Source organism: Kitasatospora sp. NPDC034023 (assembly GCF_055575795.1).
In genome coordinates, this window is record NZ_JBVIRY010000017.1 from 111,227 (window position 1) to 166,280 (window position 55,054).

General features: G+C 72.5%; 56 protein-coding genes and 1 pseudogene (2 of these 57 cut by a window edge). 25 read left to right on the plus strand and 32 right to left on the minus strand.

Annotation, left to right across the window (positions count from 1 at the left end; genetic code table 11):
* Positions 1-623, minus strand: the beginning of a protein-coding gene (locus ACZ52R_RS22695) for an alpha/beta fold hydrolase (RefSeq protein ID WP_465624940.1). It extends 736 nt beyond the left edge of the window; the window shows 623 of its 1,359 coding nt (coding positions 1-623); it begins with the start codon at positions 621-623; its stop codon lies off the left edge, out of view.
* 640 nt (positions 624-1,263) lie between these two features.
* Between ACZ52R_RS22695 and ACZ52R_RS22700 the strand changes: the two genes are divergently transcribed.
* Positions 1,264-1,437, plus strand: coding sequence for a hypothetical protein (locus ACZ52R_RS22700; protein ID WP_465624942.1), 174 nt, complete (start codon positions 1,264-1,266; stop codon positions 1,435-1,437).
* On the opposite strand, the gene ACZ52R_RS22705 is transcribed toward ACZ52R_RS22700, so the two are convergent.
* The 3 genes from ACZ52R_RS22705 to ACZ52R_RS22715 all read right to left on the minus strand — a co-directional run bounded on the left by ACZ52R_RS22705 (position 1,424) and on the right by ACZ52R_RS22715 (position 4,166).
* Complete coding sequence (locus ACZ52R_RS22705) at positions 1,424-1,942, minus strand: DinB family protein (protein WP_465624944.1); 519 nt, start codon at positions 1,940-1,942, stop codon at positions 1,424-1,426. The genes ACZ52R_RS22700 and ACZ52R_RS22705 overlap by 14 nt on opposite strands.
* A gap of 159 nt (positions 1,943-2,101) precedes the next feature.
* Positions 2,102-2,767 carry a TetR/AcrR family transcriptional regulator gene (locus ACZ52R_RS22710; protein ID WP_465624946.1) on the minus strand — a complete coding sequence of 222 codons (666 nt, stop codon included), beginning with the start codon at positions 2,765-2,767 and terminating at the stop codon, positions 2,102-2,104.
* Positions 2,655-4,166: an MFS transporter gene (locus ACZ52R_RS22715; RefSeq protein ID WP_465662942.1), complete on the minus strand. Its 1,512-nt coding sequence runs from the start codon at positions 4,164-4,166 to the stop codon at positions 2,655-2,657. Before ACZ52R_RS22715 ends, ACZ52R_RS22710 begins: the two co-directional genes overlap by 113 nt.
* Before the next feature lie 437 nt (positions 4,167-4,603).
* Between ACZ52R_RS22715 and ACZ52R_RS22720 the strand changes: the two genes are divergently transcribed.
* The 8 genes from ACZ52R_RS22720 (at position 4,604) to ACZ52R_RS22755 (ending at position 11,838) form a co-directional block, all read left to right on the plus strand.
* The gene (locus tag ACZ52R_RS22720; protein WP_465624950.1) at positions 4,604-5,377 is read left to right on the plus strand and encodes a hypothetical protein; all 774 of its coding nucleotides are present in this window, start codon (positions 4,604-4,606) and stop codon (positions 5,375-5,377) included.
* A gap of 405 nt (positions 5,378-5,782) precedes the next feature.
* Entirely contained in the window at positions 5,783-6,811 is a 1,029-nt protein-coding gene (locus tag ACZ52R_RS22725) for a beta-ketoacyl-ACP synthase III (RefSeq protein WP_465625063.1), read from the plus strand.
* Positions 6,812-6,855: 44 nt separating this feature from the next.
* Positions 6,856-7,179 carry an acyl carrier protein gene (locus ACZ52R_RS22730; protein WP_360504850.1) on the plus strand — a complete coding sequence of 108 codons (324 nt, stop codon included), beginning with the start codon at positions 6,856-6,858 and terminating at the stop codon, positions 7,177-7,179.
* Between the two features lie 113 nt (positions 7,180-7,292).
* Entirely contained in the window at positions 7,293-8,201 is a 909-nt protein-coding gene (locus tag ACZ52R_RS22735) for an alpha/beta fold hydrolase (RefSeq protein ID WP_465624952.1), read from the plus strand.
* Between the two features lie 58 nt (positions 8,202-8,259).
* Positions 8,260-9,252 (plus strand): beta-ketoacyl-ACP synthase 3, encoded by a 993-nt coding sequence (locus ACZ52R_RS22740; protein ID WP_465624954.1) that lies wholly within the window; start codon positions 8,260-8,262, stop codon positions 9,250-9,252.
* 48 nt (positions 9,253-9,300) lie between these two features.
* Positions 9,301-9,534, plus strand: a complete 234-nt coding sequence (locus ACZ52R_RS22745) for an acyl carrier protein (protein WP_465624955.1) — start codon at positions 9,301-9,303, stop codon at positions 9,532-9,534.
* On the plus strand, positions 9,531-10,550 hold the full coding sequence (locus ACZ52R_RS22750; RefSeq protein WP_465753980.1) for an alpha/beta fold hydrolase: 1,020 nt from the start codon (positions 9,531-9,533) through the stop codon (positions 10,548-10,550). Before ACZ52R_RS22745 ends, ACZ52R_RS22750 begins: the two co-directional genes overlap by 4 nt.
* Before the next feature lie 70 nt (positions 10,551-10,620).
* The gene (locus ACZ52R_RS22755; protein ID WP_465624958.1) at positions 10,621-11,838 is read left to right on the plus strand and encodes a glycosyltransferase; all 1,218 of its coding nucleotides are present in this window, start codon (positions 10,621-10,623) and stop codon (positions 11,836-11,838) included.
* Positions 11,839-11,860: 22 nt separating this feature from the next.
* Here the strand turns inward: ACZ52R_RS22755 and ACZ52R_RS22760 are convergent, their stop codons facing one another.
* From ACZ52R_RS22760 to ACZ52R_RS22770, 3 genes are all read right to left on the minus strand, one after another.
* Positions 11,861-12,064: a hypothetical protein gene (locus tag ACZ52R_RS22760; protein ID WP_360504838.1), complete on the minus strand. Its 204-nt coding sequence runs from the start codon at positions 12,062-12,064 to the stop codon at positions 11,861-11,863.
* A gap of 309 nt (positions 12,065-12,373) precedes the next feature.
* Positions 12,374-13,927 (minus strand): DEAD/DEAH box helicase, encoded by a 1,554-nt coding sequence (locus tag ACZ52R_RS22765; protein WP_360504836.1) that lies wholly within the window; start codon positions 13,925-13,927, stop codon positions 12,374-12,376.
* A gap of 369 nt (positions 13,928-14,296) precedes the next feature.
* Positions 14,297-14,500, minus strand: coding sequence for a cold-shock protein (locus ACZ52R_RS22770; RefSeq protein ID WP_045694210.1), 204 nt, complete (start codon positions 14,498-14,500; stop codon positions 14,297-14,299).
* A 540-nt stretch (positions 14,501-15,040) separates the two neighbouring features.
* Between ACZ52R_RS22770 and ACZ52R_RS22775 the strand changes: the two genes are divergently transcribed.
* Positions 15,041-15,268 (plus strand): hypothetical protein, encoded by a 228-nt coding sequence (locus ACZ52R_RS22775; RefSeq protein ID WP_360504834.1) that lies wholly within the window; start codon positions 15,041-15,043, stop codon positions 15,266-15,268.
* A 211-nt stretch (positions 15,269-15,479) separates the two neighbouring features.
* On the opposite strand, the gene ACZ52R_RS22780 is transcribed toward ACZ52R_RS22775, so the two are convergent.
* Together ACZ52R_RS22780 and ACZ52R_RS22785 are read right to left on the minus strand one after the other, a co-directional pair.
* A complete protein-coding gene (locus tag ACZ52R_RS22780; protein ID WP_465624963.1) occupies positions 15,480-15,725 on the minus strand; it encodes a hypothetical protein in 246 nt (81 codons plus the stop codon).
* Positions 15,722-16,515, minus strand: a pseudogene (locus ACZ52R_RS22785) (inorganic phosphate transporter). Before ACZ52R_RS22785 ends, ACZ52R_RS22780 begins: the two are co-directional and overlap by 4 nt.
* 158 nt (positions 16,516-16,673) lie before the next feature.
* Between ACZ52R_RS22785 and ACZ52R_RS22790 the strand changes: the two are divergent.
* A complete protein-coding gene (locus ACZ52R_RS22790; RefSeq protein WP_465753981.1) occupies positions 16,674-17,993 on the plus strand; it encodes a histidine-type phosphatase in 1,320 nt (439 codons plus the stop codon).
* 36 nt (positions 17,994-18,029) lie between these two features.
* On the opposite strand, the gene ACZ52R_RS22795 is transcribed toward ACZ52R_RS22790, so the two are convergent.
* Complete coding sequence (locus tag ACZ52R_RS22795) at positions 18,030-18,572, minus strand: hypothetical protein (protein WP_465624967.1); 543 nt, start codon at positions 18,570-18,572, stop codon at positions 18,030-18,032.
* Between the two features lie 158 nt (positions 18,573-18,730).
* Positions 18,731-19,126: a cupin domain-containing protein gene (locus tag ACZ52R_RS22800; protein ID WP_465753982.1), complete on the minus strand. Its 396-nt coding sequence runs from the start codon at positions 19,124-19,126 to the stop codon at positions 18,731-18,733.
* 52 nt (positions 19,127-19,178) lie between these two features.
* Between ACZ52R_RS22800 and ACZ52R_RS22805 the strand changes: the two genes are divergently transcribed.
* The 3 genes from ACZ52R_RS22805 (at position 19,179) to ACZ52R_RS22815 (ending at position 22,595) form a co-directional block, all read left to right on the plus strand.
* The gene (locus ACZ52R_RS22805) at positions 19,179-20,201 is read left to right on the plus strand and encodes a GlxA family transcriptional regulator (protein ID WP_465753983.1); all 1,023 of its coding nucleotides are present in this window, start codon (positions 19,179-19,181) and stop codon (positions 20,199-20,201) included.
* A gap of 266 nt (positions 20,202-20,467) precedes the next feature.
* Positions 20,468-21,376 (plus strand): CehA/McbA family metallohydrolase, encoded by a 909-nt coding sequence (locus ACZ52R_RS22810; RefSeq protein ID WP_465753984.1) that lies wholly within the window; start codon positions 20,468-20,470, stop codon positions 21,374-21,376.
* A 226-nt stretch (positions 21,377-21,602) separates the two neighbouring features.
* Entirely contained in the window at positions 21,603-22,595 is a 993-nt protein-coding gene (locus tag ACZ52R_RS22815) for an asparaginase (RefSeq protein ID WP_465753985.1), read from the plus strand.
* A 162-nt stretch (positions 22,596-22,757) separates the two neighbouring features.
* Here ACZ52R_RS22815 and ACZ52R_RS22820 read toward each other — a convergent pair whose 3' ends face one another.
* The 3 genes from ACZ52R_RS22820 to ACZ52R_RS22830 are packed head-to-tail and all read right to left on the minus strand — an operon-like array spanning position 22,758 to position 25,408.
* A complete protein-coding gene (locus ACZ52R_RS22820) occupies positions 22,758-23,297 on the minus strand; it encodes a hypothetical protein (RefSeq protein WP_465624977.1) in 540 nt (179 codons plus the stop codon).
* Positions 23,294-25,003 carry an alpha/beta hydrolase gene (locus ACZ52R_RS22825; RefSeq protein ID WP_465624979.1) on the minus strand — a complete coding sequence of 570 codons (1,710 nt, stop codon included), beginning with the start codon at positions 25,001-25,003 and terminating at the stop codon, positions 23,294-23,296. The genes ACZ52R_RS22820 and ACZ52R_RS22825 overlap by 4 nt, the downstream gene beginning before the upstream one ends.
* A gap of 3 nt (positions 25,004-25,006) precedes the next feature.
* Positions 25,007-25,408, minus strand: coding sequence for a WXG100 family type VII secretion target (locus ACZ52R_RS22830; protein WP_465624981.1), 402 nt, complete (start codon positions 25,406-25,408; stop codon positions 25,007-25,009).
* 416 nt (positions 25,409-25,824) lie between these two features.
* Here ACZ52R_RS22830 and ACZ52R_RS22835 point away from each other — a divergent pair, with 416 nt between their 5' ends.
* Positions 25,825-26,949 (plus strand): DUF4185 domain-containing protein, encoded by a 1,125-nt coding sequence (locus ACZ52R_RS22835; protein ID WP_465753986.1) that lies wholly within the window; start codon positions 25,825-25,827, stop codon positions 26,947-26,949.
* 270 nt (positions 26,950-27,219) lie between these two features.
* Positions 27,220-28,359 carry an alpha/beta fold hydrolase gene (locus ACZ52R_RS22840; RefSeq protein ID WP_465624983.1) on the plus strand — a complete coding sequence of 380 codons (1,140 nt, stop codon included), beginning with the start codon at positions 27,220-27,222 and terminating at the stop codon, positions 28,357-28,359.
* A 150-nt stretch (positions 28,360-28,509) separates the two neighbouring features.
* On the opposite strand, the gene ACZ52R_RS22845 is transcribed toward ACZ52R_RS22840, so the two are convergent.
* Both ACZ52R_RS22845 and ACZ52R_RS22850 read right to left on the minus strand, forming a co-directional pair.
* Positions 28,510-29,679, minus strand: coding sequence for a damage-control phosphatase ARMT1 family protein (locus ACZ52R_RS22845; RefSeq protein WP_465753987.1), 1,170 nt, complete (start codon positions 29,677-29,679; stop codon positions 28,510-28,512).
* Positions 29,680-29,763: 84 nt separating this feature from the next.
* On the minus strand, positions 29,764-30,336 hold the full coding sequence (locus tag ACZ52R_RS22850; protein WP_465753988.1) for a TetR/AcrR family transcriptional regulator: 573 nt from the start codon (positions 30,334-30,336) through the stop codon (positions 29,764-29,766).
* Between the two features lie 126 nt (positions 30,337-30,462).
* On the opposite strand from ACZ52R_RS22850, the gene ACZ52R_RS22855 reads away from it, so the two are divergent.
* Positions 30,463-30,702: a hypothetical protein gene (locus ACZ52R_RS22855; protein ID WP_465624989.1), complete on the plus strand. Its 240-nt coding sequence runs from the start codon at positions 30,463-30,465 to the stop codon at positions 30,700-30,702.
* The gene (locus ACZ52R_RS22860) at positions 30,699-31,508 is read left to right on the plus strand and encodes a hypothetical protein (protein ID WP_465753989.1); all 810 of its coding nucleotides are present in this window, start codon (positions 30,699-30,701) and stop codon (positions 31,506-31,508) included. Before ACZ52R_RS22855 ends, ACZ52R_RS22860 begins: the two co-directional genes overlap by 4 nt.
* A gap of 499 nt (positions 31,509-32,007) precedes the next feature.
* Here ACZ52R_RS22860 and ACZ52R_RS22865 read toward each other — a convergent pair whose 3' ends face one another.
* Entirely contained in the window at positions 32,008-32,853 is an 846-nt protein-coding gene (locus ACZ52R_RS22865) for an AraC family transcriptional regulator (RefSeq protein WP_465662930.1), read from the minus strand.
* 219 nt (positions 32,854-33,072) lie between these two features.
* Complete coding sequence (locus ACZ52R_RS22870) at positions 33,073-33,549, minus strand: MarR family winged helix-turn-helix transcriptional regulator (RefSeq protein WP_465753990.1); 477 nt, start codon at positions 33,547-33,549, stop codon at positions 33,073-33,075.
* A gap of 70 nt (positions 33,550-33,619) precedes the next feature.
* On the opposite strand from ACZ52R_RS22870, the gene ACZ52R_RS22875 reads away from it, so the two are divergent.
* Complete coding sequence (locus ACZ52R_RS22875) at positions 33,620-34,552, plus strand: alpha/beta hydrolase (RefSeq protein ID WP_465753991.1); 933 nt, start codon at positions 33,620-33,622, stop codon at positions 34,550-34,552.
* A 60-nt stretch (positions 34,553-34,612) separates the two neighbouring features.
* Here ACZ52R_RS22875 and ACZ52R_RS22880 read toward each other — a convergent pair whose 3' ends face one another.
* Positions 34,613-35,155, minus strand: coding sequence for a HEAT repeat domain-containing protein (locus tag ACZ52R_RS22880; RefSeq protein ID WP_465625001.1), 543 nt, complete (start codon positions 35,153-35,155; stop codon positions 34,613-34,615).
* A gap of 293 nt (positions 35,156-35,448) precedes the next feature.
* Here ACZ52R_RS22880 and ACZ52R_RS22885 point away from each other — a divergent pair, with 293 nt between their 5' ends.
* Entirely contained in the window at positions 35,449-36,027 is a 579-nt protein-coding gene (locus ACZ52R_RS22885) for a hypothetical protein (RefSeq protein WP_360504796.1), read from the plus strand.
* 63 nt (positions 36,028-36,090) lie between these two features.
* Here ACZ52R_RS22885 and ACZ52R_RS22890 read toward each other — a convergent pair whose 3' ends face one another.
* The 5 genes from ACZ52R_RS22890 to ACZ52R_RS22910 form a co-directional block, all read right to left on the minus strand.
* Entirely contained in the window at positions 36,091-36,525 is a 435-nt protein-coding gene (locus ACZ52R_RS22890) for a DUF6882 domain-containing protein (protein WP_465625004.1), read from the minus strand.
* A 305-nt stretch (positions 36,526-36,830) separates the two neighbouring features.
* The gene (locus ACZ52R_RS22895; RefSeq protein ID WP_360504793.1) at positions 36,831-38,042 is read right to left on the minus strand and encodes a ParB/RepB/Spo0J family partition protein; all 1,212 of its coding nucleotides are present in this window, start codon (positions 38,040-38,042) and stop codon (positions 36,831-36,833) included.
* On the minus strand, positions 38,042-38,689 hold the full coding sequence (locus ACZ52R_RS22900) for a ParA family protein (RefSeq protein ID WP_465625007.1): 648 nt from the start codon (positions 38,687-38,689) through the stop codon (positions 38,042-38,044). The genes ACZ52R_RS22895 and ACZ52R_RS22900 overlap by 1 nt, the downstream gene beginning before the upstream one ends.
* A gap of 475 nt (positions 38,690-39,164) precedes the next feature.
* A complete protein-coding gene (locus ACZ52R_RS22905) occupies positions 39,165-40,304 on the minus strand; it encodes a serine hydrolase domain-containing protein (RefSeq protein WP_465662922.1) in 1,140 nt (379 codons plus the stop codon).
* A gap of 54 nt (positions 40,305-40,358) precedes the next feature.
* On the minus strand, positions 40,359-41,075 hold the full coding sequence (locus ACZ52R_RS22910) for an effector-associated constant component EACC1 (protein ID WP_465625011.1): 717 nt from the start codon (positions 41,073-41,075) through the stop codon (positions 40,359-40,361).
* 318 nt (positions 41,076-41,393) lie between these two features.
* Here ACZ52R_RS22910 and ACZ52R_RS22915 point away from each other — a divergent pair, with 318 nt between their 5' ends.
* A complete protein-coding gene (locus tag ACZ52R_RS22915; protein WP_465753992.1) occupies positions 41,394-42,545 on the plus strand; it encodes a hypothetical protein in 1,152 nt (383 codons plus the stop codon).
* Positions 42,546-42,705: 160 nt separating this feature from the next.
* Here ACZ52R_RS22915 and ACZ52R_RS22920 read toward each other — a convergent pair whose 3' ends face one another.
* The 7 genes from ACZ52R_RS22920 to ACZ52R_RS22950 all read right to left on the minus strand — a co-directional run bounded on the left by ACZ52R_RS22920 (position 42,706) and on the right by ACZ52R_RS22950 (position 50,080).
* Positions 42,706-42,912: a cold-shock protein gene (locus ACZ52R_RS22920; RefSeq protein WP_360504783.1), complete on the minus strand. Its 207-nt coding sequence runs from the start codon at positions 42,910-42,912 to the stop codon at positions 42,706-42,708.
* Between the two features lie 345 nt (positions 42,913-43,257).
* Positions 43,258-44,460 (minus strand): CapA family protein, encoded by a 1,203-nt coding sequence (locus tag ACZ52R_RS22925; RefSeq protein ID WP_465753993.1) that lies wholly within the window; start codon positions 44,458-44,460, stop codon positions 43,258-43,260.
* Positions 44,461-44,574: 114 nt separating this feature from the next.
* Positions 44,575-45,486, minus strand: coding sequence for an NAD-dependent epimerase/dehydratase family protein (locus tag ACZ52R_RS22930; RefSeq protein ID WP_465625017.1), 912 nt, complete (start codon positions 45,484-45,486; stop codon positions 44,575-44,577).
* The gene (locus ACZ52R_RS22935; protein ID WP_465753994.1) at positions 45,486-46,706 is read right to left on the minus strand and encodes a cytochrome P450; all 1,221 of its coding nucleotides are present in this window, start codon (positions 46,704-46,706) and stop codon (positions 45,486-45,488) included. The genes ACZ52R_RS22930 and ACZ52R_RS22935 overlap by 1 nt, the downstream gene beginning before the upstream one ends.
* Complete coding sequence (locus tag ACZ52R_RS22940) at positions 46,703-48,205, minus strand: AMP-binding protein (protein WP_465753995.1); 1,503 nt, start codon at positions 48,203-48,205, stop codon at positions 46,703-46,705. Before ACZ52R_RS22940 ends, ACZ52R_RS22935 begins: the two co-directional genes overlap by 4 nt.
* A gap of 121 nt (positions 48,206-48,326) precedes the next feature.
* Entirely contained in the window at positions 48,327-49,070 is a 744-nt protein-coding gene (locus ACZ52R_RS22945; protein WP_465753996.1) for a glycosyltransferase family 2 protein, read from the minus strand.
* Positions 49,067-50,080 (minus strand): 3-oxoacyl-ACP synthase III family protein, encoded by a 1,014-nt coding sequence (locus ACZ52R_RS22950; RefSeq protein WP_465625025.1) that lies wholly within the window; start codon positions 50,078-50,080, stop codon positions 49,067-49,069. The genes ACZ52R_RS22945 and ACZ52R_RS22950 overlap by 4 nt, the downstream gene beginning before the upstream one ends.
* A 1,028-nt stretch (positions 50,081-51,108) precedes the next feature.
* Here ACZ52R_RS22950 and ACZ52R_RS22955 point away from each other — a divergent pair.
* From ACZ52R_RS22955 to ACZ52R_RS22970, 4 genes are all read left to right on the plus strand, one after another.
* Positions 51,109-51,945, plus strand: a complete 837-nt coding sequence (locus ACZ52R_RS22955; RefSeq protein ID WP_465753997.1) for a DUF4190 domain-containing protein — start codon at positions 51,109-51,111, stop codon at positions 51,943-51,945.
* Positions 51,946-52,084: 139 nt separating this feature from the next.
* Entirely contained in the window at positions 52,085-52,924 is an 840-nt protein-coding gene (locus ACZ52R_RS22960; protein WP_465662908.1) for a DUF4389 domain-containing protein, read from the plus strand.
* Between the two features lie 126 nt (positions 52,925-53,050).
* Positions 53,051-53,512, plus strand: a complete 462-nt coding sequence (locus ACZ52R_RS22965) for a hypothetical protein (protein WP_360504768.1) — start codon at positions 53,051-53,053, stop codon at positions 53,510-53,512.
* A gap of 173 nt (positions 53,513-53,685) precedes the next feature.
* The gene (locus tag ACZ52R_RS22970; RefSeq protein WP_465753998.1) at positions 53,686-54,678 is read left to right on the plus strand and encodes a hypothetical protein; all 993 of its coding nucleotides are present in this window, start codon (positions 53,686-53,688) and stop codon (positions 54,676-54,678) included.
* A gap of 73 nt (positions 54,679-54,751) precedes the next feature.
* Here the strand turns inward: ACZ52R_RS22970 and ACZ52R_RS22975 are convergent, their stop codons facing one another.
* On the minus strand, positions 54,752-55,054 hold the final stretch of the coding sequence (locus tag ACZ52R_RS22975; protein ID WP_465753999.1) for a patatin-like phospholipase family protein. Its footprint extends 558 nt past the window's final position; the window shows 303 of its 861 coding nt (coding positions 559-861); the start codon falls outside the window, past its right edge; the stop codon is at positions 54,752-54,754.

Consider the following 55,054-nt stretch of genomic DNA (forward strand, 5'->3'; position numbering starts at 1 on the left):
TCGGGCTGGGCCGCGCACGCCGCGAGGATCGCGCCGATCCCCTCCCGGGCGCTGTCCCAGGTCCACGGCAGGCTCACGATCTGCGGGGGCACGACCGAGTCGATCGCCACCGAGCGGATCCCCTCGGGGTGGAGGCGCAGGTAGGTGAGGGCCAGCTCGGTGCCGTAGGAGTACCCGTAGACGTTCCACCGGTCGATGCCCAGGGCCCTGCGCAGATCGGCGAAGTCCGCGGCGTTCTCGGTGGTGTTGTAGGCGCTGAGGTCGACGCCGTCGGCCGTCAGCCGGTCCCGGCACTCCTTCGCCGCGCCCACCAGGCGCCGCCCGGTCGACGGGGCGTCGTAGCGCAGCGCGACGGCTTCCACGGAGAACCGGTCGATCTCCGGGCAGGTGAGGGCCGGCTGCGCGTGGAGCGTCCCGCGCTGGGCCATGACGATCAGATCGCGGTCCCGGTTCACCCCGGCATCGATCAGGAAGGGGATGCTCCCGAACGCGTCGCCGCCGGGACCCCCCTCCATGAACACCACCGGGTCCTGGGCCGGCGTTGCCGACGTGGCCGGGATGATCGCCACGGCCAGCCGGATCGTCCGCCCGTGGTGACGGTGGTGGGTGCGGCTCTCCGGCACCTCCAGCAACCCGCACCGCCCGGGGACCGGCTCGGGTGTCTCCGGGCAGGGCCCGGACACGAAGTGCGCCCGAGCTCCCGGCCAGGGCTCACCGACGGGCGCCGACAGGGCACTGCTCGGCGTCGGCCCGACCGCACCCAGGAAGGCCAGACCGGCGGCGACCAGCGCCGCCCCCGTGCGCGCGCCCCGGGAGCGGCGCCCTGCGCACCGGTACCGTGTCCGCCTTCGTACGAACCCGCCGATCCCGCGAACGGACGGCAGGCAACCCGGACCGGTGTCCTGTTGAACCATGAGATCCCGTCTCTCCGACGTACCCGGCCGCCCCGTCCGGGACGCCGCCGCGGTGCCGCGCCCGCCGCCGCACGGTCCGGGCGGACACCGCACGGCCAGCCTGCGTTCGCGGACGGACGTCCACCACCCGTCGGCGCCACTCGGAGCAGCCCGGTCTCACCCCCGGCGCGGGCAGTGGGGTTCTGGTCGGCCGGAGGGGGCGGAACGGCCGCTATGCTGTCCGGCGATCTTCGGGCTGCATGACGGGATATCGGGGGAGATTCTCATGGGCGACCCCGTGAGGACGCGGTGGCGCCGAGTCCTGCTGACGGAGGCCGTGGTCCTGGCTGCCGCGGCCACTCTAGGCGCCGTGGCCATCCACCGGACGACCACCGGCAGACTCGACCACGGCACCGTATTCACCCAGGGCTCGGGACAACTCGCCGTCAAGCCCGACGAGTTGTTCTCGATCGAGGTATTCGCCTACCAGGGCGCGGGCGACATCTTGACCGGTCCCGGCAGGCCGGTGGCTATTCGCCGGTGACGCCGTCGGCGAGTTCTCGGACGATGTCCAGGTGGCCCGCGTGACGGGCGTACTCCTGCAGGACATGGAACAGGATCCAGCCCAGGGTGGGCCGCGCGGTGCCGTCGTCCGGGAAACGGCCGCCGGCCGCGGCGACGGTGGACAGCGGCGTACCCGACACGACGGCCCGGGTGTACTCGCCGCCCGAGTGCAGCGCGGCCATCAGGTCGGCGGCCGTCTCCTCCGGCGCGACGTACCAGCGGTCCGCCGGCCCGCGGTCGCCCCAGGGCGCCGCGACCTGCTCGCCCCGGAAGCCCCAGCGCAGCCAGCGCTGTTCCATGTGCACGAGGTGCTTCAGCAACTCGATCAGGGTCCACCCGGAAGGGAGCCGACTGACGCGCAGTTCCGCGTCGGACATGCCCTCGACCTTGGCGCCGACCACGGACCGGTAGTAGTCGAGATAGTCCAGCAGCAGCTCGCTGGGGTCGGAGAGTTGCTGGTCCGGCTCGGGCAGGGAGGAAGTCATGCCGCCGAGTCTGCCACGGCACGGACCGGCACCCGCAGGGCGGCCCGCTGACCGGTTCTCGCTGTTCTTCGAGGACCGGTCAGCAGCCGGTGACCCCACGGCACTTACGCAAGGTCACACTGACACGCCCCCGGCGGGGTCCGGCCGATCCCGTGGTGGTCAGCGGCCCGTCGGGGTCTCGCCGCAGAGCAGGGGTTGCAGGAGGGGGACGTACAGGTCGGCGACGTCGTCGGGGTCCAGTCGGGTGAGCCGGTCGGCTTGGACGGTCGCGTAGAGGGCGCCGAGGCCGAGCAGCACGCCGATGGCCATCTCCGCTCGCAGCGGGGCGTCCGGGCCGGGGAGGCGGGCGGCGAGGGCGTCGATGACCTGCGTGCGGAAGTTGGCTCGTGCCTGGCCGCCGAGCTCCAGGTGGTGGCGGGAGAAGGCGATGCGCAGGATCGGGTCGCGGGTCTGGCCGCGTTGGGTGGCGAGCAGGTGCAGGACCATGTGCCGGGCGAGGCGGTCCAGGGGGGCGTCGAAGAGGGCGGTGGCGTCGGCGTCGAAGGTGAAGACCTGGGTGAACAGGTGTTCCTTGGTGCCGTAGTACTTCATCACGAGCGCCGGGCTGACGCCCGCGTCGTCGGCGATGGCGGCGATGGTGGTGTCGGCATAGGCGTGGCGTGCGAAGGCGCGCCGGGCCGCGGCGAGGATGTCCGCGCGGCGGGCGTCGGCGTCACGCGGTCGTGCCGGCCGGTCCGGGGCGGGCGTCGGCGGCGGTGCCGGCGGGTTCTTGGAGGTCGTTCGCGGACGGGCGCTGCGCGGGGAGGCGGAGCTCGGGTCGGGCATCTTGTTCAGTCTCCTGGAGGGGGGACGGCGCGGGGCGCGGACGGCGCGGGATGAGGCAGGCGGCCGCGCAGGCCAGCAGCGCAACCGCGCCTGCCGCGGCGAACGCCAGGCGGTACCCGGACAGGGTCGGCGCCGCCACGGCCACGCCCGCCGTGTCGGCGAACAGGCGGGTGTGCTGGGCCAGCACGGTGGCGACCACCGCACTGCACAGGGCCTGCCCGATGGTGCGCATGAGGACGTTGAGGCCGTTCGCCGCGGCGGTCTGCTCCAGCGGCACCGCCCGCATGATCAGCATGGGCAGGGCGGAGTAGGCGAGCGCCGTGCCGACCGAGACCACGGCCGCGCCCGCGATGACCGCCCACAACTCCCGGCTGTCGGCGAAGCGCAGACCATAGCCGGCCGCGATGACCACCGTGCCCAGGGTGAGGGTGGCCTTGGCCCCGCGGGCGGCGGACAGGCGGGCGGACAGCGAAGCACACAGCACCATGATCACACCGCTGGGCAGCAGACATGCACCCGCCGCCATCACCGAGAGCCCCAGGCCGTATCCGGTGGCCCGGGGCGCCTGGACCAGTTGCGCGGTGACGAGGGAGTTGGCGTAGAAGGAGAACCCGGCCAGCAACGCGGCCAGGTGCGGCAGCAGAACCGCCGGACGCGTCGCGAGCCGCACGTCCACCAGTGGCCGCGACGCGCGGCGCTGCTGGACGGTCCAGCCCGTCAGGATCAGCAGCGCCGCCCCCGACAGACCCAGCATCCGCCGACTGCCCCAGCCCCACTCACCCGCCTTCGACAACGCCAGCAGCAGAAACACCAGCCCCGCGCTCAGCCCGCACGCCCCGAGCAGGTCGAAGCGCCCCGGTGACCGGACGGGCTCCTCCCGCAGCAGCCGCCACGCCAGGGCGAGCACTCCCGTCGAGAGCAGGGTCATGGCCCAGAACATCGCGTGCCAGTCCGCGTACTGCACCAGCAGCGCGGCCAGCGGCAGGCCGAGAGCCGCGCCGATGCCCACCGTCGAACTCATCAGCGCCACCGAGGAACCCGTCCGCTGCGGCGGCAGCACACCCCGCAGGAAACTGATCGACAGTGGCACCACCGCCGCGCCCACACCCTGCAGCGCCCGCCCCACCAACAGCCACGGGAGGGTGGAGGCGAACGCGCACACCAGCGACCCGGCGGCGAGCGCCCCGAGCGCGAGCAGCAGCATCCGTCGCTTGCCGTACATGTCCCCGGCACGCCCCAGCAGGGGGGTGGCGACCGCGCCGGTCAGCAGCGTGAGCGTGACCACCCACCCGACATCGACCGGCGCCGCGCCGGTCAGCCGGGGCAGCTGCGGCAGCAGCGGCACGACCGCGGTCTGCACCAGCGTGGTGACGATGCCGCCGGCTGCCAGAACGGCCATGACGCCACGGTCGGCGGTCGGAGACGTCGACGGACGCGAATCAGTGGGCACGGCAGGACTCCCTGGCAGGTGAATGGCGTTCACCACCCTAGGTGAACGCCATTCACCTCGCAAGAGAGGTCGGCCGTCGCTACCTGCCACAGCGGCCCGCAGGCACCGAGCCGGCCGTCGACTGCTGCGCCCGTCGCGCTTCCGACGACGACGTCGCCGCCAGGCCCGAGCCCGCCGGCCCCACCACAGACGCCGAGGTCGAATCCCCCGGAAGCGATGGCCGTTCCGACCCGGCGATCGCAGACCGTGTCCCAGTTCCGGAGGCCGCACACAGTGGCCGAACACAGCGGCCTGCTGTCGCAGTTCTGTACCAGGGACGACCCGTTCGGTCAGGCAGGGTGGATCCGGGCTACCTTCTGGTGGAACGCGCTGACCAGGGGGATTGCGTGAAGAGATCGATCTGGGTGCGAACAGCGCTCGGCACGTTGCTGTTCGCCTGCCGGGCGTTCGCGTGCCTCGGGATCGTCGGGGTTCTTCTCTGGTGCGCCGTCCGGGCACTGTTCGACTGGAGCGGCCCGCAGCCGGCGGACGCCGCCGGGTTCGACCTGTACGTCGATGTCGCGCTGGCCTGGGCGGTCGGCATGGCGGTCGCCGGCCTCGTCGGGCCGACCGTCCGGCCGGGTCGCGGGAAGGCCAACTCCCTCGTCTGGCTGGTCTGGTGCGATCTGGGCATGCTGCTCGCGTTCCTGTGGCCGCTCCAGGCGCTGATCGTCGCCTTCCGCTTCGCGGTGACGGCGCGCGGACGGGCGCGGTGGCAGCGCGGCGGCGCCGTACTCGCCGGGTCCGCCCTCCTGGCCGCCGGGGCGACCTGGGGCCTCGCCTGCTACCAGGCCGATCAGCGCTGGGCGCCGCCCGACCCCTCCGACCAGGCCCTCGTCGGGACGTGGAGCGGCGTCGGTGGCAGGGTGTTGGAGCTGCTACCGGACGGCCGGTACCGCACCAATTTCATCGGCGAAGCCCCCTACCGGATCTCGGAGACACGACCGCCCGTCTACCTGTCAGGGCACTGGACGCGCACCGGGACAGCGGGCCGTGGCCAGGAGCAGAGCATCGTCCTGAACGGCTCCGAGACGATGGACGTGTACGGGGCCTCGTCCCCGAGCATGCTGTGCGAGCCCGAGGAACAGGACCCCTGCTACCTGTCCATGCAGCGGAAGTAGTCGCAGCGACCTCACCGAGCAGCCGTCACCAGTCCCGTCTCGTCGGCGATGACCACCAGCCGGACCCGGTCACCGGCGCCGCGCCCGGCGCAGCGGCATGCTGCACCACACCGGGGGTCCGTCTGGCTGCGCAGCGCCCGCCTGGGGGCGCAGCGACTGCCTGGCTGTGCAGCTCCTGCCTGGTTTCCTCGGCCGACGGGCTGTTGCCGCCGAGGCGGGCCCGGTCGCAACCCGGGTTCGGCCGTACGGAGTATCCGGCGCCCCCGGTTGTGTGAGCGCCGAGGCGAATCCGATTGATAGGGAGTGTCTCCGGCCCGGTCGGCGGGACACTCCTTGAGGCCTTGAGGTTTCCCACCCGTAGCGACGTTCATCCAGGGGGACGTGTTGTCAGCTTGCCCGGCCGCAGTGGTCATCGGGACGGGATCGCACCTGCCGTCACGGGTCGTCCGCAACACCGATGCGCCGTTGTCCCGTCTGGAGACCAGCGACGAGTGGATCCGGTCGAGGACCGGGATCGAGACCCGCCGTTGGGCCGAGCCGGGGGAGAGCACGGGGGACCTGGCGGTGCGGGCCGGTCAGCGGGCGCTGCGCAGCGCGGGTGTGGAGCGGGTGGACCTGGTGGTGGTGTCCACGACCACCCCCGATCACCATTCCCCGGCGACGGCGCCGTGGGTCGCGGCGCAGCTGGGCCTCGGTACGGTGCCGGCGTTCGACATCGCGGCGGCCTGTTCGGGTTTCGTCTACGCCGTCGCGGCCGGTGACGCGTGGATCAGGGCGGGCGCCGCGGAGACCGTGCTGCTGATCGGCGCGGAGACCCTGTCGACGATCACGGACATGTCGGACCGGGGGACGGCCGTCGTGTTCGCCGACGGGGCGGGGGCTGTCGTCCTGCGTCGCGGTACCGCCGACGAGGCCGGTGCGGTGCTGGCCACGCAGTTGGGCAGCGACGGCACGCAGAAGGATCTGGCGGTGATCGCCGCCGGCGGCTCCCGCCGGCCGGATGCCGGACCGGATGCCCGGCCGGATGCAGGGCAGGCAGTGGTGCAGGCAGCGGGGCACGACGCGCGGTGTCTGCGGATGCAGGGCCCGCAGATGTTCGCGCATGCGACGCGGCGCATGACGGAGGTGTCCCGGTCCCTGCTGGGGGCGGTCGGCTGGGAAGCGGAGGACGTCGAGGCGTTCATCGGGCACCAGGCGAACCAGCGCATCCTCGACAAGGTGGCCGACCTCGTCGGGATCCGCCCGCCCGGCCGGCTGGGGAACATCCGCGAGGTGGGAAACACCTCCTCCGCCTCGATCCCGCTCGTCATGGACGACGTGGTGCGCGAGAAGGCCGTCGGGGCCGGGGCCCGCACGCTGCTGACCGCCTTCGGGGGCGGCGCGGTGTGGGGCGCGGTGGCGATGACCTGGCCCGACATCCAACCGGTGTTCTGACACGGAATCCGACACAGAATCTGGCACAGAAGGAGAAGAGAACCATGGACATGCTCGATCAGCGACCGCTGGACTTCATCACCTCCTACCTGGCGCAGGCCTTCGGTGTGCCGCAGCAGGAACTGACCCCCGAGGCCAGCTTCTCCTGCCTCGCCCTGGACTCCATCGCCCAGGTGGAACTGTTCGTCACCCTCTCCGACCACTACGGCGTCCACCTGGACGACGCTCACGCCACCGGCAGCCTGACGCTGCAGGAGACCGCCGACCTGGTCGAAGCCGCGATCGCCGACTCGGGAGCCGCGACCGAGCGGACGGCCGCGGTCCCCGGCCCGGGAGCCGCCACGGAGCGGATGGCCGCGCGCGGCTGACCGGCTCGGGCAGGGCCGTCGCGGCCAGCACCGGTTCGCGGCCAGCACCGGTTCGCGTCCATTGCCGGTCCGTGTCCTGCACCGGTTCGCGTCCGTCACCGGTTGGAGAAACCATGAGCGAAGTGACCATCCGCAGGCTCACCCACGAAGGGCTGTCGTTCTCGTACCAGTTACTGCGGGCCGCCGACCCGTCGATCGCTCCGGTCCTCGCGATCGGGGGCGTGCTGCAAGGCATGAACGGCTGGTCCGTCCTGCGGCAGCACGTCCTTCCCTTCGCCGACCTGGTCTCCGTGGACCTCCCCGGTGCCGGCGACTCGACCCCGCTGCGCCCGGAGCAGGGGATGGAGACGATGTGCGAGGTCGTGGAGGCCCTGCTCGACGACCTCGGAGTGGCCCGCGTCAACCTCCTCGGCTACTCCTTCGGCGCCGCGGTCGCCCACCGCTGCGCACAGCGTCGCCCGGACCGGGTCGTCAGGCTCGCACTCGGAGGGGTGCCCGTGCGCATCAGCGACGAACTGACCGCCCTGTGGCGGCGCGGCGCGGAGCGGATGGCCGCCGACGACGCCGAGGGCCTGGTGGACGTCCTCATGGAGATGTTCCTGTGCCCGCAGGGGCGGGCGCCCATCCGTCAGCGGGACATCGTCCACCGACTGGTGCGGCGGATGACGTTGCGGGCCGTGAACAGCACGGCCCACGGATTCGCCACGATGGAGCGGTCGGTGCTGGAGAACCTCGACCCGACGGGCAGGCTGGACGGCGTCTCCACCCTCGTCTTCTGCGGGGAGCACGACACCATCAGCTCCGCCGCCGAGCAGCGCGACTTCGCGGCCACCATCGGCGACTGCCGGTTCGCCGTCATCCCCGAGGCCGACCACTGGGTCTTCATGGAACGGCGGTGGGAAGCGTCGGATCTGGTGATGCGCCACTTCACCGGCCGTCCCACCACGGCGCTGCCCTACCTACTCGAAGACGCGGCCCCGCTGCCCGCCCCGCAGGAGCGCGTGGCGGCGACGGCCGGCTGACCGGCGGCTTGTGACGACAGCGGCCCCGGCCGCCCAAGAAGGCTCTCCAGGAGGGGACTTGACGCACACCGTGCTATGCGGACTCGGCAGCTGGCTCCCGCCGACGGTAGTGGACAACAGCCAGGTCATGGCACCGCAGACGGCCGCCTTCGTGCACCGGCGCATCGGCATCGCCCAGCGCCGCCGGGTCACTCCGGGCACCGCCACCGTCCACCTCGCGGCGCAGGCGGGCCGCCGTGCCCTCGACTCGGCCGGCACGTCCGAGGTCGACGCGCTGATCCTCGCGACCACCACACCCGACCGGCTCTGCCCCGCCGGCGCCCCCGAGGTGGCGAGCCTGCTCGGCATGACCGGCATCGCGGCGTTCGACCTCAACGCCGGCTGCTCCGGATTCCTGTACGCATGCGAACTCGCCCGGGGCCTGATCAGCTCGGCGACCGCGCGCAGCGTGCTCGTCATCGGCGCGGAGAGCGCCTCGGCCATGGTCGATCCCCACGACCTCAACACCGCACCGCTGTTCGGCGACGGTGCGGGAGCCGCCGTCCTGCGCGCCGCCCGACCGGGGGAGTCACCGACCTTCGGCCCGACGGTGTGGGGCAGCGACGGCACCTTGGCGGACATCATCGCCATCCCCGCGGGCGGTGCCCGGCAACGCCTCCCCCTCGACGCCGGCGGCGAGCTCTACCTGCGCATGAGCGGAAGCCATGTGCTGAAACAGGCCGTGCGCCGCATGAGCGACGCGGTCCGCGCGGCGACCGCGGCCGCCGGATGGACCCTGGACGACATCGACGTCCTCGTCGCCCACCAGGCGAACGCCACCATCACCCACGCGGTCGCCGCCGACCTCGGCCTCCCCGCCGAGCGGATGCCGACCAACATCGAGACGGTCGGCAACACCGCCGCCGCGTCGGTGCCCCTGCTGCTGGCCCACGCGGCCGAGCAGGGCACGCTGAAACCGGACCAGCGCACCGTCCTGGTGTCCTTCGGCAGCGGCCTGACCTGGGCCGCCACCACCGCCACCTGGCCCCAGAACCTCACTCTTCACCCATGACAGGCCACCATGACACGCCACCCGGAAGGGCCCGGTCCCATGCAGGACATGCTCACCACCGTCATCCACGTCCTCACCCACAAGGCCGCCCTGCCTCCGGGGCCCGTCACCCCCGAGGCGACCCTCGCCGACGCGGGCGTCGACTCCATGGCCGTCGCCATCCTCGCCATGGTCCTGGAGGAGGACCACGGCCTGGTCATCACCGAATCCGACCTGTCCGCCACCTCCACCATCACCGAGCTGGCCGACTTCGTCGAACGCCACCAGAGGGCCACCGCATGACAGCCCCGCCCCGCACCGTCACCGTGCAGGACCATGCCATCGCGTGGCGCGGCACGACCTACCCCTGCCGGCTCGTCACCCCCTGCACCGCCGACCACGCGGTCCCGGTGCTGGTTCTCGGCGGCGGCCTTCAGGACCGTCACTCATGGGCCCGCCTGGAACGCCACCTCGCCGACCGCCACCCCCTGCTCATCCCCGACCTGCCGTCCGCCGGTCCGCCCGGCGGTGGGGCCGTCGGCCCGGACGGACGGCGCCACCCCGACCTCAGCTGGGACGACCTGACCGACGCCGCCCTCCGAGCCCCGGACCACCTCGGGATCGAGCGCTTCGCCACCCTCGGCGTCTCCTCCGGCTACCCCATCGCCTACCGACTCGCCCAGGACCACCCGGCCCGCGTCACCCACCTGATGATCTTCGGGGCCGCCCCGCGCCCCGGAGCCCGCCTCACCGCCCTGATCCACGAAGGCCTGCGCCGGGAAGCCGACTCCCGCCAAGGCCACCGCGACCGACACGTCGACCGACACGGCGACCAAGCGGCGCTGCAAGGCCCGTGCGCCGGCCGGACGGCCCACCCCCGGACCCTCGCGGCCCCCGCCTCCCACCGGGAAGCCGCCGAACAACTGGTCGGCCTCCTGACGAACCCCCGGGCCGGTCGCCGCGTCCTCATGATCCGCGCGGCCGCCCGGGTCCTGCTCAACCAGCTGACCTCGTCCGCGCAGGACCCCCTCGTCCGCTACGTCCGCGACCGCGGCCACCTCCTCCTCGACGGCCTGCTCCCGCCCGGCGGAATCCGGCGCACACCCGCGCTGGTCGGCGTCGGCGAACACGACACCATCACCACCGTCGCGGACAACCGCGCCGTCGCCGGCACCATCACGGACGTGACCTTCGCCGTCATGGAGGACGCCGACCACCTCCTCCACATGGAACGCGACCGTGACTTCGCCGACCTCATCGGCCGGTTCCTCCACCAGCAGCCGCTCACCACCCCGGGCACCACCACCCTGCGCCTGTGACCACCCGCCCTACCGCCCCGCCCGCCTACCCCGTCCCGCCCGCCCCGCCTCCCGGAAGCACCAAGCCACCTTGAACCCCGCACCGGACAGCGCGACGCGCGTCCTCCTCGCCACCTGGGGCACGACCGGCGACATCGCCCCCTACACCGGCCTGGCCCTCGGGCTCAGGGACGCCGGCCACCACGTCACCGTCGCCACCTCCCGCCGCCACGCGCCCCGCTTCGCCGACCACGGCCTGCCCGTCCACACCATGCCGCTGGACCGTCAAGAAGCGCTGACGGCCCAGCGCAAGCCGTGGCGCGAACGGCTGCGCAACGGCCAGGACATCGCCACCACGGCGGCACGCACACTGCTGGAAGCCGCCGACAACGGGACCGACGTCCTCCTGGCGCACCCGCTGATGCACCCCCTGTGCGCGGTCATCGCCGACGCACTGCGGCTGCCGTGCCTCGGCGTCTACACCGTCTCGCACGCCATGATCCTTCCGCGACTGATGACCGCCCTGCCCTGGAGGCAGCACGCCGTCGCCGACACCGCCGTGAAGACGCTGCTCCACCCCATGTACGCGCCCGCCCTCACCCACCTGGCCGGCAGCCTCGGGACCCCGCCACGGCAGGCGACGGGCGTCCTGCGAACCCTGCGCCACCGGCCGGTCCTCTACGGGATCAGCGACGCCCTCCTGCCGCGGGGCTTCCGCCTGCCCCCGGGGCACGCCACCACCGGATACTGGCCGGCGGCACGCCCGCCCGGCTGGCAGCCCGACGCCCGGCTCCAGGACTTCCTCGACAGCGGGCCGGCCCCCGTCTACTTCGGCTTCGGCAGCATGAGCCGGATCGACAGCGAGCACCTCAGCCGCACCATCGTCAGCGCCACCAAGCGGCTGCGGATCCGTGCCGTCATCCAGTCCGGCTGGGCAGGGCTTCACGGAGACACGGACGATGTCCTCACCATCGGCGAATGCCCGCACGACTGGCTCTTCCCCCGGGTGCGCGCCGCCGTCCACCACGCCGGCCCCGGAACCACCCACGCCTCGCTCAACGCGGGCACCCTCACCCTGCCCGTCCCCGTCGGGCTGGACCAGCCCTACTGGGCCGCGCGCCTGACCGCCCTCGGCGCGGCACCCGCCGCCCTCCCCCTGCGCCACCTCACTACCGACCGCCTCACCGGGCTCCTGCAGCGATCCCTCCACCACCCGGGGTACCGCCACGCCACCGACCGGCTCGCGACCGGGATCCGACGTCACGACGGCATCCACAATGCGGTGACACACCTCGGGACGATCAGGTGATGGCCATGACACGCCACCGCCGCTAAACGCTCAACCGCCGCCAGAGCGGCAGCTCCAGGACACCCAGGTCATCCCAGACGCAGACCTCGAGGGTCGAAAGGTACCCACCGAACGCGAAGACCATCGCCTCCCCGAGGTAGCCACCGTCGACGGTCCGGATACTTCCGTCAGCAATGACCGGACTCTGCTCCGCCACCGGCCCGGCCGCCACGGCGTCCTCGTCCACGTGCAGATCCACCGTCGGACACCCGCACGTACATCCGGGCCTCATCCGCACGTGGGGTAGCTGTGCCCGGTACGCCCGGGCCACCTCGGTGTCCCCAGCCAACAGCAGGTCCAGGCTCCGACGCACATCCTCGCTGAGCGGTCCCCACACCTCTGGTGCCTCTTCTCCTGGCCGCCGGCCATCGGCCTTGCGGTGCCCCGTGGTTCCCCGCAGTCCCCCGTGGTCCCCCTGCCCCGTGGTCCCCCTGCCCCGTGGTCCCCCGCGTGCTGCGCGGGCCCGGTCCGTCCTGCGAACCGGGCCCGGCGGGTGCTACGCGGTGGGGGAGACGCGCCTGGGCGCCCGACGGCGGCCGGCGGAGCCCTGGCTGTCGCGGCCGGAGGCGGCCCGGGTGTCGCCGCTCGTGTGGGCGGGGCGGCCGCGGCGGCCGCGGCTCGCGGACGCGCTGCGGCGCGGCCGCTCGACGACAGGGTCGGCGATCACGGTGGGGATGCCGGTGGGCACGCGGGCGCCGGTGATGCGGGCCAGCTCCTCGTCGCCGGCGCTGACCCTGGTGGTGACGGGGGTGATGGCGGCCGTCGTCATCATGCGGGTCATCGCGCGGCGCTGGTTGGGCAGCACCAGGGTGACGACGGTGCCGGACTCGCCCGCCCGGGCGGTGCGGCCGCCCCGGTGGAGGTAGTCCTTGTGGTCGCTCGGCGGGTCCAGGTTGACGACCAGGTCGAGCCCGTCGACGTGGATGCCCCGGGCGGCGACGTTGGTCGCGATCAGAGCCGTGACCTGGCCGCTGTGGAACTGCTCCAGGGTGCGGGTGCGCTGGGGCTGGGACTTGCCGCCGTGCAGGGCCGCGGCCTTCACCCCGTTCGCGAGCAGGTCGTGCACCAGGCGGTCCGCGCCGTCCTTGGTGTCGGTGAACATGATCACCCGGCCGTCGCGGGACGCGATGTGGGCGATGGTGGCGTTCTTGTCGAAGTTCTGCACGTGGAGCACGTGGTGCTCCATGGTGCTGACCGCTCCCGCGGACGGGTCCACCGAGTGCGTGACCGGGTCCTTGAGGAAGCGCCGCACCAGGCGGTCGACGTTGCGGTCCAGGGTGGCCGAGAACAGCATCGTCTGGCAGCCTTCGGCGACCTGCTCGAGGAGCTCGGTGACCTGCGGCAGGAAGCCCATGTCGGCCATCTGGTCGGCCTCGTCGAGCACCGTGATGCCGACCCCGTCCAGCTGGCAGTCGCCGCGCTGGATCAGGTCCTTGAGCCGACCGGGGGTGGCCACCACGACCTCCGCCCCGCGGTTCAGCGCCTGTGCCTGGCGTCCGATGGACATCCCGCCGACCACGGTCGTCATCCGCAGGCGCACCGCGTGGGCGAAGGGGGTGAGGGCGGTGGTGACCTGCTGCGCGAGCTCGCGGGTGGGGACCAGCACCAGGGCCAGCGGGCGGCGCGGCTCGGCCTTCTGCCCGGCGGTGCGGGCCAGTACGGCGAGGCCGAACGCGATGGTCTTACCGGAGCCGGTCCGGCCCCGTCCGAGGACGTCGCGGCCGGACAGCGAGTTCGGCAGCGTCGCGGCCTGGATCGGGAACGGCGTGGTGACGCCCTGACGGGTCAGCACCGACAGCAGCGCCTTCGGCATGTCCAGTTCCTCGAAGGACTCGACGGCCGGCAGTGCCGGGGTGGTGCTCACCGGCATCTCGAACTCGCCCTGCAGGGAAGAGTCCTGACGGGTGCCGCGACCGAAGGAGCGACGGCCGCCGGAAGGCCGGTCGCCGTAGAACGAGCTGCCGCCGGAGCGGGAGCCCGAGGAGAAGCGGGAGCCGGCGCCGGAGCGGGAGTCGGCGTTCCGGTACGGGGAGCGACTGGAGCGATTCATGCGGGAAACCTTCCTCGGGGCGGCACGTCACGAGGAAGGCTCTGCGGCGCGGGGCGCCGGCGGAGACCGCAAGGGAACGGGCCGGAAATGTGACGGTCGGAGCGTGGACGGCAGAACCGTGCGGCACGTCACCTACGGTCGGCGCTCACCGCGGAGGGCGGGAGCAAGGGACCTCGAACCGTGAGATGTCACGGCAGGGCGCCGATCCGGACGCGGCGCTGTGCGTCTCGCGTGGGGATGGCCGCCGGTGGCGAAGCCAGAGTGGCCTGAGCGGCCGGGGAATGCGCCGTGGCGCCATGCCGAGGGGCCCGCACCGGGCATTGCGCGGTGCGGGCCCCTCGCTGCTAGGCGGGTGCCATGGCAGAAAAATTACAGCGGACGAATGTTCTCCGCCTGCGGGCCCTTCTGGCCCTGCGTGACGTCGAACTCGACCTTCTGGCCCTCGAGCAGCTCACGGAAGCCATTGGCGTTGATGTTCGAGTAGTGGGCGAAGACGTCCGGGCCGCCACCCTCCTGCTCGATGAAGCCGAAGCCCTTTTCCGAGTTGAACCACTTCACGGTGCCATTAGCCATTAAAAATTCTCCTTCAGAGGCTGTCCGAAGCACGCACAGTGCGAACCTCGAGTCGCCGCGATGAGCACCCACCCGGCAAAAGCCGGGAAAGAAAAATGCGCCTGCAATATCAGCAGGCGCACACAAAGTTCATGGGAACCACTACTGCAACTGATTCGACTCTAGCAGGCCGCGGCCCGCCGTGGCGGACTATTTCATCCCTGGTTTCGCGGGGGCCGCCCCCGGGGTGCCGGCCCCGCGTCAGCGGGATCGCCAACAAGCCTGAAGGGCAAGCCAGTTGAGCGTCAAGACGCACCCCGTAGGCGCCGCCGGCTCCCGGGTAGTTCCCGCAGGCCCGCAGCGCCCGCCCGCCCGCGCGAGCCCCCCGGAGGCGACGCACCACCCCCACCGGCGCCTCCCCGGGGCGTACCGGGCGGCGTACGCGGCGTTCCACCCCGACCCGAACGTCCGGTCCGCTCCGCCCCGATTTTTCCGGTCCCACTCGAACTCGTTATACGCCGGAGGGGCCCAGGCTCCGCCTTCCGGCGCATACTGGGGGCAATGTCGAAATCTGCAGCAGTCCGCCGCCCCCTGCCCACCAGCCCCTTCAAGCCCAAGGTGGAGGCACCGCGCAAGCACTTCGCCGTCGGCGACCGGGTCACCCACGACCGGCACGGCCTCGGCCGGGTCATCGCCGTCGAAGACGACAGCGACATCGCGGTACTCGTCGACTTCGGATCACGGCAGGAGCGCATCACCCCGCCGTACAGCGAGATGTTCAAGCTCTGAGCCCGGGCACCCCCGGGGCCGGAGGCCGCGGGGGTCCACCAAGAGTCGCCAGTGGCCGTCCCGGTTCAGCCCGGTGCCGCCCCGGGCCGGTGTGCCATGCGCGCCGGGGGCGGGAGCGCGGGGCCGGGCGGGCGCCGACCTGTCCGGTGCCGGCCGGAGCTGTCGGCGGTGCCGACCACACCACGCACCGTGGCGAACCGGACGCGTGCGGTCAGCTGTGGTCGACGATGACGAAGATCCCCCAGCCGATCGCGGCGAGGACCACCGCGAAGCACACCGCGGCGACGGCGTAGCCCAGCGCCCCGGACGCGGGGCGTGACGCGCCGGCCTCGTCGGCCCCGACCGGCGGGCTGAGAGCGCGCACACCGATGGCGAACAGCGCGGGCAGGCCGGCGCCGGCGAGCAGCCCCACCACGATGATCTTCCACAGCGCGTCCAGGTCGATCCAGGAGTTCACCGGGTCACCTCGTCGACGGGAGGCTCCGGGACGACCGAGCCGGTCCACGCGGCGTTGACGTTCTCCGGAGTGACGGCCGGGTGGCGGGAGACGATGAAGAAGGCGACCGAGGCCAGCACCAGAACGGCGAAGACGACCACGACACCGCCGGTACCGCCGATCCCGTGGGCGACCCAGTAGGCCAGCGCCCCGACCAGTGCCGCGGCCGGGAGGGTGAGCAGCCAGGCCGCCACCATGCGGTGGGCGATGTTCCACCGCACCGCCGCGCCCGTCCTGCCGACCCCCGATCCGAGGATCGACCCGGTGGCGACGTGGTGGTGGAGAGCGAGTACCCGAAGTCGGTGGAGGAGAGGATGACCGCGGCCGAGGCCGACTCGCTGACCATCCCCTGCGGTGGTTCGATCTCCACCGGACCCTTGCCCAGCGCCCTGATGACCCGCCAGCCCCCGACGTACGTGCCCAGGGCGATGGCCGTGGCGCAGGAGGCGATCACCCACGTCGGGGACTTCGCCCCGGCGCCCAGCGTTCCGTTGGCGATCAGGGCCAGGGTGATGACGCCCATGGTCTTCTGCGCGTCGTTGGTGCCGTGGGCGAGCGAGACCATGCAGGCCGAGCCGATCTGACCGGTCCTGAAGCCCCGCGTGCGCGGGCCTTCGGCGACATCGCGGGTGAGGCGGTAGACCAGGTAGGTGCCGAGCGCGGCGACCGAGCCGGCGATCACCGGTGACAGGGCGGCCGGCGTACGGCATGTACCGCGAGGGCGAGCCGATCGGTCCGGCCTCGCACTCATCCTTGTCCACCAGGCGGACCTGCGGCGTGCACCGCGTCCACCTGATCCGGGAACAGGCCGGCAACGCCAACCACGGCGTGACGCCCGCCCGCAGGCGCGGGATGCCGTCCGACGGGGCCGGGCGCGCCGGGGCGCCCGGCGGGGTGGAGGATGGCGATGTGCGCACCACTCGTTCCGAGGGAGCCGGCGGCTTCGACCGGACCGGTGCTCCGTACGCCGGCCGCGACCTGTACGGCACGAAGGCCCCGTACGTGCCGCAGGAGAAGGCGGGCCGGTACCAGGAGCCGCCCAGGGGCTTCCGCCCGGTGTTCACCGAGAACGTCGCCCGGCACGGCTCCCGGGCCATGACGGACGGCACGGACGGCGAGGCGGTGCTCGCCCTGCTGCGGAGGGCGGGGCAACGGGGCGCCCTCTCCGGTCTCGGCGCGGAACTGGGCCCGCAGGTGCGCTCACTCCTCGATGCCGCCACGGCCCTCGGCTACGGCAACCTCTCCGCGTGCGGGGCGCAGGAGCACCGCCGGACCGCGCAGCGCATGGAGCAGCGCCTGCCGGCACTGTTCGAGAGGATCGCCGCCGAGCGCGAGCCCATCGTCGTCGAGACGTCGGGCGTGGCACGCGCCGTGGCCAGTGCCCAGGCCTTCGCCGGCGGTCTGGCCTCCGGTGCTCCGGCGCTGGCGGGCCTGATCGGGGCCCCGGTCACCGCCAAGGACCTGCTGTACTTCCACCGGCAGCCGCAGAACGCCGACTACCAGGCCTACTTGGCGGGCGACCCGGACCTGGCCGCGGTCCTCGCGCGGATCGACGCCGACCCGCGCACCGCCGAAGCGGCCCACCACGTCGTCGCGTGCCTGTTCCGCGCCGACTTCACAGCCGCGCTGCCGGCCGCCGCGCAGGTCTCCTTCGCCCGCTCGCTGTACCAGCTCTACGCCACGGCGCCCGACCTGAGCGTCGAGGCGCCGGACGTCGACCTCGCCCGGTTCCTCACCCCGCGCGACGCCCGGTGGTTCGCCTATCTGGACGACGCCGAAGAGTTCTACCGGAAGGGCCCGGCCTTCCGCGGCCGCGCGATCACCTACACGATGGCCGGCGTCCTCCTCGACGACCTCCTCGCCCAGGCCGGGGCGAAGGCGGACGGCTCCAGCGACAAGGGCGCCGCCCTGCGCTTCACCCACGCCGAGGAGATCGAGCCCCTCGCCGTCCTCCTGGGCCTGCCCGGCAGCACCTGTCCCGCCGGGCCCGGGGAGCCGTACTCCTACCGGGACAACCCGTGGCGCGGCGCCCGGGTCGCGCCGATGGCCGCGAACATCCAGTGGGACCTGTACGCGAACGCGCCCTCCGACGGCGGGCGGGCCACCCACCTCGTCCGGATGCTCTACAACGAGCAGGAGACCGCCTTCAAACCCACTTGCAGGCCCGTCAGCCGGGGCAGCCACTTCTACGACCTCGACGAGCTCGAGCGCCGCCTCGGCCACGGCTGACCGCGCTGCGGCGCACCGGTCGCGAGGCGCTGCGCGTCAGGCCTGGTCCAGCTTGGACAGGGCGTCGGCGATCAGCTGGGTGGCGAAGGTGTGGTCGTCCTTGCCGGAGATCCGGTTGATGTGCTCCGCGAGCAGGACGGTCACGGCTTCGAGGGGGTTCATCTCGGCAGCGGTCCACGGGCCGTACTGGGCGCGCCACAGGTTGGGGCTCAGGCCGGTGCCCGCGGCGAGGAGCAGCCCGGCCATGGTGGGGATGACCTCGGGGCGGAAGGTCCTGGGCATCATGCGCATCGTGGCCACCAGGGTGGGCACCGTGTACTCGACGATGTCCTCGTCGTGGTTCTCGAGGCTCCCCCGCAGCCAGTTCATGAACAGGTAGATGAGGGTGCACGTGCCGTCGAGGAGCTCGTTGAGCCCATCGGGGCCGAAGGACGCGGCGAACTGGTCGATCATCCGCTCCTGTTCGGCATCCGTCCCGGCCTTGCCGTCGTGGACGGCCTTGAGCCGGGAGTCGATCACCATGAGCGCGGCGCTCACGTCGCCGACGGAGGCGTATCGGGGGTCACAGGTCGAGGGCATGGGACTCCTTCTGGTGCGGCTACGGTACGTAGCGTGGCGCGTTCGCAGGGTAGTCCTTCGAGCCGTCCGGGATCCGGCGAATCCTGAGAGCGGGTGATCCGGCGCCTGCGCTGGCAGTTCCCCATGGGGGCGGCCCGCAATCGGTACCGCCCGGGAGTTCAGGTTTCGAGGGTGTGTCCGGTCGTCGCGTCCACGTGGGCGGGGATCTCGTCGTGGCGGTCGCCCACGGTCGGTGTGCCGGTCGGCTCGAACATGAGGATCGCGGCGCCGGACGGGGCGGACGGCTTGTGCTCCGTACCTCGGGGGACGGTGAAGACCGCCCCCTGCGGCAGCACGACCGTGCGCTCGCCGTCGGGCTCACGCAAGGCGATGTGCAGTTCTCCGTCGAGGACCAGGAAGAACTCGTCGGTGGCGTCGTGGGCGTGCCAGACGTGCTCGCCTTCGACCTTGGCGATCCGGACGTCGTAGTCGTTGACGCGCGTGACGATGCGAGGGCTCCACAGAGCGTCGAAGGAGGCCAGGGCCGTGTGCAGGGGGATGGGCTGGTTGCTCATGGGCCCATCCTGGGCCACTCCGCCCGAGCGCCGTGAGTGCTAGGAATTGCACATGGCGAAAGAATCCTCGCATCGCGAACCCTCGCATCGCGAACCCTCGCGTCGCGCTCACACGACGGGCGTCCACCGGGTGGTCGTGATCGTGGACGAGAACTCCAACCCCTTCGAACTCGGGTGCGCGACCGAGGTCTTCGGCCTGCGCCGACCGGAGATCGGGCGCGACCTGTACGACTTCAGGCTGTGCTCCCCCGAGCCCCGCACCCTGATGCGCGACGGGTTCTTCACCCTCACGGGAGTCGCGGGACTGGAAGCGGCCGATAGCGCGGACACCCTGATCGTCCCCAACCGTCCCGACCCCGAAGTGCCCCGCCGCCACGCGGTGCTGGAGGCCGTCCGACGGGCGCACGCACGCGGCGCCCGCCTGCTCGGCTTCTGCAGCGGGGCCTTCACCCTGGCCGAGGCCGGAGTCCTCGACGGGCGCCGGGCCACCGCGCACTGGCAGTGGGCGGACTCCTTCCGGGCCCGATTCCCTTCCGTCCACCTCGAAACCGACGTGCTGTTCGTGGACGACGGCGACATCCTCACCGCCGCGGGGAGCGCGGCCGCACTCGACCTCGGGCTGCACGTGGTCCGCCGCGACCACGGCGCGGAAGTCGCCAACTCCGTGAGCCGGCGGCTGGTCTTCGCGGCCCACCGGGACGGCGGACAGCGGCAGTTCGTGGAGCGGCCGATGCCCGACCTGCCGGACGAATCCCTCGCACCCGTCCTGGCCTGGGCGCAGGAAAGGCTGGACGCGCCCCTCACGGTGTCGGACCTGGCGGGTCGCGCGGCCGTCAGCCCGGCGACCCTGCACCGCCGCTTCCGGGCACAGCTGGGAACGACCCCGTTGACCTGGCTCACCGGGGAACGGCTCACCCTGGCATGCCGGCTGATCGAACAGGGCGAGAACCGCTTCGAGATCGTCGCCCGGCGCAGCGGCCTCGGCACCGCCGCCAACCTGCGCGCGCTGATGCGCCGCGAGACGGGCATCACCCCGTCGGCGTACAAGCGCCGGTTCGGGCCCGAGGCCGATTGACGGCCGGCCGGCGGCGTCGGCGGCGTCGGCTCCGGTCACCGGGCTGGCCTCGGCCCGCTCCAGGTCGAGACCGACGGGCCCGCAGAGGTCGGCGTGCAGGGACATCGGGAAGTGGGTGTCCAGCACCACCCTGGCCGTCCGGCCCAGACTACGGTGGTGCTACGTTCGCCCACGCAGTCGCAGTCGCAGTCGCAGTCGCAGGTCGCAGGTCGCAGTCGACAGGTCGGCGGGGGTGGACGCCCCGACCACGCCGACGAGGGGGCAGCGTGACCGAATCGCCCTTCAATCAGCCGGGCCGCTTCTGGCGCGGAAATCTGCATGCGCATTCCGACAAGTCCGATGGCGCCCTGTCACCCGAGAAGACGGTGGCCCACTACCGCGAAGTCGGCTACGACTTTCTGGCGATCACCGACCACTTCCGCGCCAAGTACGGGTTTCCGCTGACAGACACCCGACCGCTACGAACCCCCGAGTTCACCACGCTGCTCGGCGCTGAGTTGCACGGCCCGAGCACTGAGTTCTCCTCGGAGTGGCATATTCTCGCGGTGGGGTTGCCGCTCGGCTTCCCTTCTCCGGGGCCCGGAGAGAGCGGCACGCAGCTGGCGCGCCGTGCACGAACCGCCGGCGCGTTCATCGGGATGGCACACCCTGCCGCATCGCTCCTCACTCTCTCCGACGCCGAGAGCCTGGACGCGGCACACGCAGTCGAGGTCTACAACGCGCTGTCCGCCTACGAGGACCGGGGCGACAGCTGGCACCTGACCGATGTGCTGCTCAGCCGCGGTCATAGACTGAGCGCCTACGCTGCGGACGACTCGCACTTCCAACCCGAGGATCCACCGGCCTGTGCAGCCTGGGTCCAGGTCCGCTCGGAGTCGCTCTGCCCGGAGGCACTCCTCACGGCACTCAAGGCAGGCCACTACTACTCGAGCACCGGGCCCGAGTTGTACGACATCCAGCTGAGCAACGACCAGATCGCCGTGGCATCTTCGCCGGTACGCAAGGTGCTGATCACCGGGAGCAAGCCTGGCAAGCAAGTTCTCGAAGGCACGGACCTCACGGACTGCTCGCTGCCTGTAGCGATGTTCGCGGGCGGGTACTGCCGGGTCACTGTCGAGGACGTGGCCGGGCGACGGGCCTGGAGCAACCCGATCCACCTGGGACCGCGAACGTAAAATCAGCACCCAGCTGGAGTTCAAAGGCGCCACGCGGATCAGCGACGACAAGGTGTCGCTGGACCTCGCGAGCACAGAGGGATAGCGACGATGCGCACCAAAGACGTGATAGCCGTAGCCTGCGTCAGCTTCATCGTCCCCGCCAGGCCGCACCGCTGACAGGCTGACACTCGGCTCCCGGACCCCGGACCCCGGACCCCGAGCCCCGGACAAGGAGACAACGACAGTGGGCACACGGACGGTTGCGATCTTCTCCCTGGGCGGCACCATCGCCATGACCATCGATCCGGCCACCGGCGGTGTCGTGCCGGCCCTGTCCGCCCATGACCTCCTCGCCGCCGTCCCCGCCCTGCGGGACCTCGACGTCGAACTGCGCGTCCACGACATCCGGAACGTGCCCGGCGCCTCCCTCGGCTTCGACGACCTGAGCGCGCTCTCGGACGCCCTCGCCGACACCTTCCGGACCGGCTGCGACGGCGCGGTGGTCACCCAGGGCACCGACACCATCGAGGAGACCGCCTTCCTCCTCGACCTGCTTCATCCCGGCGACCAGCCGATCGTCGTCACCGGGGCGATGCGCAACCCCACCCTGCCCGGGGCGGACGGCCCGGCGAACATCCACGCGGCCGTCATCGCCGCCGCTGCGCCGGAGTTGACGGGTGCGGGCGCGGTGGTCGTCCTCGGTGACGAGATCCACGCCGCCCGCCAGGTCTGCAAGTCCCACAGCACCAGCCCCGCCGCCTTCACCTCCCCGGCCACCGGCCCGCTCGGGCGGCTCTACGAAGGGCACGTCCACCTCCACGGCCCGCTCGCCCGCCGTACGACCTTCGCGGGCCCGTCGACCGGCGCCGCGGCCCGCGTCGGCCTGTACACCGCGACGCTCGGCGACGACGGCACCCTCCTCGCCGCGATGGCGAAGGCGTGCGACGGGCTCGTCGTCGCCGCGTTCGGAGTCGGTCACGTCCCCGAGAACTTCGTGGGCATCCTCGAGCAGGCCGCGTCGCGGATCCCGGTCGTCCTCGCCAGCCGCATCGGCAACGGGCCCGTCCTGCAGGGCACATACGGCTTCCCCGGCTCGGAGAAGGACCTGCTGGCCCGCGGACTGATCCGAGCCGGCCACCTCGACGCCTACAAGGCCCGCCTGCTCCTGCACATCCTGCTCAGCCAGGGCCGCAACCTCGCCGACATCACGGCCGCCTTCGCCGCCGCGGCCCCCTGACTCGTCGGTCGCGGAGCCCGTCGGCCGTCACCGCCGAGGTGTCAGGAGCGGCTGTGCGGGCTCCCCGTGTGGTCCGCGTTTCGGCCGAGGCCGAGGCCGGGGCCGGGGCCGGGGCCGGGGCCGGGGCCGGGGACGCGGACCACACGGGAGCGTGCGTGGCGGTCAGGCCGGCGGGGTGCCGTTCGGCCAGACACAGGGGGAGCTGACGCGCAGGGAGAGGTTGTGGCTCGCGTCGGAAACGCCGTCCAGGACGGCGAGGAAGTCGTCCTTGGGGTTCTTCAGCTTGATCCAGTCGGGGCCGGTGGCGTCCGAGGTCGGCTGGAAGCCCCGGTCGGTCAGGAAGGCGCGGAAGGCGGCGGCGGTCTCGGCCTTGGGCGCGGACGGTACGTCCCCGAAGTCGTACCCCCGGGCGGTCTGCTTCCTGCCGTGCGGGCCGACGTCGTCGTGGTCGCACTCCAGGTCGCTGAAGTCGCCCGAGCCGGCGGTCGGTTTGACCGGCAGCTTGGCCAGGATGTCCGCGAGGTAGCCGTCGACCTGCTTCTTCGCCTGGTCGAGTGTGACGGTGGGCTTCGACCGCTCCGGCACGGTGTTCGCGCCGCAGGCGGCGAGCAGCAGCGTCGCCGCCGCCAGCGCGGCCGCGGCGGCGGACCGCCGGGCGTGGCGGGTGTTGCGCGTGTTGCGGGTGTTGCGGGTTTCGCTCATGAGATCGGCTTTCCGGCGATGGCCTCGCCCATCGCGCGCAGGGAGGCGGAGCCGTTGTTCCAGTAGTCGGAGTGGCCCGTTCCCGGGCTGGTGGGGAGGATGTGGGCGCCGAACTGGTCGACGCTCGGGTCGCGCCCGAAGGCCACGTGGTGGTCGGGGTTGTCGTTGAAGCCGGTCCAGGCGCCGATGTTGTTCTCGACGTTGCTCCACGCCCCGCCGAGGTCCTCGGGCGCCGCGTACTTGATGATGTCGTCGTCGCCCTGTGCCGCGAAGACGTGGGACGGGTCGACGCCGAGTTCCTTGGCGTGTTCGACGCCGGCGCCCGGGCTGGCGATGAGGACGACGTTGTCGACGGGCAGGCCCTTGTCGCGCAGGGTGTAGCCGACGGTCGTGGTGCCGTAGCTGTGGCCGAGGATGGTGTTGTTGGAGGGCTTGCCCTCGTGCGTGGCGCGCAGGCCGGTCTCGAAGCTGTGCAGCTTGTCCTCGGCGTTCTTGGCGTACGTGTCGTCCGCCGCCTCGGGGATGATCGACTGCGGCGCGTCGTAGCCGATCCAGGTGATCGAGGACGTGGTGGCGGGATCGCCGGCCTTCTTGTTGGCCGCGTTCGCGGAGGCGACCATGAGGTCCGACCGGTCGATGTCGCCGCCGACGCCGCCGAGCCGCGCGCCGGTGCCGGGGACGTACGTCGAGACGTTGTCCGCGGTGTCCGGGTTGTTGACGGCGACGATGGCGTGGCCCTTGCCGTTGGTGTCGAAGCCGAGCAGGTACGTGGGCGGGTGGCTGGCGTCGACCGGCTTGTTGAGCCGGTCCTCGATGGCCTTGACGCCCTTCATCTTGTCTTCGAGGTCGTCGTGCTGGCGCTTCCACTCGTCGTACTTGGGGTTGGGGATCGGCTCGCCCTTGACGTAGCCGAGGAACTGCTTGGGCTCGGGGCCGAGGCCGTCGAGCTGGCGCTGCAGGTCCTGCTTGCCGCGCTGCAGGTTGATCCGGTTGGCCTGGTCGCGGGCGGCGGCGGGGACGCCGTCGAGGCCGCCGACCTGGTCGGGGTGGTTGAGGATCATCCGCTGCTGCTCGGCGTCGGTGAGGCTGTTCCACCATCCCTTGACGCTGTTGGGGTCGGTGCCGGCGGCGGGAACCTGCTGGAGCGCGTTCGCCGCGTCGGTGTCGGCCTTCGCGGTGGCGGAGTCGAGGCCGGTGCCGTTGCTCGCGTTGGTGGCGAGGTGGCCGAGGCGGGCACTGATGGTCTGGTCGGCGTGGTCGGCCTCGGTGAGCGCGGCGGTGATCCGCTTGCTGATCAGCTGGGCCTGCGCCTCGGCGTCGGTGCCGGCGAAGTTGGCCGATTTGGGGTCGTTGTCCCAGGTGATGCCGCCGTCGGGGGCGACGGTCATCTTCTTGGCCTTCGCGTCGTCGAGGGCGCTGATCAGGTGTGCCTGGGCGGCCGCGAAGCCCTCGGAGGCTTCGTGCAGGGCGGTACCGACGAGGGTGAGTTCCTGCTTGGCGGCCTGGAGTTCGTTGTCCAGGAGCTGGATCCGGGCCTTGGCGTGGTCGGACGCGGTCCCGGTCCACTGCGAGTTGTTCAGCCGGTTGATGACTTCCTGCTGCCACGACTCGTGGTGCTGGCCGAAGGCGGTGGTCAGGGTGTCGAAGGCGGTCTTCGCGGTGATGAGGTTGATGAAGTCGGCGTCGTAGAGGGTCTTGATGTCCATGGGTTACTCGGCTGCCTTCGCGCTGGAGGGCTTCACGGGGCCCGGGACGAAGGTCGTGCCGAACGGGTCGGGCTCGGCCGGGACCGGCGCGTTCGGGTTCCGCATGCTCTCGTGGATGTCCTTCTCGACCTGGCGGTAGTACGTGGCCGACGCGGCGAGCTTGGTGCCGACGTCCCCCATGTCACCGCCGAGCTTGTCCAGCAGCGTCTTCCAGTTCGTCCCGCAGTTCTGGATGGCGGTGGCCGTCTGCCAGCCCTTCAGGCCGCCGGCGGCCTGGTTGCACGGCTCGGTGACCTTCGAGGTCTCGCCCGGTATGAGGCCACCGATGTGCTGTGCGCTCTGCCCGCAGCCGTCCAGCTCGGCCGGGTTGACCTTGAACTCCAAGCCCGCATCGGGATCAGCCATGTCTTTCCCCCGTAGTTCGTCCGGCCCCTGGGCGTTCCCGCGGCCGTGTTTCGTCAGACAGGATCGCTGGGGGATCGTAATCGGTTGCAGGTCGGCCGTGATCCGCGGGCACCGGCTCGGGCACGGGCACAGGCTCGGGTGCGGTATCGGGTGCGACTCCGTGGCGGCCGCGCCGACACCAGCGGACTGTGCCTGGGGTGCGCGGGCCGGATGGTGAACTGCCGTGTGGAATACCTCATTTGAGTGAAGGTTTGTCCACGGATCGTCGGAACGGCGGCGGCTCGCCGTAGCCTCGGTGGCGACCCGTGGCCACCGAGGGTGCGCGATCCACTCGAAGCCACAGCAATCCACTGGAAGCCGGCAGGAATCCGTTCGGAGCCGCAGGAATCCGTCGACTCGGAAAGGCCATCGACAGCATGACAGACCCATCGGGCGGGAACGACGCGACGACCGGCGGGCCCTCCCGCCGCAAGCTCCTCAAGATCGGCATCGGCGTCGCCGTGGGGGCGGGGGCCATCGGTTCGGGTGCTCCCGCGGCGATCGCCAACGGCCCGTACGACCCGACCGGTCCGACGATCGCGACCAAGGTGAGGAACCTCAGCGGCCCGGTCGAGACCGGGCCGTTCGCCTCGCCGTGGACCGACCTCGGCATCCCCGTCCTGTGCCCGGACGGCACCATGCTGTTCGTCTGCGGCGACACCTTCGACGGGGACCAGGTGGGCGCCGCCGACTGGCGCGCCCCGGTCGGTCTGCGCTCCGGCAGCGCGGACCTGAACAACCTGCGCATCGACGGCAGCGTCGGCGGCGGCCACGCCAACAGCCTCGTCGACGAGCCGCACAACCCGGTCGGCGACAGGTTCACGACGGCGATCCCGTCCGACGTGTTCGTCGTCGACGGCGTGATGTACATGCACCTCATGCGGGGCGTCATCTACGACACCCACCACACCGACTTCTGGCGCTCCACCGACAACGGTGCGACCTGGGAGTACCTGTGCCAGTGGGCGGGCGACCTGCACGGCGGCCAGTTCCAGCAGAAGACGTACGCCGTGGCCGACGACGGCTACTGCTACGTCCTGTCGACGGTCTTCAACCGCGACGTGGAATCGGGAATGCTGCTGCACCGGGTCCGCAAGGACAGCCTCGGCAACCCGGACGCCTACGAGCCGTGGGGCTACGCGGACGGCGGCTGGCGGTGGAACGCGCCCGCCCCGACGACCGTCTTCGGCACCCGCAAGTGGGGCGAGATGTGCTTCCGCGCCATGGACGGCAAGTACGTCCTCACGTGGCTGAACATGGACCCGCTGTCGATCAGGGCGATGGTCTTCCCCCTCCCGACCTCGGACCTGACCAGGACCCTGGAACAGGCCATGATCCTTCCCGGCACCCCGGGGCAGGAAGTCGGCAATCTCGTCGCCAGCCCGTACGGCGGCTTCGTCATCCCCGGCTCGACGTTCGGCAACTTCCACATCGTCGTCAGCCAGTGGTACGACCCGATGAACTACCGGATCATGCAGTACCGGATCAACATGCTGTCCTGACGGCGCACCTGCACCGGCACCGCGCACCGGCACCGGCACCTGCACCCTCGAGGAGGCGCTCCTCGTCGTCGGCGCACGTGTGACAGCGGCGGTCGTCGAGGCGGGCTCGGGCCCGGACCACCCGTACGGCCAGGCCAGCCCGGACCACCCGTACGGCCAGGCCAGCCCGGCCGTCGGACGGCGGCTCTGCTGTGGCGCCGAGCACGTGCCTCGCCGACTGTGGGGTTGCCGAGGCCACCGCCTCGACGCAGCCGGCAGAAGGGTTCTCCCATGGCCATCACCACGACCGACCACGCAGTCCCTCACACCTCGACCGTCCCCGCAACGGCGGGCCAGAAGGTCGAACTCTTCGTGCGGGAGCATGACGGCACGCCGTCCGGTCCCCCCGCGAACCGCAAGGCCGTCCTCATGCTGCACGGCAGGAGCATTCCGGTGCTGGCGGGCTACGACCTCCAGCACACCTCGTACGGGTGGGCCAAGGCCCTCGCCCAGGCCGGGTACGACGTCTTCATGATGGACCTCCAGGGGTCGGGCGGGTCGCCGCGTCCCCGGATGGAGGACCCGTGCAACGTCAACCCCGGTCAGCAGTCCGCTGTCACGCCCCCGCTGATGGGCTCGCGCACCGCGAGCTACCCCTTCGTCCTGACCAACTCCCAGAGCGACCAGGACGAGGTCGCCACCGTCGTCGACTACATCCGCAGCACCCGCGGCGTCTCGAAGGTCGCCTTCATCGGCTGGTCGGCGGCCGCGTTCGCGATGGGGCCGTACGCGATCAAGAACCCGGGGAAGGTGGAGAGCCTGTTCCTCCTCGCCCCGATCTTCCCGCCGCTCGGTCCGCCGAACCCGCCGACCCTGCCGGCGCCGGGCTTCCCCACCCACGTGCTCACCAGGAAGGGCTTCGAACAGGCCTGGACCAACGAGGTGCACTGCACGGACCAGCGTGAGTCCGACATGGTCGACGTCGTGTGGAGCGCCCTGATGGACATCGATCCGATCGGCCGCACCTGGGGACCGGTCGACCCGTCGACCGGGAAGCCCGCGGGCGCCAGCCGGTACCGGAACTTCGTGACGTGGGGCTGGAACAACACGACCGCGGGGCAGGGAGGCGTCCTCGGCGGAAGCGTGCCCGTGCTGATCGTGCACGGCGAGTTCGACAGGACAGCCAACACGACACCGTCCAACCCCAACCCGGCGCTCGACTTCCACGTCCCCGCGCTCTACGACGCCATCACGGGACCGCACAAGATCCTGGTCACGGTGCAGTGCGCCAGTCACTCGATGCCCTGGGAGGTCCAGCACAAGAACCTGCACAACCTGTCCAAACACTGGCTCGACCAGACCAAGGTCGACGGCAAGACCGAGGGCCGCTTCGAGATGGACGACAACGGCAACATCAGCCCGGCCCCGTAGGCCGGCCGGCGGCTGTGACCGGCCACCACGACCTCGGCGACACCTGGCACGAAGCCCTCGCCGCCGCCCTGGCCGCACCCGTGCTCACCGACGCCCTGCACGCGGCACGGGACCGGACCGCGCGGCAGCCGGGGACGGGCCGATCGCGGGCTACCGCCGTGCGTCGACCTGGACGACCGCGTGCCGGCCGTTGGTGCGCCAGGGCGCGCCGCTGCTGTCGAGCCGGTCGACGGTGGCGGCGTCGACGCCGACGATGACGTCCGACTTCAGCGTCCGCAGGGCCGCGACGGCTGACGGGAAGTGCCCCGTCGCCTCGGTGAACGGGGTGGTCGGCGGCCAGAGCCGGTCGCCGACCAGGCGGCGGTAGTTGAGGTCGCCCTTGACGACGGTCAGTGCCGCGCCCGCGAACTCGGCCCGGAGGCCGGCGGGCATGTCGTGGAACGGCAGCGGCGCACAGAAGAACGGGTGGGTACGGACCACGAGCGCGCCGCTGCCCATCGCCTGCCACAGCCGCTCGCCGACCGCCCCGGCGGCCGGCGACGGCGCGCTGCGCAGGCGTTCGACTGCGGCGAGGACGTCGGTCATCGCCGCGTCCGACACGTAGTACGGCTGGGGCTTCACGTACAGGGCGACCTGCGCCGCCGAGCCGCAGGCCAGCAGGTGGTCGATCAGTACGAGGTCCGGCAGCAGCTCCCGGCCCGCGTTGTCCGCGACGACGCAGACCCGCCCGCCGCCCCCGGCCCGCTCCAGTACGGCCCGCAGCAGCGCGCTGTCGTCGGCGACCAGGTCGGACGCGGCCGGCCCGCCGGGCTCCGCGGTGATCCGGAAGCTGAGGTCCGCGCGGTTGCCCCACAGCGCGGACGACAGCAGTGCGTCTGCCCGCCGGGCCTGCGGCAGAGCGTCGAGCCCGTCCAGCGCCGCCAACTCCTCGTCCACCGCCGCCCCGCCCAACTCGGCGGCCTTGAACGGCGCGAACGGGTCGACGCCTTGCCACGCACCGGGACGGAAGTAGCCGGTGGCGTCGAGGAGTCGGCGGTAGAAGTAGCTCTCCGCCCACAGGAACGGCGCCTCGCCCCACGGCCTGCCCCACAGGCCCTCACCCCACGCCAGCCACTGGGCCGCGTCCGGAGCATCCGGGTGCGGCGGCTCCAGGACGCCGGTGGTGCTCTCCACGAGCAGCCGCTCGACCGCCGCCCGCTCGGCGGGGCCGTACGGCAGGGCGTCGAGGACCTGCCGGACGAGCTTCGGATGGCGTTCGTGGAAGACGCCCCAGGCGAAGGACCCGGGAACGTCGCTGCGGATCACGGGCGCGTTCGACACGGTGGGGCTCGTCTCTCTCGTCGGCATCGGGCGGGCGGGCGGGTCGGCGTTGGGCAGGGGCGGGCGGGTCGGCGTCGGGCCGGGTCAGCGTGGCCGCAGCCCGGCGAAGACCACGTCGAAGATCCGTTCGCGGGCCGCCGGATCGGCCGCGAGCTGCTCCGCCGCCGTACCGACGCCGACGAGCAGCGCGATCAGCTCCGGCAGGCCCACCTCGGGGCGCACGGCCCCCACCCGCTGCGCGCCGTCCAGGAGTTCGGACAGCTGGGCGCGCATCAGCTCGCTGGACTCCCGCAGGGAGGCGTGCACGTCGATGCCGGCTTCGGTGAGGGCATGGGTGAACTCCTGTTTGCCGGCGGACTGTTCGACGACCAGGCGGAAGCAGGCGAAGAAGGCCTCGGCGGGTTCGGCCTCGGCGGCGAGCCGGGCGGCGCGGTCGGTGATCGTCTGCAGCCGGCGGACCATGACGGCTTCCAGCAGTGCTTCCTTGGTGGGGAAGTGGCGGAAGAGGGTGCCGACGCCGACGCCGGCGGCGCGGGCGATCTCCTCGGTGGGCACGCCGATGCCGCGGGTGGTGAACACCTCGGTGGCGGCGTCGAGGAGCCTGGCCCGGTTGCGGGCGGCGTCCGCGCGCAGGGGCCGTTCCGAACCGCTGCTCATCCCGCTCGTCTCCCTCCTCTCCGCGGCGATCGCGGATGTACCCGTGGACCACCGGAGTGGGCAGTCCGTGTCGTTCCAAGTGGAGTCGCTGGTCCGATTCTAGCGGCGCGATCCCGGGGGTTGATCATGTCCGAAACACCGTCGCCGCGCGAGGTCTCCGTCGAGCTGCTGGACGGCAGGGAGCGGTCGACCCGTCAGAAAAGCCGACCCCGCCGAGTCACCGTTACGGCCTTCGCCCCCGAGTCGGCCCCTGTGCTGGCTGGCGGCACGTCGAGGGTCATCCGGTTCGGCAGCACCTCCACCGGCAACGGCATGGGGCAAGTCTTCCCACCGGTGGTGATGATCATTAAGGTGTGGAAGCTGTGAGCATGCGTGAATCCGGTGACGAACTGTGGGAAGAGTTCGTCAAGGAGTTTGAGAAGAACAACGCGGTGCGGGAGCCGAGTGCCGCCGAACGGGCGCGCCGGCCCGTGCGACGAAACGCGCGGCGTCGGCTGCTGCTTCCCGTGGCCGCTGCGCTGCTGGTAGCCGCAGGCGCGGCGGCGTCTCTACTCCGACCGTCGGATCCGGACCCGGCGCCGGCCGCCGCAGCCCCGCCTGCGCCGACCGCCGCGGCTGTGCCGTCGTCGTCCGCTCCCTCGCCGCACGCAGCGACGCCGTCGATCGGTGCCCCGTCGGCGGCGTCCGACGGTCCGACCTCGGCGATCCCGCTGTCCGTCTTTCCGGCGCAGGTGCAGGGGTACACGCTGGTGGCGGACGTGGCGCACCCGAGCTGCACCGGCCCGGACACCGTGGCGCCGACCCTCGCCGGGTTGATCACACAGGGCCACGGCTGTCTCGGCGTCGACCTGGCGCTGTACAAGGATGCCGAGGGCAACCAGTACAACCTGGCGCTGTTCACCATGAAGGACCCGGGCGACAGCGTGCACCTGGTGACCCTTCTGGGCTCCCACCCCGAGGCCTACGAGGTCGCCGTCCACATCCCGCCCACGGACTCGGGCCTGAGCCGGTTGCCGGCCGACAGCGGCCTCGTGCAGGGCTTCGCGTCCTACGGGCACGGCATGCTCATCGGTATGGCCCAGTGGTCCGATGGTCGGACCGCAGACTTCGACAAACTGTCGAAGCAGCTCTCGCCGCTGACCGAGGCCGTCATCAACAACGTTCCTGCCTGACGAAGCGCCGCGCCCGACTCGCTCCTCCTCGAAGGGCACGGCGCCCCACCGGACGTCGTACGGCGCCGAATCAACCTGTTGCACGCCCTGGGGCCCGCCTCTGACACGCCGCGGCATCTGGAAGCGCTCCTCGGCGGTGATCCGAAGGCCTTCGTCGACGACTCGGCGGCGACACGCGTCCCTGGCTCGGCAACCCGCACGTGGGCGTCCGGGGCTGCGCAGCCCCGGCGCCCGAACTGGCCGGCGACGATGCAGCGGCCCGGATTCTGCCGGGACTGGCACAGTCGCCGCACGCGTTCGGCGCGTCATTCGGCGCTCCGCCGCTGCAGTTCCAGTCCAAGCCGTACAAGGACCTGCTCACGGCAGCGCTCCTCTGGCGGGTCGATAGCGCCGAGATGACCGCGCCGAGATGACGGCGCCGAGCTGACGGCTTCGTCGAGCTCCTGATCCGGACTCTCCGACCTGTCACCAAGCGAGGGCCGCCCGGCGGGGTCCGGACCTACCCTGAGGACTTGACCGCCGCACGGAGGCGAGCTGCGTGGGCGGTGGTCTGGCGACCCGTTCGGTAGCGGCCCGGGGTCGTTCCGATGAGGTCGGTGAACGCTGCGATGAAGCTGCTGGGGTTGGCCCATCCGCAGGCGTGGGCGGTCTGGGTGGTGTCGTGGCCGTCGGCGAGGAGTACGAGCGCGTGGTAGAGGCGCAGTTGTGTGCGCCACTCGTAGAAGGTCATGCCGAGTTCGTTGCGGAACAGTCGGCTGAGGGTGCGGCTGCCGGCTCCGATCGCCTTCCCGAGTTCGGCCAGCGTGGCGTTGTCGGCCGGTGTCTCGTACAGCATCCGGGCGACGGCTTGCAGTCGGTCGTCCTGTGGCTCCGGCAGGTGCAGTGGCTGTTCGTGTGCTTCGCCGAGTTCGTCGACGAGGACTCGAAGGAGGCGAGCGCGCGCAGGGCGGCTGTAGCCAGGCGTGGCGTCGTCGGTGTCGCGGGGACCGGTCAGGGCGAGCAGGACCTCGCGGGCGAGGGCGGAGGCCAGGAACACGGCGGGATGGTCCGGTAGGAGCCGGGCGAGGGACGGTGCGAGGAAGACGATCCGCATATCGGTGTCGCCGTGGGCGCGGTGAGAGTGCGTGGACCCGGCCGGGGTCCAGGCGACCCGGTTGGCGGGAACGACGGACGTGCCGCGCTCGGTGTGAACTGCCAGGACGCCGCCGGCCGCGTAGACCAGGTGTCCCCGGGTGTGCGACTGCTCCGCGCTTGTTCCGCCGGACGGCCAGAGGTGGCGCCCGCCGGACGGCCACACATGTGACGTCACACCGGTGTTCGGGCGGGGTGGGCGGTGAACAGGCATCGGTTGGCACTCTAGCGGTGGCAAGCCACCCACCCACCCACCCACCCACACCCGACCCCGGTCGACGTCCCACGTCCCGCAGCCGACAGGGCCGCTTCCTGTACCGGCCGGAGGACGTCACCGCGGGTGACGGATCGCGCCACCGCGGATGACAGGGCGTCATCCGCGGGAGGGCGCCCACCAGGGCCGACGGGCAGTCGCGCGGGAGGCGCGTGCCGGTCAGCCCGTGGGCATGCCGATCTGGTCGCGTTCGAGTGCGGAGCGAAGTTCGGACAGGAGCTGGACGGCGGCCGGTCCCGAGGGGCCGGCGAGGGCGCCTGCGGTCAGCTCGGCCAGTGCCTCGGTGAAGGTCGCCGCCGCGGCCTCGACGAGTTGCAGGCCGTCGTCTGTCAGGTCCAGCAGTGATGAGCGGCGATCCGACGGGTTGGGTTGCCGCATGACCCATGCCTGTTTCTCCAGGCGGTCGATGCCCTTGCTGGTCGCGCCGATGCCGATGGCGAACTCGGCGGCGAGGTCGGCCACCCGGGACCCGGGGTGGTCGCGCAGGAAGCGCAGGAACTCGAACTGCGAGGTGACGATCTCGTGCCGTTCGCGGAGACGGTCGTTCAGCGCGTTGTAGAGGCGCGTCTCGCAGCGGACGAGATCGGCGAAGAAGCCCGGGAGGTCGACCCGGTCACCGCTTGACGTAGATGCCATGGCATATATTCTAATCTAAATGCCTGGGCATATAGTTCCCTGGAATGCACTTGAGATGGAGACGGCGACGATGAGCAGGCAACAGCGCGCGGAGATCGACGCGATGGTCCGGCAGCCCCGGCCCGAGGGCCCTCGGGCGGTGGAGGAACTCCGTGCCGGGTTCAGGGCGATGATGGCCGAAATGATCGTCCCGGCCGGGATCCGCACCCGGACCGCGACGCTCGGCGACCGGCCCGCGGTGCTCGTCGAGCCGGCCGGCGCCCCGAAGGCCGGGACGATCCTGTACTTCCACGGCGGCTCCTACGTGGTCGGCTCACCGCAGACGGCCATGTCGCTGACGGGGAACCTGGTGACCAGAACCGGATTCAGGGCGTTCTCGCTGGACTACCGGCTCGCCCCCGAGGACCCGTTCCCGGCCGCGATCGAGGACGGGGTGAGCGCCTACCGCGCACTGCTCGACAGCGGCGAGGACCCTTCGGCGATCGCGTTCGCCGGGGACTCCGCCGGCGGCGGTCTCACCGTCGCCACCTGCCTCGCCGCCCGCGACGCGGGCCTGCCCGTGCCCGCCGCGATCGTCGCGTTCTCCCCGGGGCTCGACATGACCCGGACGGGCGCGAGCATGGACACCAAGGCGGGCATCGATCCGTTCTTCACGCGTGCGGCCATGGAACACACCGGGGCCATGTACCTCGCGGGGCAGGACCCGCACCAGCCCTTGCTCAGCCCCGCCACCCTCGCCGACCTGACCGGTTTCCCCCCGATGCTCCTCCAGGCGGGCACCAACGAGATGCTCCTGGACGACTCCACGCGCATGGCCGCTCGCGCGAGGGACGCCGGAGTGGACGTCATCCTGGACATCACCGCCGACGTCCCGCACGTCTTCCAGGCGTTCGCCGGTGTCCTGGACGAGGCCGACGAGGCACTGGACCGCGCCGCCCTCTTCCTCGGCCAGCGCATCCGCGCAAAGGGCACCGCGCGCACGCCGGGCGTTCGGCTGCGGTAGTGGCAACGGGTGCCGTCGGAGCCGCTGTCCCGCGGCGGGGCATCCCTCAGGGCTGTCCCGTTACCGCGGTGCGCGTGGGACGGTCCGTTCGTAGATGGCCCCTCCTGGCGTGTACCAGCCCGCCTTCTTCCGGACAGCCGGGCTCGGGTCCTGGGCGTGGGCCGCCTCCAGAGCGGCGACGGCGCGGGCATCGGTATGGACGAACTTGCCGACGAGTTCAGCGGCCCTCGACCGGACCTGCGCGTCGGGGTCGGAGGCCAGGTGCTGCAGTGCGGGTTCGAGGACCCGGTCCGGGCCCGGTGCGCAGGTGTCGCCCTTGCACCGGTCGCAGGCCAGGGCGTGGAACGCGGCGATCCTGACCCGGGCGTCGGGATCGTCGGTCATGGTGATGAGCCGACCCATGGACGCGGTGTCGACCAGGTGGTCCAGAAGGCGGCAACAGCCCTCACGGACAGCCGCGTTCTCGTGGGACAGGCCGGCGCGGATGGCGCCCACCGAGTCCTCCTTGCGTCGCAGCAGCTCCTGGTAGGCCGCCACGGCGCGCTGTGGGTCGCCCAAGCACGAGACGAGGGCTTCGTTGTCGGTCCTGACGAATCCGAGCATGGACCCAGTCTCGGGTCACGCGGCAACGGCTGGCAAAGGGATTTCACCTCAGCCGTGGGAAGGAGGACCGACGCCACCTTCCGGCCTCCCACGGGCACAACGAGGAACTGCATGCCCTGAGGCTGGACGGGAGCCGGATCCGCGACACTGATAGGCACGGGTGCGGGTGATCATGCCGGACGGTCCTGGACTGCTGGGGTGATCCGACTCGGATCGAACCGCCGGTCACCCGCCCGCCCTGAGCCAGAGGACCAACCGGGCATCCGGCTCCGCACTCGAAAGGCTCCGACCCCGTGACCTTCCAGGACCATCTCCGAACCCTCGCCACGCGAGCGATCAGCTCGATCCCGGCTGCCGAGGCAGCGGACATCTACGTCCTCTCGTTCTTCGTCGACAACGAGCGGGACGACCCGCGACAGCCCACGCTGACCATCGGATTCAACACCGAAGCTCAGTTCCGACGCAGCATCGCGAACGCCTCCGACGAGGCAGAAGCCCGCTGGAACTACGCCTTCTGGCTCCAGAACGAGCTCACTGTCATCGGCGACCTCACCCGAGACCCCGACGGAGCCGCAGCCCGCCACCGGTGGATCGCCGACCTCGGACTCTGGTACGACGACCCCGCCCACCCCGACGACTGGATGACCACCGTCGGGCCGACTGCCGCACTGATCGAGGCCAACTTCAACCAGACGTGCGTGCAGCTCGCTCGCGACCTCCACGACGAGGGCGTCATCGAGAACACCATCGGCAGGCCGGTGCCCGTGATCCTCCACGAGCTGGAGTACTACGAGGCCATCGCCCGCCGGACCGAGGCGGCCAACCCGCCCGGACTCGCTGACGACTTCACTGCCTGGGTCCGCACCGGGTGAGGCGTTTCAGGCACGTCCACGGCACCGGGCAGTGCCGAGTGCCGCTGGGCCCGTGACCGTCGTTCAGTCGGCGAGTACCAAGTCGTGGACCAGAAAGTGGAGTTGTACGTCATCCAGGGACTCCGCCCACAGGCCCTCGGCGTCGAGCACGGATGCCGCGACCATCCGGGCCTCGGCGACGAGCTCGGGGTGGTAGTCGAAGCCCGGCCACGGCAGGACGGGGTAGTCGTTCGCCTCGCCGAACTGCCGGACCCGCTCGATGTCGCCCAGGACGGCCTGCGGCAGTGACCCGTTCGCCCAGGACCACAGCCAGGACTGCTGGGCGAGGCTGACGCTGCCGATCATCGTGAGTCGGCCGGTGAGGAACACCTTCCCGGCGCGGGACCACGCGATCTGCGCATCGTCCATCGACCAGTGGTACTGCACATCACCCGAGAGCCCGAACCGCTCGACCATGTGGGCCTGCCGCGAGCGGGCACGCTCGCGGGCCGCGAGCACGACCTCCTCCCATCCGGAGTGGTCATGCTTCGAGCGGTCGTCCGCCGTGTGCCTCCTCGCGCAGAAATGTCGGCAGGATCCTCTCACGAGGCGGCCGGGGCTGGGCCGGATGACGAATGCGGCCGGCCCCTGCGGGCGCGGGGAGGACTGGCATCGTGTCATGGGTCCGGCGCCGTGGCTCGGGATGGCCCGCCCAGTCCCGAGAGGCATGCGATGGAGGCGCCGGTCGGAATGCCCCGCCGGGGCCTCAAAGAGACGTGGTGTCCCGCCTCACCCGATGGGCAAGGCGGGACACCACGCACGTGTCAGCTGCTGGTCGTCAGCAGACGGTTGGCCAGGGCGTCGGCGAGGCGGTAGGCCTCGTCGGCCGAGAGGGTGCGGCAGATGGCGTCTGCCAGTTCCTCGACGTCGTGCCAGTCGACGTTGCCGAGTTCCGTCGACGGAGTGGCGGCCGACGGCGCTTCGTCCGACGACGGGACGACGGCCCGCTGCTCCGGCATCGGGAGCGGCTCGGAATTTTCCGCGGAAAATCGGTCGGTGTCCGTGGCGGGCTCGGCGTCCGGCAGCGGACTGCGCGGAGCAGGCTCCGGCCGAGGTGCGGCGGGGGCCGCGGGCTCCGCCGCAGCCGGTGCCGCCGCCGACGGTGCCGCCTCCGCCACCGGCCGGGCGGCCGGCTGAGCGGTCGGCTGGGCGGCCGGTGCAGATGTGACCACCGGCTGCGGAGCCTGCGCGACGGCAGGAGTGGCCTTGGGCGCGGCCTTCGCCTCCAGCCTCGCCGCCCGCTTGGCCGCCACCGCGTCGGCGTCGGCCTGGAGCAGTTGCTCCAGCTCCGACGTCTGCTGGGCCAGGGACATCTCCTCGATGCCCTTCACCGACCCCAGCCGGCGCGCGACGTTGATGGAGACGCCCTCCTCGCCGCGCGCCTTGGCCCGCACCTGGCGCTGCAGCTCGGGGTGGAGCTTCAGCAGGTTCTTGCGGTGCGAGATCCAGCTCTGGGACCAGCCCTCGGCCTCGGCGGCCTCCTTGGCGGTGGGGTACTGCGCCACGATGAGCAGGACCGCGTTGGCCTCCTCGATCGGGTCGAAGTCCTTGCGCGCCATGTTCTCGTCGAGCGCGGCGCGCAGCAGGGTCGCCTTGGACTCCGCCACCGTGTCGTCGACGACGACGAGCAGCTGCTCGCGCCCGTACAGCTGCGCGGCGGCGCGGCGGCGGTTGCCGTTGACGACGACCACGTCCTGCGGGCCCGCGCCGAGTGCCTGCCGGTCCTCCGGCCACAGCCGCAGGTAGGCGGCCGGGGTGACGGCGAGGCAGCTCTGCAGCTGGCGGTCCTTGATGCTCGCCAGGTCGGAGAGGTCGCCCAGTTCGTCGCGGGGGTTGCGCGGGTTGGGGAGGCAGTTGGCGGTGGGGATCCACCGGGCCGGGGTGTTGTTGGCCGCGGAGTTGGCGCTGTCGACGCCGGGGGCGTCGACGACCGGGTCGGTGGCCATCGAGGCGAAGGAGACGCGACGGCCTGCCATCAGCGGCCTCCGTACCCGAGCTCGAGGGACAGCCGGAAGAAGTCCTCGCGGGCCCGGTAGGCGGTGCCGCTCTCCTTGTACTGGGTGACGACGGTGCCTTCGGCGACCGCCCGCGAGTGGATCTTGTAGCGGCGCAGGACGGTCTTGGCACGCGGCCAGCCCTTCGCCGCGATGTACGCCTCGGTGTCCTCGAGGTCGGCGCGGCCGTCCCGGGGGTCCCAGTTGTTGATGACGATCCGGAAGGGGATGTTCATCGGCTCGATGACCTTCTGGATGGTCCGGGCCGTCGGGTCGAAGCACAGCGGCTCGGTGATCATCGGGACCAGGACGTCATCCGCTATCTCCAGGGCCCGGCGCAGGATCTCCTCGTCGGCCAGGGTGCCCGGCGTGTCGATGAAGATGTGCTCGTACTCGTCCTTCTCGCCGAGGACGTCGAACGTGCACGCCGCGAGGTTGACCGTGGTGGTGGTCTTGCCCACGCCGCCCTTCTGGTTGGCGATGACGTGGATCTTCGCGCCGGTGTTCTTGAGGTGGATCAGCTGTTCGGCATGGTCGTGCGCCGCCATGAAGTCGAAGGGCAGGTTGTCGCCCACTCTCTCCGCCCAGACGACGGCGGACCCCTGGGGGTCGGTGGACACGACAAGCACGGATGGCTTCATGATGTTCCGTTCTCTCCGTGGGCTTCCCGGGCGGACTACCCGGTACTGCGGACGCCCGCCGTTCGAAGTCGTGAACGGCGGACAGGAACAGCATCTCAGAAGATCAACTGGGAGTCTGACGCGACCCGCCTGTGTTTGCGCACAATGGTCGGCTCCCGGGCCTGATTCCGTATCGGATTCCGTACGAGATTCCCTGCCGGAAACCGGTCGTCCCCTCGTGGGAACGACGGTTCGCCCCGGCGATCCGTGTTCGGGGAGCGACCTGCGGGGGAGGGGGGAGTGAACAGGAATCGGTCGCGGCACTCGCCGAATCGCGCACCCGGATAATCAGCAGGAAGTGACGTTCCGGGATTGTGACGGACCGGCAGATCGGAAGCCGCCGGAATTCCCCCGCCGCCGACGACGCGCCGCTGGGGCCGCACAGGCCGCCGGGGATGCGGCGGCCCGGCGGCCCGTCGTGTCCTCAGCCGTCCGCGATGCCCAGCGCCGTGCGGATCTCGGCGGCCAGTCGGGCGTCCAGGCCGCCGGTGGTCATCCGGTTCTTGACGAGGGCGAAGGAGAACCGGTGCGCCGGGTCGGCGAACGCCGTGCTGCCGCCCGACCCGCTGTGGCCGAAGCCGCCCGCCGGACGCACCGGCGGCGAGGAGGCGTCCCCGATCAGGAAGCCGTAGCCCATCGTCCACGGGATGCCCAGCATCCGGTCCACGCCGCTCGCGCGGACCGTGGTCGCCTCCCGCAGGGCCGGTCCCGAGAGCAGCCGCATCCCGTCCAGCTCACCGCCGCCCGCCAGCGCCGCGTACAGCCGGGCGACCGCACGCGCGGTCATCACACCGTTGGCCGGCAGCGGCGTGCGCCGGAAGTCGGCGCGGTTGGCCAGCCCGGCCACGGGGAGCACGGCGCGCGGGGCGCAGACGAAGAACGGAGCTCCGGCCGGGATCCCCTCCAGCCGAGCCGCCCAGCCGCCGTCGTCACAGGTGGCCACCCGCGGCAGCAGGTGCTCTGGGGCGTGGAAGAGCAGGTCGTCGGCGATCCCGAGGGGCCCGGCCAGTTCCTCGCGCAGCAGCTCGTCGCAGCCCCGGCCGGTGGCGCGGCGCAGGATCTCGGCCACCAGCACCCCGTACGTCCAGGCGTGGTAGCCGACCGCGCTGCCCGGCTTCCACAGCGGCTCCTGCCCGGCGAGCCAGGCGGCCGTGGCCGGAAGGTCCAGCAGCCGTTCGGGCGTCACGTCCGCCGGCAGCTGCGGCAGCCCGGCCACGTGGGAGAGCACCTGGCCCAGCGTGATCCGCTCCTTGCCGGCCGCACCGAACTCCGGCCAGTACCGCGCCACCGGGTCCCCGTACGCCAGCACGCCCCGGTCCACCAGCACCGCCACCAGGGCGGCCGCCACCCCCTTCCCGATCGACCAGGCCGGCACCAGCGTGTCCGGCCCCATCGGCCGGTCCCCGGCCCGGTCGGCCGCGCCCGCCCAGGCGTCCACCACCAGCTCACCGTCCAGCCACGCGGCCACCTGCACGCCGAGCTCCGCACCGGAGCCGGTGACCTCCTCCAGGACCGCCTCGACCCGCCGCTGCGCCGCGTTGTCCGGCGCCGTTCCGCTCCCCATCCCGCCCTCGTCCCCCTTCGTCCGCTGCCCGGGCCCCGCGGCTGCGGGGCCGGCTCACGAACTCCAACTCGGCTGACGGCCGGAAGGATCCCGCGCGCAGGCGAGGAAAGGGGTGTACTCGACGACGTAGCGGTGGCCCTGCTGGGAGATCTCCATCACCCGGCCCTTCCAGAGCTTCAGGCTCACCTGCGAGCCGGTCGCCACGGCGTCGTAGAACGCCTGGTCGACCGTGGAGGTGTCGGCGTGGGCCCAATCGCGGGCGATGGTCAGGTCGAAGTCGGTGCCGGTGCCGTCCTTCGTCTGCTTGTCCGTCACCTTCCCGGTCGTCTGCTGGAGACAGTCGCTGCCGGCCACGGCGGCCGGCGTGCAGCAGGTCGTCCCGGGTCCCCTTGGCGAGCCGTCGCAGGACCGGCACCTGCGAAGCCGGGTTGGCCGGGTCCGGGATGGCGGTGATGTGCCGATCAGGATGGCCCGGGAGTCGGCGAACGCGGGTGGTTCGGGCGGCTCACTCATCGTCGTCACCTCGGCCGTCACGTCCGAGCGCCGGGTCCGCAGCCAGACCTCCAGCGCCCTGGCCACCACCGCGCCCGCGCCGCCGGCGCCGAGGGCAACCTCCAGGACCTCATGGACCCCGCCCAACTCCCCGTCGGCGGGCGGGGTCGGGACGGCCCGGACCAGCCCCGCGAGCGCGCGTTCGCGCCGCAGCCAGTCCCACAGCTCCGCCGTCTCCCGCACCTCGTCGCCGCCGGTGATCCTGATCCGCGCGTCCATCGCGCCCCTCCATCGCCTCACGTCCCGGGCACAGGCCTGGGACTCAGCGGGATGATGGCAGGCAGCCGTCGGCCGAGTGGCCAACTTCTGCGGGCCGCCCGGTGACGCGAACGGTCCGGCCGAGCGGGCGAGCGGGATCCGCCGTGCGTTGTCCAGGATCGACGCCTCGCCGCACAATCGTTCGGTAGCCAGGCGCTTTCGGACAGTAGTCGATCGTGTTCCGGACAGACCGTCCGATCTTCGGGAAAGGCGCTCGGCCGGACCGCCACCCTGAGTGCGCCGCGGCCGAGGGAAGGCCCGCGATACCCGGGAGAGCCAGTGCCCGTAACGAAGACCGGCCGGAACGTCGAATCGCTGGTCACCGAGTTGTCCGAAGTCCGCACGCAACTGGACGGGCTCCCCGCCCGGTACCAGGAGATGATCAGCGGACTGCTCGCCTCCGTTCGGGCCGAACTGACCGAGCACCGCGACCGGTTCATCGGAGTCCTGCGCGCCGAGCAGACCGAGGCCGCCAAGCTCCGCAAGGACAACTCCGCGCAGCAGCACCGCATCGAGGAACTCCTCGCCGACCTCGCCCAGGCCCGCCTCGACCTCGCCCAGGCCGGTCACCCCGGCCACCCCGATCGCCTCGGCGCACCAGCCGCGCAGCAGCAGCTGGTGGAACCCGACGCCACCGCGGCGCAACCCGGCCCCGGTGCCTTCGACGAGCAGGACCTCGTCCCCGCCCGCCTCGAGGCCGACGACTCCGTTCCGGGCCCCGCCCCGGACCCGACCACCATCACCACCAGCACGGAGGAACCAGCCATGACCGAGCCCACCCCCCGGCCCGGCGCCGAAGACGTCCCCCCGGCCGTACGCGACTACATCCGGCAGGTTCTGGCCGAGCAACTCCACGCTTCCCCCGCGCCCCAGGAACCGGCCGCCGACACGTCGGCCGCGCCGGAGCAGGCCCGCACCACCACGGCCGGGGCTCCGCTGCGGCCGCCGGCGGGTGGCACCAGCGACCTCATCCCGCCCACGATGGCCTGGCCCGCCCACGTCGCCACCCTGCGCAAGGCCTCGGCCGTCCACAAGCTCGTCATCGCCTGCCACCCGCACACCTGGGACTTCCTCGCCGGTCAGGTCCGCACCGCAGGCACCGACGACCGAAACCCGCACTTCACCGACCCGGCCGGCACCGACCGCGACCAGCGCCGCGACTGGGAACGAGGCGGCACCGACCTCGACAAGCACCCCGACACCGTCCTGTCCGGCCGCAGTGCGGTCGCGCTGCTCAACGCCCTGCACACGACGGTGCACCGGGGCCTGGACGCCGAGCGCAGCATCGAGACGTGGTCGCTGGCCGTGACCGCGTACGAGCGGATCGCCGAGGTCGTCAATGCGACCCGGCCGGGAACGGGCACGCCGGACGGCCCGGACAATCGGCCCCGGGTGGTGCTGGACGACCGCAGCCCCGGCGCGGGCCACTGACGCTGCCGCGCACGCTTCCCGGGCCGGGCCGGGCCGGCGCCCTGCCGCTGCCCGCCCCACAACACGCAGGGGTGTCCTCGAAGCCGTCGGACGGCTTCGAGGACACCCCTGTGCCTTGTGCACGGGCCCTGACCAGGCATTCCGGCCCGGTCGAAGATCCCTAGCTGATACGGGTGACGTTCTCCGCCTGTGGTCCCTTGGGACCCTGCACGAGGCCGTACTCGACGGCCTCGCCCTCGACCAGTTCCTTGAAGCCCGACCCCTGGATCGCGGAGAAGTGGACGAACACGTCCGGGCCGCCATCGTCCTGCTGGATGAAGCCGAAGCCCTTCTCCGCGTTGAACCACTTCACAACGCCTGTTGCCATCGGTGCTGTCCCTCGTCTCAATCCACGGCATGAGAGCCACGCCGACCGCAGCCTCAGCTCGGCTCCGGCACCTGATCATTCTCCTCCCGACGCGGTCTCGAACCAAGCGGGACCGCCGGTGTCGGCGGCCGGGTTGGTGCGGGCGGAGCAGTCGTCGACCTCCGGGCCCGTGCCGCCCGGCACCGGGACGCCGATCCCGCACCGTCGATCCGTGGCTCTCGGGTTCGAATGCCGTCCGCCGTCGGTGTGAACACCACCTCCGGAACTCGGTCGCTTCAGTAGCTGAAAGGCTCATCCACTCCACCCTGCCGGAAAGCAATAGCGGCCCGCGGGCCGTCACCGGGTTCAGGGGACCATGGCCAGCCCCGACGTGGCGGCGCCCCGGCTGAGCACCGCCGAGCGGATGTGCTCCAGGGCCCGGGCGTAGTCGGCGCGGCCGGGGTTGCGGCGGGCGGCCTGGCGTAGGTCGAGGACGCGGTAGGGCGGCCCTAGGTCCGTCACCTGGGGGATGAACTCGGCCTTGGCGACCGTCCACCGCTGCCCCTGCGCGCCCGGCGGGGTGAGGGTGAACCGGGCGATGGAGCTCCAGTTGCCGCGTGGATCCTCGGCGCCGTCGTAGGTGAACATGTGCCCGGCGAGCTGGTCGCCGAGGCCGTACACCGTCCAGGTGTCGTTGATCTTCTCGTAGGCCTGCGGGATGTGGGCGTGGGTGCCGAGGATCAGGTCGATGTCGGGCCGGCCCGCGCCCTGCCCGGCGGCCAGTTCGCGGGCCAGCGTGAGCTGCTGGTCGTTCGGCGCGTCCTGCCACTCGGTGCCCCAGTGGATGCTCACCACCACGAGGTCCGCACCGCTCGCCCGGGCGGCGCGCGCGTCGGCGAGCATCCGGTCCCGGTCGATCAGGTTCACCGCCCAGGGCCGGCCTGTGGGCAGCGGGATTCCGTTGGTGCCGTAGGTGTAGGCGAGGTGCGCGACGGTGGCGCCGCCGGCCCGGAGCAGCGCGGGCCTTCCGGCCTCGGCCTCGTCGCGGGCGGAGCCGGTGTGCGCCAGGCCCACGGCGTCCATGGCGTCGAGCGTGCGCCGGATGCCGTCCGGGCCGTCGTCGAGGGTGTGGTTGGAGGCGGTGTCACAGGCGGTGTAGCCGGCGTCCTTGAGGGCGGCAGCGACCTGCGGCGGAGATTTGAACGCCGGGTAGCCGGTGAACGGCCCGCCGTCGGCGCCGTAGACGGTCTCCATGTGGCAGATGGCGAGGTCCGCGCCGCTGATCAGCGGTTTGACGTCGGCGAACATCGGGCGGAAGTCGTATCCGTCCCCGCCGGCGTCCTCCTTGGCCTGCCGGATGATCTCGGTGTGCGGCAGCACGTCGCCGGTGGCGACCAGGGTGAACGCCCGCGGCCCGGTCGGGGACGGGGTGGCGGTGGCACCGGCGGGCGCAGCGACGGTGGGGCTCCGGCCGGCCGCCGACGGCGCCGTCGGGGAGCCGCAGCCTGCGGGGGCGAGGAGCAGCGCGACGGCCATGGTGACGGCCGGTCGGCGGGGCAGACGCATCATCGTCTCGTCTCATGATCGGAAGGTGTCATCGGCCTTCCGACTATGCGACGCCCCGGCCGCTCCCCCTCGACCCCACGCCGACGGACCCGTCGGGGCGCTGTCCCTTCGGCCCGATCAGCGGTCGAGGCGGGGGCAGCGGTAGTCGGCGAGGCCGTGGGCGGGGTGCCAGCCCTGGGCGTGGGCGCGGGTGAGGTCGAGGACGACGCCGCGGGTGAGGAGGTCGACGGTGTAGGGAGTGAGGCCGGGGACGCGGCCGGTGCGGGCGGCGATGCGGGCAAGAGGGGCGGGGAGGTGGGCGATGCGGGCGGGGAGGCGGTGGGCGGTGAGGACGTGGCGTAGGGCGTCGTCGCGGCGGTAGGGGGTGGCATCGGCGATGTTGTAGGCGCCGGGCGGCCAGGGCGGGGTGCCGGTGAGGCCGAGGGCGGCCAGGCAGGCGTCGGTGAGGTTGGCGACGGCGGTCAGGCTGAGCGGGATGTCGGGGCCGGGCAGTGGCAGCACGCCGTGCCGAGCGCGGGCGAGCAGTTGCGGGACGAGGTGGGGGTCGCCGTACCCGTAGACGGCGCGGGGGCGCAGGACGACGGCGCCGGCCGCGAGGGCGAGTCGTTCGGCGGCGGCCTTGGTGCGCCCGTAGGCGTTGAGGTGGCCGGCGGTGGTGGGGTGGTCCTCGGTGAGGGCGGGTGTTGTTCTCCCGGTGGTGCGCGGGTCGTAGACGCTGGCGCTGCTGACGTGGACGAGGGGGCGGCCGGCGGCGGCGCGCAGGACGCGCTCGGTGCCGGTGACGTTGACGGCGTGCTGGTGGGCTTCGGCGGGGTGACCCGGGGGCAGGTCGGCGACGGCGGCGGCACAGTGGACGACGAGGTCGGCGCCGGTGAAGTCGGGTTCGCCCGCGGTGGCGTCCCAGGGGGAGTGGCGGCCGACCGGGCCGGGGCGGCGGCCGTGGCAGGTGACGTCCAGGCCCAGGGCGGCAGCGGTGCGGGCGAGGTGGGCGCCGCAGAAGCCGGTCGCGCCGGTGATCGAGACGCGCATCAGGGCCTTCCCCGTCGGAGGGTGAGTTCGGCGTAGCCGGGCAGGGCGGATCGGCAGTCGACCCGGGCGCGGGTGACGACCGGCCGGTGAGGAGCCAACGCGAGGAGCACGTCGGCGAGTTGGGTGCGGGCCAGGCCCGCACCGGGGCAGGCGTGCGGTCCGGCGCCGAAGACGGCCTGGGCGGCGGCCGGGTCGGTGGCGTGGGCGGCGGGCTGGGCGGCTGGATCGGTGGCGTGGCCGGCGGACGGGTCGTAGGCAGGGGTGCGGAGGTGGGCCCCGGCGGCGTGCCGGGCGACCAGGATCAGCCGGTCGCCGGCCCGTACGGGGTGCCCGGCGAGCGTGGCGTCGGCGGCGGCGACCCGGGGCAGCAGCGGGGACGGCGCGGTCAGGCGCAGGAGTTCGGCGGCCAGGCGCGGCGCGGTCGCCTCGCTCACGGCCGGCCAGAGCCCGGCGTCGGCGCACCAGGCGACCGCCCGGGGCAGGGCGGCCACGGTGGTGTTCACGGCGGCGACGGCCACCATGGCGTCGCGCGCGTCGGGTAGCAGGGCGGTGAGCCGGGCCGCGGCGTCGGCCGTGCCCGGGCCGCCGCGGCGGAGGCGCAGGCGGAGACGGGGGCCGGGAAGGTGGTCGCGGGCGGCGTGGGCGGCGGCCTCGGCCGCGGCGTGGGCGAGCTGGTGCGGGCAGCCCGTCGCGCCGGTCAGGGCGGCGGTCGTGACACCGGCCAGTTCGCGGGCCAGGGCGACGAGTTCGAGCTCGCCGTCGGCCAGGTCCGGGATCCGTCTGGTGAGCAACGCCTGCCAGTGGGGGCGGATCCGCTGCTGCGCGGCGGCGTTGAGCCCGCCGGCCAGGGTGCGGCGGGCGACGCGGTGCTCGGCGCCGTCCTGGTCGAACAGGAGGCCGCCGTCGGTGAGTTCGGCCGCCGCGCCGCCGGTGGTGCCGGGTGCGGTGCGGTCCAGCGGCACCCGAGTGAGTGCCTCGCGGTAGGCCTCGCCGCCGTGCACGAGCACGGTTCGGCCGAGCCGGACCGCCGGGCGGCGGCGGGTGGCGGCGAGCAGGGCGAAGAGCACCGGGTGGCTGCGCAGGTAGACCCGGCGGTCGCGGCGGCGGGCCCGGCGGGCGGCGGCGGGTGGGGGCATCGGACGGGTTGGCTGGTCGGACGGCGGCTGGGTCGGCTGGTCGGTCGGCTGGTGGGTCGGCTGGTGGGTCGGCTGGTGGGTCACCGGGCCAGCTCCCGGGCGCAGTGCGCGGCGGCCGCCGCGCGGTCGGGCTTGCGGGAGCGGCCGGCGAGCGGGACCTCGCCGAACAGGACGGCGTCGGGCCGGGCCGCGCTCATCCGGTCGAGCGGCCGACGCAGGTCCTCGCGCAGCCGTCGCGGGTCGGTGCCCGGGGCCGGCTGGACCAGGGCGACCAGCCGCTCGTCGCCGTCCCCGGCCGGCACGCCGACCAGGACGGCGAGTTCGACACCCGGCAGGTGCAGCGCGGGTTCGTACAGGCCGGGGTAGATGTTCTCGGCGCGGCGCAGCACCATGTCCTTGAGGCGTCCGGCGAGCACGATGCGGCCGTCCGGGGTGAGGGCGGCGCGGTCGCCGGTGCGCACCCAGGGGTCGGGCTCCTCGCCGAGGTAGCGGTGCCGGGCGCCGGGGCCGGTGAGCAGCAGTTCACCGCCGGTGCCGGTGCCGGTGTTGGTGTCGATGCGGGCGCGGACGCCGGGCAGGGGTGCGCCGACCAGGTCGCCGTCCCCGCCGTGGGCACTCTTGTCCGCCTCCTCGACCGCGGCGGCGGGGAACAGTTCGGTCAACGCGTAGACGCTCCAGGCCTGGTGGGCGCCGGACTGCTTGACGCGGCGCAGCAGGCCGGCGTCGGCGGGGGCGGAGCCGGTCCAGACCCGGCCGGTGAAGCGGGCCCCGGCGGCGAGGGCGGCGCGCAGCTGCGGCGGGGTGAGATAGGTGTGGGCGGGGGCGAGCCGGGCGAGCTGGCGGCCGAGCGCGGCGGGGCGACGGGCGGGCAGGACGACGGCGGCGCCTGCGGCGAGTGCCGGGACGAGGACGAAGAAGGTCCCGCCGAGGACGACCGTCCCGGGGCGCGGGTCGACCAGGTCGGCGACGGTGCGCAGCCCGGCGGCCAGGCCGTCCCGGGTGTGCACGACGGCGCGCGGGCGGGCGGTGGTGCCGGAGGTGAAGACGATCACCGCGTCTCCGTTGCGGTCGTCGTCGTCGCCCGGCGGGGGAGCGGTGGGCGGGGCGGTACCGGCCGGGCGCAGGCGCGGTGCGCAGCCGGGCAGCCGGCGGCCCAGGGTGGCGACCGGCCCGAGCGCGGCGAGGCAGGGCAGCGCCAGGTCGGCGCGGCGGGCGAAGGGCCCGGCCCAGCCGGCCACGGCCTGGGCGGCCGCGTCGGCGAGGACGAGATCGGGGCGGGCCAGGGCGAGCCGGGCGGCGAGCACGTCGGGCCCGGCGGTCGGGTCGAGGACGGCGATGCGCAGGCCCAGCCGGTGTGCGGCGAGCATGACGGCGAGCGCGCGCGGCCCCGGGCGGACGGCGACGCCGACGGTCGCGCCGGGGCCCAGGCCGTGGGCGTGCAGCGCGGCGGCGTAGCCGTCGGCCAGGTCGGCGAGTTCGCCGCGGCGGATCACCGGTCGGATGGCGCCGGTTCGGGTGTGGCGCAGGACGGCGGGCCGGTCGGGGTGGTCGGTGCGCAGGACGTGGGCGAGGCGGTCGAGCACGGCAGGGGCTGCTTTCGGGGCGCGGGATCGGCAGGACGGACGTCGGGACGGCGTACGTCGGGGCGGCGGAAACCGCCGGTCACCAGCAGTCATCGGCTATCGCCGACTGTCACCGGCCGGTTCAGCGGACGTCGACGGGGCGCGGGCCGGCGCCGCGTTCCAGGTACCAGCGGGCGGTGCCCACCACGCCGTACGCGCGGATCCGCCGGGTGGAGTTCTGCACCACCATGTCGCGGCGGCGCACCACCGCCGTGGTGTGGCGGCGGACCGTGTTGAGGAACGCCCGGTCGGTGGGGGAGGGCCGGCGGGGCATGCCGCCGACGGCCAGGTACAGCTCGGCGGTGATCGCCATGTTGTTGCCCGCGTGCATCCGGTACGGCGTCAGGTAGCCGTGCCGGCGGCGGTGGGCGGGCCGGATCCGGCCGAAGAAGGCGCCGAGCGCGACCAGGACCAGGAACACCGCGCGCCCGGCCGGCCCGTGCTCGTCGCGGCGGGCGGTGACCCGGCCGCAGACCAGGCCGCCGGAGGCGACCAGAGCGGCCCGGGCCGCGGCCGTCCAGCCGGGTTCGGGCAGGCAGTCCGCGTCGGTGCGGGCGAGCAGGGCGGCGCCGCGGGCGATGGCGTGGCGGAAGGCGGTGTCCACCGCCGAGCCGACGCCCTTGTCCGGCTCGACCACCACCTCGACCGGGAACGGCGCGTGGGCGGCGAAGGCGCGGACGGCGGCGACGGTGCCGTCGGTGGAGCCGTTGTCGGCGACGAGCAGGGTGAAGTCGCGGTCGCGCTGGGCGGCGAGGGCGCGCAGCACGCCCCCGATCCGGGCCTCCTCCTGGAAGGCGGGGACCACCACCCACAGGTCGGTCCTCACGATGCCTCCCAGACCACGGCCATCAGGCTGACGCCGCCGCCGAGCCCGACCAGCAGGACCTTGTCGCCGGGCGCCAACGTGCCGCGAATCCGGTCGAGTTGCACGCCCAGCGTGGCGCTGGCGATGTTGCCGAGCTCCGGCACGGTGAGCACCAGCTTCTCCGGCGGCACCCCGGTCAGCTCGACGAAGCGCTCCAGGTACGGGACCGTCACCTGGTGCACCAGGACCCGGGCGTAGTCGTCCCAGCCGAGGCCGGTGCGGGCGGCGAGCCGGGCCAGGACGGCGGGGCCGATCTCCTCGAAGATGCCGCGCAGCTCCTTGCCGCCGCCCCGGAAGTAGCTGTGCTCGTCGCCGCGCGGGTGCCGGGAGCCGCCGCCGGGGATGCCGCCGGCCTCCCAGTGCTCCGAGGCGGTGGCGGTCTCGACCTCCAGGATGCCGCCGTGCTCCACGGCCTCGACGACGACGGCCGCCCCGGCGTCGCCGAAGGTGTAGCCGGCGAAGCCGTCCCGGACCTCCTGCGGGGAGGACGGCGTGCGGCGCATCGCCCGGCTGGGCGTCTCGCCGGTGACGACCAGCGCGCGCCGGGCCCGTCCGGCCAGGATCATCGCGCGGGCCAGGTCGATCCCGTTGAGGAAGCTGTTGCAGGCGTTGCTGACGTCCAACGCGTGCGCCCGCGTGCCGAGTTCGGCCTGCACGATGTGCGCGGTGGCCGGCTCGCACACGTCCCGGGTGGCGGAGGCGAACAGCAGCAGGTCCACGTCTTGCGGCTGCAGCCCGCGAGCGGCGAGCGCGCGCCGCGCCGCGCCGACGGCAAGGGTGGAGGCGAACTCGTCGTCGCCGGCGAAGTGCCGGGTGCGGATGCCGGTCGCCTTCTCGAACATCCGCTCCGGCAGGGCCAGTCGGCCGCCCGCGGTGACCTCGTCCTGGAGCTGCCCGGAGGTGAGCCGGCGGGCCGGCAGATGGGAGCCGACGGCGGTGATGCCGATCCTCGGTATCGCTGCTGGTTGCATGCCCCCATGCTCCGGCCGGACCCGGCCGCCCGGCCTGAGTACGGGTACTCAGCCAGGCCCGACCGCCTACCCGACCGGGCCTGGGCAACCCGCCGCATCCCGCCCCCGGGCAGCGGGGGACCGCCGTTCACAGTACGTTCGGTCGTGGCCTTCTCCATCGGATCCCTTCCATGGCCGGCCGCTGATTGTCGCGCCCGTGGTGCTGAACTGAGTGATCGGCAGGCGCTGTGGCAAGCCGCGCCGATATGACGCTTCGCTGTCAGTCGTGCGCGGATTGCGAAGCGTTGTTCAGTGTGGCGGCGGGCGGATGGCATGGATACGACGTCGCTGCCGTCATGGCGGCGTCGTCACGAGTAGCTGGTTCGCCTCATCCGGCTCGACGCGACCACGCTGAACCACGCCGCGCTCTACCTCCTCGCGGGCGCCGCGCTCACCGGGCTCGGCTTCCACGGGGTCAACCGCCGCGCTACCTGACCGGTCGGGCGCCGACGAACCTCGCCTGCGGGTCCTGGGTCGGGCTGCGGACCGCGGTGTGGGGGCCGTTTCCGGGCACCTGTATGTTGATCACGCGCCGGCCCTGGTGGTGTCCCGTCCCGGGGGTGCCGGCGTGCGGGTGCGGCCCGGGCTGGTGACCGCTCACGCGGGGAGGCCGGGGCCGCCGTCGCCGGGGCGTCAGGAAGACCTCGACCCGGGGCTGGACGGCCGCTCGTCATCTGAACGTTCTCGAAGGATCCCGTATGACCGTTTCCGTCCCGCCCGACAGCCCGCAGTCTGCTGAGGGGTCGGCCGACAGCAGCCCGCAGTCTGTCGAGGGGCCGGCCGACAGCAACCCGTGGGCGCCGCCGGACCCGGGTCAGGGCAAGTCTCCGGCGCCGGGCGGGGCCACGGTCCCTGCGCCTACGCCTACGCCTACGCCTGCGTCTGCCGTCGCGACTGCTGCCGTACCTGCCGCGGCCCCCGGCGAGGTCCCGGCCCCTGCCGCTGCCCCCGGGCAGGCCCCGGGTGTGCCGTACTGGCCGCCGTATCCGATGCCGGCGCCGCAGCCCCGCAACGGCCTGGGCACCGCGGCGATGGTGCTCGGGATCGTCGGTACGGTCCTCGGCCTCGCCGTCGTCCTGTTCTGGCTGTCCTGGCTGCCGGCCCTGCTCGCCGTGGTCTTCGGTGCCATCGGCCTGGGCCACGTGCGCAAGGGCGTGGCGACCAACCGGGCGATGGCGCTCGCGGGCGTGATCCTGGGTGTCACCGGCCTGTTGGTCTCGGTCGGTGCCGGGGCGTTCGTCGTGGTACGGGTGCAGGCGGTCAACGAGGAGCGGCGGGCGGAGGCGGATGCCGCACGCGCTCGCGCCGAGGCCGCGATCCAGGCCGCCCGGGAACGGGCGGCGAAGGAGAAGGAGCGGGTCGAGGCCGAGCAGAAGAGGGTCGAGGCCGAGCGGGAGAAGGCGGCCGCGGACGAGCGGGCCCGGCGCCTGTCGTTCGGCCAGTCCTACACGTACGGGGACGGGCTGAAGGTCACGATGGCCGCGCCGGTGCCGTACGTGCCGAGCGAGACGGTGTTCGAGGCCCCCAAGAACGCCAGGATCATCCAGGTGAAGATCACCGTCGTCAACACCGGATCCCAGGAGCTCTCCCTGTACGGATCGGGCATGCCGTTCGTCAGGGACGCCAAGGGCGGCCTCGTCTACTCGCTGATCGACGGGAGCAACCGGCTGAAGGTCCTCGCCGGCTCCCTGTCGCCGGGCCAGGAGGCGACCGGCCTGTCCGCGTACGCCCTGCCGATCGGCGCGGCGGATCCCTTCACCGTCGAGTTCAACTACGGCTCCGGGCTGCAGCGCAAGAACGTCATCTGGTCGGGCTCGCCCGACTGACCCGGCCCCGCAGGTTGCGAAGCGCTGACCCGTCCGGCGCAGCGTGGCGCGCGGGCCGGGCGGGGTGCTGCGATCTTCGGAGGACGCCCGGCCGCGTCCGACCTCCGGGCCCCGTCGTCCCGAGACCGTGGAGGCCCGGATGTGGCAGGCACCCCCCGCCCCCGTCAGCCGTGAGTGGCTCCCGGTGCTGGACATGCCGGCGGCCGGTGCACAGAACCGTTGGACGGTGCTGCTGCGCGTGCTGCTGCTGATCCCCCAGTTCGTGGTGGTGTGGGTGCTGTCGGTGGTGGCGTTCTTCGTCGCCGTCATCGGCTGGTTCGGCGCGCTGGTGCTCGGTCGGCTGCCCGGCTTCGCGGTGGACTACCTCACCGCGTTCGTTCCGTACGAGACCCGCTTCGCCGCCTACCTGATGCTCACCGTGGACCGCTACCCGCCGTTCCGGTTCGACGCCCCCGACCACCCCGTGCAGGTCGGACTGCGGCCGGGCGAGCTGAACCGGCTCGCCGTCCTCTTCCGCATCATCCTCGTCATCCCCGCCGCGATCGTGCAGGGCCTGCTGTACGCGGGCTGGTGGATGGTGTCGTTCGTGATCTGGCTCGTGGTGCTGGTCCTCGGCCGGATGCCGCAGCCGCTGTACGAGGCGACGACCGCGATCCTGCGCTACCGGATGCGCTGCACCGCCTACTTCGTGATGCTCTCCTCCGCCTACCCCAAGCGCCTGTTCGGCGAGGAGCCGGGCAGCGAGCCGGACGGCCCGGTGTCGGCCACCCGCCCGCTCGTCCTGAGCGGCGCCGGACGCGGCCTGCTCGTCGTCTTCATCCTCCTCGGCGTGGTCTCCTGGGCGACGAGCTCGATCACCACCTCGGTGAACTCGGACGACGGCGCCGACGACACCACCAACCCGACCCAGCACGTCATCGCCCCCCTCGTGCCGGGCCCCGCCGACCGCGCGTTCCGGAACCCGACGGGCCGGTCGTAAGCCGCTGGTAGCTGCTCGCAGCCACTGGTAGCCGGTCGTAGTCGCTGGTAGCCGTTCGTTTCACGGGGATCGGGGCAGCGCCGTACGGGTGGTCGGCCGGCTCGTGATCTTCGCTAGCCTGAGCGAATGACCGACAAATTGGTGAACCGTTACCGCCAGGCCGTGGAACCGCTCTTGGAAGCGGGCGAGCGGACGCTGGACGTGGCTACCGTCTACCCGGTGGCCGGGGCCAAGGGCCTGGGGGACGGGGCGGGCGCGAAACTCGGGAACAGGCTGGCGAGGGTCGGCGCGGTCGCGGGCGAGACGGGCAGCCTGGCGCACGGCTTCCCGACCGGTGCCGGTACGGCGATCCACAAGCTGCTCGTGGTCACCGACCGGCGCGTCGCGTTCGTCTCGGCGCGCGACATCCGGAAGGCCGGCGAGGTGTTGTGGCACGTACCGCGCCACCTGGTCACGCGGATCGAACGCCGTCCGAGGCTGCAGGCGATGGCCCGGTTCCGGCTGCACTTCGCGGACGGATCGGCGGTCGCGGCTCTCACCCCGAGGCGGCGCACCATCGAGGCCCTGGCGGACCAGCTGGGACGGTAGGCAGGGCACAGGCCCAGCGGGTTGAAGGGGGGCCGAACACCTCCCGGCTGCCGGTGGACTCTTCACCCTGGCCGCCCCCGCGAAGGCATCGACTTTCCGTTATCGATGCCGGGCCTTCCGGATCTCCTGGGCATCGCGGCCTGATCGGCCGAAGGGCGCAGGAAAGGTTCGCAGTGAGCAATCGTTGGATGGGACACCGCTTCCTCTGGGCCTGTTCCCTCGTGCTGGCCGTCGGTTCGATCGCCCTGCTCGTGCTGCCTGCGCGAAGCTCGTCCGCGAACTCCGCGAACTCCGCGAACTCCGCGAACTCCGCGAACTCCGCGAACTCCGCGAACTCCGCGAACTCCGCGAACTCCGCGCACACCGAGCACTCCGGAATGCCGGGTATGGACCACGGCACGACGGCGACACCCGGCGTGACCGGCGCAGCGGGGATGCCCGGCATGCCGGCCGGAGAGGGGCTCGCCGCCGAGAGCGACGGCTACCGCCTCGACTCGCGGGCCACCGGACTCCCGGCCGGCCAGGCGGTGAGCTATCCGTTCACCGTCGTCGGGCCGGACGGAAAGCCGGTCACCGACTTCGCCGAAGTCCAGGGCAAGCAACTGCACTTCTATGCGATCCGCTCGGACCTCACCGGCTACCAGCACCTTCACCCCACGATGGCCGCCGACGGCACCTGGGCCGCCGACCTGGCTGCCCTCGAACCGGGCGACTGGCGGCTGTACGCCTCCTTCACACCGAACACCGGCCCCCGCAAGGGCAGCGAATTCGTCCTCAGCCGCACCGTGACGGTGCCCGGCGACGCGGCCCCGGCGCTTCTGCCCGCCGTCACCGACAGCACCACGGTCGACGGGTACACCGTCGCCGTCCGGGGCGACCTGACGGCCGGTCGGGCAGGCCCGCTCACCGTCACGATCAGCGAGGACGGCCGACCGGTCACCGACCTGCAGCCGTACCTCGACAGCTACGCCCACCTCAGCGCCTTCCACGAGGGGGACCAGGCGCTGGCCCACCTCCACCCCATCACCCGCGTCAACGGGGATCACGGCGGGCCGACGCTGACCTTCTACGCCCTGCTCGGCAGGCCCGGGAACTGGCGGGTCTTCCTGCAGTTCCAGACCGACGGACGCGTGCACACCGCGGTCCTCACGCTGCGCGTCGGCTGACGCTCCAGCCGTCGGTGCCGCAGGGCGGGGCGGCGGCCCGATCGGTTGGCGTCGCCGTTATCCGCCCCGCCGCTCACTCCCCGGTCGTGCGCCGCGCCGGCCAGGTGCGGGCGAGCGAGGCGGCGAGGGCCGTGCCCTGCCGGTGGCCGGCGCGGGCGGCGGCGGGGCGCCGGGCGTTGGCGGTCAGGTCGCGTCCCATGGCGCGGCGGGCGTCGGTGTCAGGGGTGATCAGGGTGGTGCGCGCGCCGGCGGCGCGCAGTTCCATTGTCTGCTGCTGGGCGCTGGGGTGCGGCCCGACAGCGGTGGGCACGGGCGAGACGGCCAGCACCTGCCGGTGGCCGGCGGCCAGTTGGAGGTTGCCGGTGGAGCGGGTGCC

Coding starts and splice junctions, on each gene's coding strand:
- ACZ52R_RS22965 (WP_360504768.1), top strand. CDS start 53,051: ATGACCGACAAATTGGTGAACCGTTACCGCCAGGCCGTGGAACCGCTC.
- ACZ52R_RS22730 (WP_360504850.1), top strand. CDS start 6,856: ATGGACATGCTCGATCAGCGACCGCTGGACTTCATCACCTCCTACCTG.
- ACZ52R_RS22875 (WP_465753991.1), top strand. CDS start 33,620: ATGAGCAGGCAACAGCGCGCGGAGATCGACGCGATGGTCCGGCAGCCC.
- ACZ52R_RS22825 (WP_465624979.1), bottom strand. CDS start 25,003: ATGGACATCAAGACCCTCTACGACGCCGACTTCATCAACCTCATCACC.
- ACZ52R_RS22750 (WP_465753980.1), top strand. CDS start 9,531: ATGACAGCCCCGCCCCGCACCGTCACCGTGCAGGACCATGCCATCGCG.
- ACZ52R_RS22795 (WP_465624967.1), bottom strand. CDS start 18,572: ATGCCCTCGACCTGTGACCCCCGATACGCCTCCGTCGGCGACGTGAGC.
- ACZ52R_RS22950 (WP_465625025.1), bottom strand. CDS start 50,080: ATGCAACCAGCAGCGATACCGAGGATCGGCATCACCGCCGTCGGCTCC.
- ACZ52R_RS22745 (WP_465624955.1), top strand. CDS start 9,301: ATGCTCACCACCGTCATCCACGTCCTCACCCACAAGGCCGCCCTGCCT.
- ACZ52R_RS22765 (WP_360504836.1), bottom strand. CDS start 13,927: ATGAATCGCTCCAGTCGCTCCCCGTACCGGAACGCCGACTCCCGCTCC.
- ACZ52R_RS22925 (WP_465753993.1), bottom strand. CDS start 44,460: ATGATGCGTCTGCCCCGCCGACCGGCCGTCACCATGGCCGTCGCGCTG.
- ACZ52R_RS22705 (WP_465624944.1), bottom strand. CDS start 1,942: ATGACTTCCTCCCTGCCCGAGCCGGACCAGCAACTCTCCGACCCCAGC.
- ACZ52R_RS22800 (WP_465753982.1), bottom strand. CDS start 19,126: ATGAGCAACCAGCCCATCCCCCTGCACACGGCCCTGGCCTCCTTCGAC.
- ACZ52R_RS22910 (WP_465625011.1), bottom strand. CDS start 41,075: ATGGACGCGCGGATCAGGATCACCGGCGGCGACGAGGTGCGGGAGACG.
- ACZ52R_RS22895 (WP_360504793.1), bottom strand. CDS start 38,042: ATGGCAGGCCGTCGCGTCTCCTTCGCCTCGATGGCCACCGACCCGGTC.
- ACZ52R_RS22830 (WP_465624981.1), bottom strand. CDS start 25,408: ATGGCTGATCCCGATGCGGGCTTGGAGTTCAAGGTCAACCCGGCCGAG.
- ACZ52R_RS22710 (WP_465624946.1), bottom strand. CDS start 2,767: ATGCCCGACCCGAGCTCCGCCTCCCCGCGCAGCGCCCGTCCGCGAACG.
- ACZ52R_RS22880 (WP_465625001.1), bottom strand. CDS start 35,155: ATGCTCGGATTCGTCAGGACCGACAACGAAGCCCTCGTCTCGTGCTTG.
- ACZ52R_RS22930 (WP_465625017.1), bottom strand. CDS start 45,486: ATGCGCGTCTCGATCACCGGCGCGACCGGCTTCTGCGGCGCCCACCTC.
- ACZ52R_RS22820 (WP_465624977.1), bottom strand. CDS start 23,297: ATGAGCGAAACCCGCAACACCCGCAACACGCGCAACACCCGCCACGCC.
- ACZ52R_RS22715 (WP_465662942.1), bottom strand. CDS start 4,166: ATGGCCGTTCTGGCAGCCGGCGGCATCGTCACCACGCTGGTGCAGACC.
- ACZ52R_RS22735 (WP_465624952.1), top strand. CDS start 7,293: ATGAGCGAAGTGACCATCCGCAGGCTCACCCACGAAGGGCTGTCGTTC.
- ACZ52R_RS22865 (WP_465662930.1), bottom strand. CDS start 32,853: ATGCCTGTTCACCGCCCACCCCGCCCGAACACCGGTGTGACGTCACAT.
- ACZ52R_RS22870 (WP_465753990.1), bottom strand. CDS start 33,549: ATGGCATCTACGTCAAGCGGTGACCGGGTCGACCTCCCGGGCTTCTTC.
- ACZ52R_RS22850 (WP_465753988.1), bottom strand. CDS start 30,336: ATGAGCAGCGGTTCGGAACGGCCCCTGCGCGCGGACGCCGCCCGCAAC.
- ACZ52R_RS22955 (WP_465753997.1), top strand. CDS start 51,109: ATGCCGGCGCCGCAGCCCCGCAACGGCCTGGGCACCGCGGCGATGGTG.
- ACZ52R_RS22770 (WP_045694210.1), bottom strand. CDS start 14,500: ATGGCTAATGGCACCGTGAAGTGGTTCAACTCGGAAAAGGGCTTCGGC.
- ACZ52R_RS22775 (WP_360504834.1), top strand. CDS start 15,041: ATGTCGAAATCTGCAGCAGTCCGCCGCCCCCTGCCCACCAGCCCCTTC.
- ACZ52R_RS22855 (WP_465624989.1), top strand. CDS start 30,463: ATGTCCGAAACACCGTCGCCGCGCGAGGTCTCCGTCGAGCTGCTGGAC.
- ACZ52R_RS22805 (WP_465753983.1), top strand. CDS start 19,179: ATGGCGAAAGAATCCTCGCATCGCGAACCCTCGCATCGCGAACCCTCG.
- ACZ52R_RS22835 (WP_465753986.1), top strand. CDS start 25,825: ATGACAGACCCATCGGGCGGGAACGACGCGACGACCGGCGGGCCCTCC.
- ACZ52R_RS22920 (WP_360504783.1), bottom strand. CDS start 42,912: ATGGCAACAGGCGTTGTGAAGTGGTTCAACGCGGAGAAGGGCTTCGGC.
- ACZ52R_RS22905 (WP_465662922.1), bottom strand. CDS start 40,304: ATGGGGAGCGGAACGGCGCCGGACAACGCGGCGCAGCGGCGGGTCGAG.
- ACZ52R_RS22960 (WP_465662908.1), top strand. CDS start 52,085: ATGTGGCAGGCACCCCCCGCCCCCGTCAGCCGTGAGTGGCTCCCGGTG.
- ACZ52R_RS22840 (WP_465624983.1), top strand. CDS start 27,220: ATGGCCATCACCACGACCGACCACGCAGTCCCTCACACCTCGACCGTC.